Here is a 40710-nt window from a genome sequence, read left to right on the forward strand (position 1 = left end):
GACCCGGCCGCTCACCGGGCGGCCGCACCGGCACCGATCGCGAGATAGGCGGTCATCAGCAGGAACAGGAACCAGCCAGCGCCCTGCCAGAGCGGCCAGTTCTGTCCGCGCCGCCACTGCCGGTAGGTGCGGGCGAACGCGCCGAGACCGCCGAGCAGCAGGATCACGGCTGGGCCGAACAAGACGGCCGCCTTGGCCGGGGTATCGCACAGCGTGGTCGCCGCCTCGGCACACGCCGACCTGCGGGCGGCCCAGATCCCGGTGACGGCCGCGACCAGCGCCGCCGACACGATCACCGCCACGAGATAGCGGGCCACCTGCCCGCCCTCCCCACCGTTGCTCCAGCGCTTCTCGACATCGTCGACCATCACCATCACCTCGCCCTGTGGGTTTCCGGTTCACGCCCGGCCAAACAGCGGTCAGCTACGCGAGGATCTCGACGTAGCCGTCGGTGCCGTTCACCCGGATCCGCTGTCCGTCCCGGATCGTCGTGGTCGCGTACTCGACCCCGACCACGGCGGGCAGCCCGTATTCGCGGGCGATCACGGCACCGTGGGTGAGCAGGCCGCCGACCTCGGTCACCAGGCCCGCGATCGACACGAACAGCGGTGTCCAGCTCGGGTCGGTGTAGGCGGTGACCAGGATGTCGCCGGGCGCGAGATCGGCGCGGCCGAGATCGGTGAGCACCCTGGCGCGGCCTTCGACGGTCCCGTTCGACACCGCCATCCCCGGCAGCGCACCCGCGGGCAGATCCGAGCGATGGTAGGCGCCGGTGAGGGCTTCGCCGTCGGAGGTGAGTACGCGGGGCGGGGTGAGCGTCCGGTAGGTCAGGAACGCGGCTTTGCGCTCGTCGATGAGGCCGGGGTCCACCCGGTGCGTGCGCACCACCTCGCGGAGTTCATCGAACCGCAGGAAGTAGATGTCCTCCGGTTCACCGAGGACACCCGCCGCGACGAGACGCCCTGCCTCGCCGAGCAGCGCTCGCTTGTACTGGAAGTACCTGCTGACCATCCGGTACTTCGGATATTCCCGGTAGCCGGAGTAGGTGCGGACCCGCTCGATCATCCGTGCGGTCTCGGCCGCTTTGTCCGCCCCGTCGGGGAGCGCCCGAATACGGTGCAGAAGTGACTGTTCGGCCTCCTCGGCGGCGCGCAGCCCCGCGTCGAACAGCGCTCTGCCCGCTCCGGGTTCGAAGTTGCGGATATTGCCGAGGAGCATCGGCACCAGCGTCGCCGGATGTTCGCTCCAGCGGGGCCGGGTGATGTCGATCTCGCCCGCGCAGCGCATGCCGTAGCCGGCGAGGAAGTCCTCGATGGCGGCCCTGGATTCCGTACCGCCCTCGTACCGCGACAGCCCGGCCAGGAAGTCGCCCTCGCCACCCTGCTCCTCGACCTGCCGCAGGTAGGCCACCACCTGCGGATACGGCCGGAGCACATCGGCGACGTCGAGCAGGGCCAGCCCCATCTCCGAGGTGACGTTCCCCGGCACCGACTGGGTGAGCGTATCGGCGGCGTTCTTCTCCCCCAGCCACTCCGACAGCCGGTCGTTGAGCCACTGCGCGGCGTCGATCGCCGCCGTGATCACCCGCAGTCCGCGCGGGGTGAACAGCACCCGCTGGAGTTCGGCGATGTCGGCCTCGATGAAGTCGAGCAGTTCGGGACCGGACTTCGTCCCGATCCGCTCGGTCATGGCGGCGAGGGAGGCCTCGCTGTCGGCGATCAGTTCGGCGACGATGCCGGGATCGGTGTCGATATCGATGCGCGCCGGTACCGTTCCCGGCGGCGACGCGGAATCCGGCTGGGGCGCTTCGGGAACGACGCCACGGTCGAGCAGGGTCCGCAGCGCATCGCCGATCAGGGGGTCGGACTTGCCGAGGCCGGCGACCAGCCCGGTTCGGGAGGCAGGCGTCGACAGCGCCGCGGTGACGTCGACGAACAGCCGCCCGCCCGCGTCCCGCATCGGTGCCCGGCTGGTGAGCTGCCACATCGAGAGGCCGAGGGGTTTCATGGCGTCGGTCATCATCTGCTGATGGCCCACCGACACGTAGACGTGGTACGCGTCGTCGCCGGCGGCGGGGACCGGGAACAGCGTGGTGATCGGCCTGCTCTGCACGATGCGCACCGTGTCGTCGTCCAGGCACCACTCGATGTCCTGTGGGCTGCCGAAGTGAGCTTCGATCCGGCGGCCGAGACGGGCCAGGCGCAATACTTCGGGCTCGGTCAGTACGCACTCGGTGCGGCGCTCCTCGGCGAGTTCGCGCATCCGGGTGCCACCCCGCGGGGCGGCCTCGACGGCCAGCTTCTTGGTGGCGATCGTCGTGCCGGTGACGACGCCGGCCCGCACCTGGTACACATCGGCGTCCACCAGACCCGACACCAGCGCCTCGCCGAGACCGAAGCCCGCGTCGATGGAGACGACCGTGCGGTCGGAGCTGACCGGGTCGGCGGTGACCATGATGCCCGCGGCACGCGGAAACACCATGCGCTGCACCACGACTCCCATCCGGATCCCGGTGCCGCCGAACCCCTGCCGCAGCCGGTAGGTGACCGCACGCTCAGTGAACAGCGACGCCCAGCACCGGCGGACCGCGTCCAGGATCGGCCCGATCCCGAGCACGTTCAGGAACGTGTCCTGCTGCCCCGCGAACGAGGCGGTGGGCAGGTCTTCGGCCGTCGCGCTGGAGCGCACCGCGTAGGCTCCGTCCGCGCCGAACCGGGCATGCGCGGCGCGGATCGCGGCCGCCACCTCGTCGGGTACGGCGAGGTTCTCGACGGCTCGGCGCACCTGCGCGCTCAGCGCCGCGATCCCCGCGCTGTCGTCGGGCGTCAGCTGATCCAGTGCCAGGACCCGATCGTCGAGTCCGGGCGCGGCGAACACGGCCCGCGCGAACGCGGCGGTGGTCACACAGAAGCCGTCGGGCACCTCGACGCCATCGATGCGCGCGAGTTCACCGAGCCCGGCCGCCTTGCCACCCACCTGCGCCACCTGGGTCCGGTCGATCTCCCCGATATCGAGCACATGAACCATCACGCCACTCCTCACCTGCGGTTTCGGCATGTCGCGAGCGATTATGGACGACTTTTCCCGGCCCCATGAGGCCCCGGATTCAGGTATACAGTGAAAGGGGGATGGGAGATCTCGACGTCAGGCGGTCGGCCCCTCCCACAGATTCTCGCGGGGTACGGCATCGCGGGTCGCCGACGCGCTCGGCGTGATCGCCGCTCAGGCCGAGCGGGAGAAGACCGCGACCAGAAAGTCCGAGTCGACGGTGAACGGCCGCAGATCCCAGGTGGACAGCCGCAGATCCGCGGTCAGGCCCGCGGTCTCGGCATCGGCGAGGAATTCCGCGAAGCCGTAGCCGCGGTCGGCACCGAAGCCGGTCACCACGCGCCCGCCGGGACCGAGATGGCGAACGAATCCGGCCAGCACCGCGACCCGGGTCGACGGTGCGAGGAACGTCATCACATTGCCCGCGCACACGACGACATCGAACCCGGCCGCGACGCCGCGCGCCGGAAGGTCGAGTTCGGCGAGATCGCCCACCAACCAGGTCGGGCCGGGATAGTCGGCCTCGGCCGCCGCGACGAGCACCGGGTCGACATCCACCCCGACAACGGTGTGCCCGGCGGCGAACAGGTGACCGCCGGTCCGCCCCGCACCGCAGCCGGCATCGAGCACCCGGCTGCCGCGCGCGAGCATCGCGTCGATCAGCCGCGCCTCGCCGACGATGTCGTGCCCCTCGGCGGCGAGGGAGCGGAACCGGTCGACGTACCGGGTCGAATGGGCCGGATCCTCGGCGATGAGCTCCTCCCACCTGCTGGGCGTGCGCGGGTTCGGCGCGTCCATCACGTCCTCCTGTCGCCGGCGGATACCCCGTCGACTCTAGAAGGTCCAAGGCCGCCGACGCGGATCCGGGCCCGTATGCCATCATCGACTAGAACGTGTTCTAGAACCGCAACCGGGAGGCGCCGTGGGAGCGACACGATCGATACGGACCGGACCCTTCGTCGTGCCCGATGTCGACGACGTTCCCGAGGGACGGATGCTCGACCTCCCAGGCCGCGGGCGCACCTATGTCGTCGATCTGCCCGGCCCGCCGGACGCGCCGACGCTGATCCTGCTGCACGGCACCGCGTGCACAGCCGTGCTCAACTGGTTCCCGGCACTGGCGACACTCGCGGAGCACTATCGCGTGGTGCTGTTCGACCAGCGGTGGCACGGGCGCGGCATCCGCTCCCCCCGCTTCCGGCTCGACGACTGCGCCGACGATGTGGTCGCGGTCGCCGATGCGCTGGGAATCGGGCGGTTCGTCTGTGTCGGCTATTCACTCGGCGGCATCGTCTCGCTGCTCACCGCGCGCAGACATCCCAGGCGGGTCGCCGGGCTCGTGCTGTGCGCGACCCCGTATCGCTTCCAGGAGAAGTGGCGTGAGCGGGCGTTCCATCGCGGGTTCGCGGCGACCGCGCGGGCGTTGGGCGACTACCCGTATCGGCGGGCGGGGCGGCGGGCACGGCGCCTGCCGGAACTTCCCGCGGCCTTGGAGCCGGGGCGGCTGCGCCGGTGGGCACTGGAGGAATTCCGCAGTACCAGCGGCTGGGCGCTGGGGCCGGTGCTGGCCGAGATCGGCACCTTCGACGCGACGACGTGGCTGCCCGAGCTGCGAATGCCCACCGCGGTGGTGATCACCACCAAGGACAAAGCGATTCCGGTGTACCGGCAGATCGAACTCGCGGCCGCGATTCCGGGGGCGAGTATCCATCCGGTGGCGGCGGGCCATGCGGCCTGCGCGGTGGCACCGCACCGGTTCGTGCCGGCGCTGACGCTGGCGTGCGTGACAGTGGCGGCGCGACGGTAGATGACGACCCTGTTCGACGCCGATGGCGAACAGGGCGGTCGGCCCGGAGCGTTGATCAGCCTCTGGCGCGGGCCGCGGCGAGCAGGTCGGCGATCACGGCGGGCACCGCGTCGGCCAGCGCCTCGATATCGGGCACCAGGTCACGGCAGGCGATGAAGCCGAAGTCGAGGTCGCCGCAGTTGGACAGCACCGTGACGGTGAGCCCGGCACCATGGAAGACCGGACCGAACGGATACATGCCGTCCACTCGGACACCGAGGAAGTACAGCGGCATCGGCGGGCCTGGCACGTTCGACACCACCAGGTTGTGCACCACCGGATGCCGGTCGGACAGTTTCAGCGAGGAGTACACCCTGGCGGCGAGCTGAAAGGTGTTCGGCGGCGCGTACTTCGACCAGTCCTGCAGGAAGTCGGCGCCGATCAGCTCGTGCTCGTCTTTGGCCGCCTGATTCGCCGTGGCCAGTTGACTCAGCCGCGCCACCGGATCGGCGACATCGGTGCCGAGACGGCAGAACAGCGTGGAGACCTTGTTGATGCCCGCGGTGTGCGTGGTCGAGTCGTGCACCGACACCGGCACCGAGGCGATCAGCGACCGCTCGGGCAGGCTGTCGCGGTCGTCGAGGTAGCGGCGCAGCACCCCGCCGACCACGGCGAGCACCACATCGTTGACCTTCACCCCGAAGGCGGTCTTGATCTCCTTGATCGCGCCGAGGTCGGCCTTGGTGAAGGCCACCGCGCGGGCCGCGGTGATCGCCTGGTTGAACGGGGTGCGCGGGGCGGCGAACGGCAGGGCCATGCCCGCTTCGTTGTTGCGCCGCCGCTGCGCGAACCCGGCGACCATGCCGACCGTTCGCGGCACCATGCCGACCACCCCCGCCCTGGCGGGCAGTCGGGTCACGGCGCGCAGGGCGAGACCGAGCCCGCCGGGCGCCGGTTCCGGCTGCCACGGTTCGGGCTCGGGGCGTCGCAGGCCGGGCTCGAGATCACACAGGTGCATCATCATGTTGGTGCCGGTGATGCCGTCGACCGCCGAGTGGTGGTATTTGCAGATCATCGCGACCTTGCCGTCGCGCAGGCCCTCCACCACCGTCATCTCCCACAGCGGTCTGGCGCGGTCCATCGGGGTGCTCGCGATCTCACCGATCATCCCGGCCAGTTCGGCCTGCCCGATCGGCTCGGCCATCGTGATCCGGCGCAGGTGGTTGTCGAGGTCGAAATCGGCGTCGTCGACCCACAGCGGGTGGTCGAGATCGAACGGCACCGGGTGCACCCTGCGGCGCATGTGCGGGATCAACGGCAGCCTGCGGCGCAGTTCGTCGCGGAGCCGGTCGAAGGAGTAGGTCCCGTCGGCGGGGTCGAGGATCAGCAGGGCGCAGACGTGGAGATGCTGGGTGCCGGTCTCCAGGTAGAGGAAACTGGCATCCAGTCCGGTGAGTTGTTCCATAGCCCGAGGCTACTAGAACACGTTCTATTTTGTTCCGGTGGTCCCGCGTACTGCCGCCACCCGCGCCCAGAGCTCCCGGTCCTCGCGCGGCCCGCCCGGCGTGGCCGCACCGTACCGCTCGATCTCGGCGGCCAGGTCGAGCGGCCCGGTGAGCGCCGTTCCCGGTGCCAGCGCCGCTTCGACCTGCGCGTCCGGCACCAGCCAGCACACCTCGAATTCGATGCCGTCGGGGTCGCGGGCGTAGAGCGCCTTGGTCGACCCGTGGTCGCTCGCCCCGGTCAACGCCCCGGCCTCGGCCAAACGCGTACGCATCGAAGCCAATTCGGCCAGTGTCGCCACCTCCCACGCCACGTGGTACAGCCCGACCGCACCGGCGGGCCCCGCCTGCGCCCGCGCCTGGAACAGTCCGAGATCGTGGTCGTTCGCAGACTCGGGATGACGCAGGAACGCGCCGCCGGGGAATCCCTCGGGCAACCTGGTGAACCCGAGCACCTCCTCGTAGAACGCGAGACTGCGCGGCAGGTCGGCGACGAACAGCACGATGTGATTGATACCCCGCATCGACAGGATGCTCCTCGGTCGACCGCGCCGCCGCTACCGCGTCGCGTCGTACGCGTCGCGGGCCGCGATATAGCCGAAGACCAGGCCTTGCCCGATGGTCGCGCCCGCGCCGGGGTAGGTGCGGCCGAAGGCATTGGCCGCGGTGTTGCCGATGGCGTACAGGCCGGCGATGGGGGTGCCGTCCTCGCGGAGCACGCGGGCCCTGGCATCGGCGCGCACGCCGCCGCAGGTACCGAGATCGCTGAGGGTCATCCGCACCGCGTAGTAGGGGCCCTTGGTCAGCGGACGCAGGTTCGGGTTGGGCCGGACGGTCGGGTCGCCGTAGTAGCGGTCGTAGGCGCTCTCGCCTCGCTCGAACGCGCGGTCGGTGCCGGTGGCGGCGTCGTCGTTGAAACGGCGGAAGGTCTCGGTGAAAGCGTCCTCGGGCAGGCCGGCCAGCCGGGCCAGCTCGGCGGGATCGTCGGCGCGGTGCGCGATCCCGGCGTCGTACCAGCTCTGCGGCAGCGGCTGGCGGGGGAACATCTCGGCCGCGAAGATGTAGCTGTTGCGGTACTTCTGGTCGAACACGATCCACATCGACTCGACCGGGTCGTCGGCACGCTCGCGGGCGAGCAGGCGCTGCCCGAACGACATGTAGTCGATGGACTCGTTGATGAAGCGACGGCCGCTCTGGTCGACGATGAACGAGCCGGGCAGCGAACGCTCGGCCAGCATCACGGTCGGCGCGCCACCGGGCAGCGCCGCCACCGCGGGGAACCACCACGCCTGATCCATGAGTTCGGTGGTGGCACCGGCCTCCTGCGCGAGCCGGATCGCGTCGCCGGTGTTGCCCTCGGCGCCGAGGCTCTCGTGCTCGCCGAGCCGCGCGGACTGGTGCTTGTGCCGCATGGCCATATCGTGGTCGAAGCCACCGGCCGCCAGCACCACGCCGCGGCGGGCGGTCACCGTGAACTCCGAACCGCCCTGTGCCACCACGGCTCCGGTGACCCGGTCGCCGTCGGTGATCAGCCGGACGATCTCGGTCTCGGTCCATACCGGGATCCCGGCGCGCACCACCCCGGCGAACAGACCCGCGGCCAGTGCCTGCCCGCCCGCCATGTACTCACGCCGCAGCGCCAGCCCGCCGAGACCCTGCGCCAGCCGCTTCAGGATGCGCGAAATGCCCTTCGACGGCACCCTGGCCACCAGATTCATCCACTTGTAGTCGGCACCGGTCGTCGGCATCGGCACCGGCGCCTCCATCAGGCCGGGACGCAGCCGCGACCGTTCGGCACCGAGGACCGAGGCGTTGAACGGCTTGCATTCACAGGTGCGACCGGCCGCCGAACCGCCGGGCAGCTCGGGGTGGTAGTCCGAATAGCCTTCGGCCCAGAAGAATTTCATCGGCGTCAGCCTGCGCAGCAGGTCGAGGGTCGCGGCGGAGTTCGCGACGAACGCCGCGCCGCGCTCGGCGGGGGCGGAGTCACCGACCACCGAGCGCAGGTAGGTGTTCGCGGCCTCAGGGGAATCGCCCGCACCGGATTCGCGTAGCACCGGGTTGTCGGGCAGCCAGAACGCACCGCCGGACCGTGCCGTCGACCCGCCGACGTAGGCGGTCTTCTCCACGATCAGGGTGGACATGCCGAGTTCGGCGGCGGTCAGTGCGGCGGCCATGCCCGTGCCTGAGCCGACCACCAGCAGGTCGACGGTGATGTCGTGCGCTGCCGGGGGCGTCGCGGAACGGGTCGTCATGGTGGAACTCCTTCGGTCGCTGTCGAGTGGACAGTAGAAACTGCGGCGGGCAAGCGGAAGGTGGCTTCCCGGCCACCGGGATGCGGTGCCGTGGTCAGACCGCGTGAACTCGTCGTTCGTCGTCGCGGTCGTTCGCGCCGAGTTCGGCGGTCAGATCCCGGCCCCTGGTCTCCGCCGTCACCGCGAGCGCGCCGAGAGTGACCAGTGCCGCGACCGCGGCGATCACGCTCAGCGGCGCACTCGTCTGCCCGAAGGCCGCGGTCAGGCTGCTCGCGATCAGCGGCGTGCAGCCCGCGCCGAGCAGCGCGGCGCTCTGGTAGGCCACCGACACACCGGTGTAGCGGATGCGGGTGGGGAACATCTCCGACAGCAGCGGCGTCAGCGGGGCGTACATCGCGTTCTGCAGAAACTGCGCGATCATCAGCGCGCCGGTCAGGATGAGGACCGAGCCGGTGTCGACGAGGGCATACAGCGGGAACGCGTACGGCACGGTCGCGACGGCACCGGCCATCATCACCCGGCGCCTGCCCAGCCGGTCGGAGAGCGCGGCGAACAACGGGATGGACACGATCGACACCGCGACGATGATCAGCAACGAGCGCATCACGCTCGACAGCGCGTAGCCGATACCGGTGGCGTAGGTGATGATGTGCGAACTGGTCAGCGCGGTGAGCGCGAACGGGCCGATACCCACCGCGACCGCGGGCAGGAGATGGCGAGGCTGCCGCAGCACCTCCGCGATCGGCAGCTTGCGCTCCCCCTGGTCGGCAGCCGCGGTGAACACCGGGCTCTCCATCACTTTCAGCCGCACATAGAGACCGATCGCCAGCAGGCCCGCGCTGGCGAGGAACGGGATCCGCCAGCCCCACGAGTAGAGTGCCGCGTCCGGCAGCATGGTCACCACCGTCACCGCGGTGGTCGAGAGCAGGAACCCGAACGGGGTGCCCAGCTGCATGATCCCGGTCCATCGGCCGCGCGTGCCGGAGTCGGCGTGCTCGACGACCATCAGCGCCGCGCCACCCCATTCGCCGCCGACGGCGATGCCCTGCAGCACCCGCAGCGTCACCAGCAGCACTGGGGCGAGCACACCGATCATGGCGTAGGTGGGCAGCACGCCGATCACCGCGCTGGCCACACCCATCAGGGTCATGGTGATCACCAGCATCGCCTTGCGCCCGACGCGATCGCCGAAGTGGCCGAACAGCACGCCGCCGAGCGGCCGGGCGAGGTAGCCCGCCGCGAGGGTGCCGAAGGCGGCGATGGTGCCCGCCGCCGGATTGTCCGACGGGAAGAACAGTTTCCCGAAAACGACGGCCGCCATCGTGCCGTACAGCAGGAAGTCGTAGTACTCGATAGTGGTGCCGAGCAGGCTCGACAATGCGACCCGGCGCACCGGTTTCCGGTCCTGTCCCGGCACTGCGCCGGTCGCCTCGCTGTTCATCGCCCGTTCCTCCTCATCGCCCGCGCGGCGCTCGATCGGCGCCGACGCCGCGCCGACGATCCCAGCGTGGAGACGAACGGCTCAAGAGGGGAATTCCATTCACCGGGTCATGCGGGACCGAGGGTGAAGTAGTCGGACTGGCGTGGCGGTTGCGCGGCGGCGGAAAGGATCCGGGCGACCTCATCGACCCCGTCCCGCAGCGGCGCCACTGTGACCCGCACCGCCTGCGTTCCGCCGCCCGGGTCGCCGACACAGAAGGGGCCGCCCGGCGCGACCCGGATCCCGTTGGCCGCCAGGTGGACCAGGGCCGAACGCTCGTCGGTGACCGGCAGCCAGGCGTTCAGGCCGTCGCCGTCGGCGATCCCGACACCGTGCCCGCGCAACGCCGTGCCCAGCGCCGCGCGGCGCCGAGCGTACTCGTCACGCGCGAATTCGACCGCGCGGCAAGCGGTCTCGTCGCGCAGCAGCTCGTAGAGCAGCCGTTGCAGAATGCGCGGGGTCCAGCCGGGGCCGAGCATCCGGGTGGCGACGATACGGTCGATCACCTCCTCCGGTCCCGACAGCGCCGCGATCCGCAGGTCGGGGCCGTGCGATTTGGAGAAGCTGCGGATGTGCAGCACCTGGTCGGGCAGCCACCGGCCCAGGCTGATGTCGTCAGCGGCCACGATGGCGCCGGAGTGATCGTCCTCGACGACCACGCAGCGGTGCGGGCTCGCGCGCAGGATCGCGGCCAGCTCTTCGGCGCGCTCGGCCGTCATGGTGGCACCGGTCGGGTTCTGCGCGCGCGGCTGCACGATCGCCGCCCGTGGCGCCAGGTCCAGCGCCCGCGCCAGCTCGGCGGGCAGGATCCCGCACTCGTCCATCGCCACCGGAAGCGCCTGTACGCCGATGGATTCCAGGAAGTCGAGGAAGTGCGGGAAGGTGGGATTCTCGACGATCACCCGGTCGCCGAACCGCACCACCGCCTGCAGGCTGCGCGCCACCGCGTCCATCGCACCGTCGACCACGGTGAGCCCACCCGAGCGGGTCGGCCAGTCGGCCTGCAACAGCCTGCCGAGCTCGGGGACGACCGGCGCCTGGTGATAGTCGGTGGTCTCTCCCTGCGACGCCACCTGCGCCAGCAACGCGCCGATCTCTGGCAGCAGTGCGGGATCCGGCGTCCCGAGCGACAGGTCGAGCCGCGCGTCCCTGGCGCCGCCGCTCATCCCACCCGCCCTGGCAGGCGCGGGGCGGGCCGCCGCTTCGGCGACGAAAGTCCCACTGCGCCCCCTGGATACGACCAGACCGGCCTGCGCCAGCGCCCGCCACCCGTGACTCACCGTCGCCGGACTCACCCCGAGCTGTCGCGACAGCTCCCGCACGGTCGGCAGCCGGTCGCCCGCGCGCAACTCGCCACTGGTGATCGCCCGCGCGATGGCACCGGCGATGCCCGCCGGCGTCGGATCTTCGATCCGGATTCGTTCGTTCACTTTCGCCTCGCCGTCGCGGCCGGAGATTTACACTTCTCCACACCGAGTGAAACATTAAAGAAATGTTTATTGCTGACGATAACACAATCCGATTCAGCGAGGAGATCCACTGGTGACGATCATCAAGGCAGCCATCACGCAGGCGACGTGGACCGGCGACAAGGAATCCATGCTCGCCAAGCACGAGAAGTTCGTCGAGCAGGCGGCGGCCGAGGGCGTGCAGATCATCTGCTTCCAGGAACTGTTCTACGGCCCGTATTTCGGCAATGTGCAGGACAAGAAGTACTACGAGTACGCCGAGTCGGTGCCCGGCCCCACCACCGAACGTTTCGCGGCACTGGCCCGCGCGCACAATATGGTGATCGTGCTCCCGGTCTACGAGCAGGATCAGCCCGGGGTGCTGTACAACACCGCGGCGGTGATCGATGCCGACGGCAGCTACCTCGGCAAATACCGCAAGCACCACATTCCGCACCTGCCCAGCTTCTGGGAGAAGTTCTATTTCCGGCCGGGGAATCTGGGATACCCGGTCTTCGACACCGCTGTGGGCCGGGTCGGCGTGTACATCTGCTACGACCGGCACTTCCCCGAGGGCTGGCGTGCCTACGGCCTCGGCGGCGCGGAACTGGTGTTCAACCCCTCGGCCACCAAACCCGGCCTGTCCAACCGGCTCTGGGAGCTCGAGCAGCCCGCCGCGGCCGCGGCCAACCAGTACTTCATCGCCGCCAACAACCGCATCGGCACCGAGTCCGACGAGTTCGGTGACGCGGCGGTCACCTTCTACGGCAGTTCCTATTTCGTCGACCCGCGCGGCAACTACGTCGGCGAGATCGCCTCGACCGGCACCGAGGAACTGGTGATCCGCGAGCTCGATCTGGGGCTGGTCCGCGAGGTCCGCGCCGACTGGCAGTTCTATCGCGACCGCCGTCCCGATTCCTACGGCGCCATCGTCGCACCCTGAGCGGAAGGCCCGATATGGCAACCACATTGATCTCCGGCGGGACCGTCGTCTCGGCCACCGGACGCGGCGCGGCCGATGTGCTCATCGACGGTGAGCGCATCGTCGCCCTGCTCGAGCCGGGCAGTACCGTGCTCGGCGCCGACCTGGCCGCCACCGTCGACACGGTGATCGACGCGACCGGCAAATACGTCATCCCCGGCGGTATCGACGCGCACACACACATGTCGATGCCGTTCGGCGGCACCACCGCCGCCGACGATTTCGAGACCGGGACCAGGGCAGCGGCGTGGGGTGGCACCACCACCATCATCGATTTCGCCGTGCAGAAGTTCGGCGAACGCGTCCAGGACAGCCTGGCCACCTGGCACGACATGGCCGCGGGCCAGTGCGCCATCGACTACTCGTTCCACCAGATCATCGGTGACGTCAACGACGAATCGCTGCGCGCCATGCGGGAACTGCCCGGCGAGGGAGTGAGCAGTTTCAAGCTGTTCATGGCCTATCCGGGGGTGTTCTACAGCGACGACGCCCAGATCCTGCGCGCCATGCAGACCGGCGCCGACACCGGGCTGCTCACCATGATGCACGCCGAGAACGGGCCCGCCATCGATGTGCTGGTCGGCCAGCTGCTCGCCGAGGGCAAGACCGCGCCGTACTACCACGGCATCGCCCGGGCCTGGGAGCTGGAGGAGGAGGCCACCCACCGCGCGATCATGCTCGCCAAACTCACCGGCGCGCCGCTGTACGTGGTGCACGTGTCGGCCAAACAGGCCGTGGCCCAGCTGGCCACCGCGCGCGATCGCGGCCAGAACGTCTTCGGCGAGACCTGCCCGCAGTATCTGTATCTGTCGCTGGAGGATCAGCTCGGCGCACCCGGCTTCGACGGCGCCAAATGGGTGTGCTCGACGCCGCTGCGGTCCAAGCACGACCACCATCAGGACGAAGCGTGGAACGCGTTGCGCACCAACGACCTGCAGATGGTGTCCACCGACCACTGCCCCTTCTGTATGAAGGGCCAGAAGGACATGGGTGTGGGCGACTTCTCCAAGATTCCCAACGGCATCGGCTCGGTGGAGCACCGCATGGACCTGATGTATCAGGGCGTGGTCGACGGCAAGATCAGTCTCGAACGCTGGGTGGAGATCACCGCCACCACCCCGGCCCGCATGTTCGGGCTCTACGGCCGCAAGGGCGTGCTGGCCCCCGGCGCCGATGCCGACATCGTGATCTACGACCCGAACGGGCACACCTCGATCGGCGTGAACGCCACCCACCACATGAACATGGACCATTCCGCCTGGGAGGGCTACGAGATCGACGGTCACGTCGACACCGTGCTCTCCCGCGGCGCGGTGATCGTCGACGACAACGCCTACCTCGGCCGCAAGGGCGACGGACGGTTCGTCCGCCGCGATCCGTGCCAGTACCTGATCTAGGAGACTGCCATGCAATTCGGAGCGGTGCTGCAATGCGATCCACCCGCCGCGCGCTCGGTGTACCTGGCCAAGCTCGCCGAGGTCCACGGATTCAGCCACCTGTGGACCTTCGACTCCCATGTGCTGTGGCAGGAACCGTATGTCCTGTACAGCCAGATCCTGCACGAGACCAAGCGGATCACCGTCGGGCCGATGGTCACCAACCCGGCGACCAGGGACTGGACGGTCACCGCGTCCACCTACGCCACGCTCAACGAGGCCTACGGCAACCGCACCATCTGCGGGATCGGGCGCGGCGACTCCGCGGTCCGGGTCGGCGGCGGCAAGCCGACCACCCTCGCGACGCTGCGCGAATCCATCCATGTCATCAGGGAACTCGCGAACTCGCGCGCGGTCCAGGTCGACGGGCGGGTGCTCCAGCTGCCGTGGAGCACCGGATCGACCCTCGACGTGTGGGTGGCCGCGTACGGGCCGCGGGCCCTGGCGCTGGCGGGCGAGGTCGCCGACGGGTTCATCCTGCAGCTGGCCGATCTCGATATCGCCGAGTGGATGATCGGCACCGTCAAGGAGGCCGCGGCCGCCGCGGGCCGCGACCCCGACGCCGTCAAGATCTGCGTGGCCGCGCCCATGTACATCGGCACCGACTGGGCGCACATGCGCGATCAGTGCCGCTGGTTCGGCGGCATGGTCGGCAACCATGTGGCCGACATCGTGGCCCGCTACGGCGAATCCGGTTCGGTGCCACCGGCGTTGACCGACTACATCGCCGGCCGCAACGGCTACGACTACAACCAGCACGGCCGGGCGGGCAACACACACGCCGAGTTCGTCACCGACGACATCGTCGACCGGTTCTGTGTGCTCGGCACCGCCGAAGACCACCTGCACAAGCTGCGCCGCCTCGCCGAGCTCGGTGTCGACCAGTTCGCGGGCTATCTCCAGCACGACAACAAGGAGGAGACTTTGCGTACCTACGGTGAGATCGTCATTCCGGGCATGGCCGCCCACATCACCGCAACCAAGGCGGCGTCGTGACCGCCACCGAGGTCGACCTGGACGCCCTTGCCTACCAGCTCGACCGCGAGCACGTGTTCCACTCCTGGTCGGCGCAGGGCGCGCTGCATCCGCTGGTGCTGGCCGGCGGCCGCGGCAGCCGGGTGTGGGATCACGCCGGGCGGGAGTATCTCGACTTCTCCAGCCAGATGGTGAATGTCAACATCGGCCACCAGCATCCGGTGGTAACCAGGGCCATCGCCGAGCAGGCTGCCCGGCTCACCACGATCGCGCCCGCCACCGCGAATCTGGCGCGCGGCATGGCGGCCCAGCGAATCACCGCGCTCACCCCACCGGGGCTGGACAAGGTGTTCTTCACCAACGGTGGAGCCGACGCGGTGGAGAACGCCATCAGGATGGCGCGGCTGCACACCGGCCGCGACAAGGTGCTCTCCACCTACCGCTCCTACCACGGCAACACCGGGGCAGCGGTGGTCGCCACCGGCGACTGGCGGCGGGTGCCCAACGAGTTCGCCCGCGGGCACGTCCACTTCTTCGGGCCCTACCTGTACCGCAGCGAGTTCTGGGCCGAGAGCGCCGAGCAGGAGTGCGAACGCGCGCTGCGTCATCTCGAGCGCGTGGTGCAATCCGAGGGGCCGGATTCGATAGCGGCGATCCTGCTCGAGAGCCTGCCGGGCACCGCGGGCATCCTGGTGCCACCGCCCGGATATCTGGCCGGGGTGCGGGCGATCGCCGACCGGTACGGAATCCTGTTGATCCTCGACGAGGTGATGGCCGGCTTCGGCCGCACCGGTGCCTGGTTCGCGTTCAGCCGCCACGACGTGGTGCCGGACCTGATCACCTTCGCCAAGGGGGTGAACAGCGGCTATGTCCCGGTCGGTGGCGTGATCATCGCCGAGTCCATCGCGCGCACCTTCGACGAGCGCGTCTTCCCCGGCGGCCTCACCTACAGCGGCCATCCGCTGGCCGCCGCGTCGATCGTGGCCGCGCTCGATGCCATGGCCGAGGAGGGCATCGTCGAGAACGCCGCCCGCCTCGGCCGCGAGACCATCGGACCCGCGCTCGCCGAGCTGACCGACCTGCCGATCGTCGGTGAGGTCAGGGGCGAAGGCGTGTTCTGGGCGGTCGAGCTGGTCGCCGACCGCGCGACCCGCGAACCCGTCTCCGCCGCCACCATGGCGCGACTCAAGGCAGGCCTCGTCGAGCGCGGTGTGCTGCCGTTCGTGGCCGACAACCGCCTGCACGTGGTGCCACCGTGCGTGATCACCGACGCCGAGGCCACCGAGGGCATCGCGATCATCCGCGATGTCATGGCCGGACTGTGAACAAAGGAGCTCACATGACCACCCCCGTTCTCGATCACTGGGTCGACGGCAAAGCCTGGCCCGGCGAATCCACCCGCACCGCACCGGTGTTCGATCCGGCGCTCGGCACACCCCAGCGCGAGGTCAGGTTGGCGAGCACCGCCGATGTCGGCGCCGCCGTCGCCGCCGCGGCCGCCGCGCTGCCGCAGTGGCGCGACAGTTCGATAGCGACCAGGTCGCGGTTCCTGCTGACCTTCCGCGAGCTGCTCAACGCCCGCCGCGACGAACTGGCCCAGATCCTCACCGCCGAGCACGGCAAGGTGCTCAGCGATGCGGCAGGCGAGATCGCCCGCGGCCTCGAGGTCGTCGAGTTCGCGCTCGCCATGCCGCAGCTGGCCAAGGGCGACTACAGCCAGAACGTGTCCACCGGCGTCGATGTGTACACCGTGCGCGAACCGGTCGGCGTGGTCGGCATCATCAGCCCGTTCAACTTCCCGGCCATGGTGCCACTGTGGTTCTTCCCGCTGGCCATCGCCGCGGGCAACACCGTGGTGCTCAAGCCGAGCGAGAAGGACCCGTCGGCGGCCAACTGGCTGGCCGAGCTCGCCGTCGAGGCGGGGCTGCCGCCGGGCGTGCTCAACGTGGTGCACGGCGACAAGGAAGCCGTGGACGCGCTGCTCACCCACCCCGACGTGGCCGCGATCTCCTTCGTCGGCTCCACCCCCATCGCGCGCTACGTCTACGCCACCGCCGCCGCCGCCGGCAAACGGGTGCAGGCACTCGGCGGTGCGAAGAACCACATGCTGGTGCTGCCCGACGCCGACCTCGACCTCGCCGCCGACGCCGCCGTCAACGCCGGGTTCGGGTCGGCGGGCGAACGCTGCATGGCCGTCAGCGTGCTGCTCGCGGTCGACTCGATCGCCGACGAACTGGTCGCCAAGATCGCCGAGCGGATGGCCGGTCTGCGCACCGGCGACGGCCGCCGCGGCTGCGACATGGGGCCGCTGATCACCCGCGAACACCGCGACAAGGTGGCGGGCTACCTCGACGTCGCCACCGCCGACGGCGCCGAGATCGTGGTCGACGGCCGCACCGCGACCTTCGACGGTGCGGCGGAGGGCTTCTGGCTCGGGCCCACCCTGATCGACAAGGTGTCCACCGCATCGGCGGTCTACCGCGACGAGATCTTCGGCCCGGTGCTCTCGGTGGTCCGGGTGGCCGGTTTCGAACCCGGCGTCGACCTGATCAACGCTTCGCCCTACGGCAACGGCGTCGCGATCTTCACCAACGACGGTGGCGCCGCGCGCGAGTTCCAGCGGCAGGTGAGCGTCGGCATGATCGGTATCAACGTGCCGATCCCGGTCCCGGTGGCCTATCACAGCTTCGGCGGGCACAAGGCGTCGATGTTCGGCGACGCGAAGGCCTACGGCGCCAACGGCTTCGCCTTCTTCACCCAGGAGAAGGCGATCACCTCGCGGTGGCTCGACCCCAGCCACGGCGGGATCAACCTCGGGTTCCCCCAGAACAGTTAGCACCAAGAGAGAGTTCGGTTCGATGACAGAGACACAGGTCGTGGCGCCCGGCGGCGCCGACCACCATTCGCAGCTGGTCAACGACGACTTGGCACCCACTACCAAGGACACGGCGACCTGGCGCACCTGGGACCTGTTCTGTCTGTGGATGACCTCGGCGCACAGCATCGCCAGCTACGGCTTCGCCGTCGGCATGCTGGCACTGGGCATGACCGGCTGGCAGACCATGCTCGCCCTGTTCGCCGGGGTGCTGCTGCTGTGGCTCGGCAGCAATCTCGTCGGTGTCGCGGGCCAGAAGGTGGGGGTTCCGTTCCCCGTCTTCGCCCGCGCCACCTTCGGGGTGTTCGGCGCCAATGTTCCCGCGCTGCTGCGGGCCCTGGTGGCCATCTTCTGGTACGGCATCCAGACCTATCTGGCCTCCACCGCGCTGATCGTGCTGCTGCTGCGCGTCTCGCCGGGGCTCGAATCGCTCACCACCTCGACGTTCCTCGGGCTGTCCACGCTCGGCTGGATCGCGTTCGGGGTGCTGTGGGCGGTGCAGCTGGCGATCATCAGCTACGGCATGGAGATCGTGCGCAAGGCCTCGGATTTCGCGGGGCCGGTGGTGTGGATCGGCATGATCGCGCTGGCGATCTGGATTCTCGGCAAGGCCGACTGGAGCATCGACTTCAATGCCCGTGCCGGAGAGGCGCTCTCGAGCGGGCAGACCGTTGCGGCGTTCGTCGGGGTGGCGTTCCTGATGGTGGCGTTCATGGCCGGCCCGCTGGTGAACTACGCGGACTTCGCCCGGTTCTCCCCGGACGAGAAGGCGATCCGGCGCGGCAACGCCTGGGGTATCCCGTTCAACGAGACCGCGTTCGTGGTGATCTCGATCATCATCTCGCTGGCCACGCTGAAGGTCTACGGTGAGGTGCTGTCGGATCCGGTCGAGCTGGTCGCCCATATCGACAGCGACGCCATCGTGATCGTCTCGGCCGTGCTGTTCGCCATCGCGACCGTCGGGATCAATGTGGTACTCAACTTCGTCTCCCCCGCCTACGACATCTCCAACGCCGCGCCGAAGTACATCTCCTTCCGCACCGGCGGGATCATCACCGCGGTCCTGTCGGTGGTGGTGCTGCCCTGGAAGCTGTGGGCCAACCAGGACTTCATCGTGTACTTCCTCGGTGGTGTCGGTGCGCTGATGGGCCCGGTCTTCGGCATTCTCGTCGTCGACTACTACCTGGTCCGCAAACAGCGCACCGAGGTCGCGCAGCTGTACTCCGGCAATCCCGCCGGGTCGTACTTCTACACGCGCGGGTTCAACCCGAAGGCTCTCATCGCCCTGATCGTCGCGGGCACCGTCAGTGTTCTCGTCGCGCTCGTGCCCGAGACCGCCTCGGTCACCGCGCTGTCGTGGCCAGTCGGTGCCCTGCTCGGGGCAGGCATCATGTACGCGCTCAGCATGAAGCCGGTGCGGGCGGCCGCCTGACCCGCAATGTCGTGTGCCCGGTGACCTCGGTCACCGGGCACACGCGGGTGGCGTCGCTCAGGACGGGCCGGTCGAGTTGTCGCGGATCTCGGTGATGATGGCCGAGAAGTCGCGGTCGGCGGCGGATTCGGCGAACCGGGCGTAGACGGCCGCCGCGAGCGTGCCGAGCTCGCCGTGGACGCCGTTGGCTTGCAAGGCGTTCGCCGCCAGGGTGAGGTCCTTCGACATCAGGGCGGTGGCGAAGCCGGGCCGGTAGTCGTTGTTGGCCGGGCTGGCAGGCACCGGGCCCGGCACCGGGCAGTAGCTGGTCAGCGCCCAGCTCTGGCCGGAGGCGGTGGAGACCACGTCGAAGAACGACTGGTGGCTCAGACCGAGGCTCTCGCCGAGCACCATGGCCTCGGACAGACCGATCATGGAGATCCCGAGCAGCATGTTGTTGCAGATCTTCGCGGCCTGGCCGACGCCGGCGGCGCCGCAGTGCACCACCTTGCCGCCCATCACGTCGAGGACCTCGCGGGCCTGCGCGAAGTCCTCGGCCGCGCCGCCGACCATGAACGTGAGGGTGCCCGCGGTCGCGCCCGCGACACCACCGGAGACGGGGGCGTCCAGCGGCCGGTGCCCGGCCGAGACCGCCCGTGCCGCCGCTTCTTTCGCGTCGGCCACATCGATGGTGGAGCAGTCGATGAACAGCGTGCCCGGTGCGGCGGCGGCTAGCAGTTCGGCGTACACGTCGAGGACGAGTTTGCCGTTGGGCAGCATGGTGATCACCACGTCCCGGTCCGCCGCCGCCTCGGCCGCGGTAGCCACCACGGTGGCCCCGTCGGCGCGCGCCTGCTCCTGCGCGGCGGGCACCGGGTCGTAGGCGAGCACTTCGAAGCCCGCCCGCACCAGATTGGCCGCCATGGGCGCGCCCATGTGGCCGAGTCCGAGGAATCCGATCTTCGTGCTCATCGCTGCGCCTCCTGTGCCGCGCCGAGTTCGTTGTCGCCGAGTTCGGCGAAGTAGGCCGCCACCTGGTCCGCGGTGACCTCGCCCAGCGAGGCGGGCTGCCACCGCGGGTTGCGGTCCTTGTCGATCACCTGGGCACGAATGCCTTCCACCAGGTCGTGCGAGCGCAGCGCGGCGATCGAAACCCGGTACTCCTGGTCGAGGACCGCCTCCAGGGTCGGCAGCTCGCGGGCCGCGCGCAGGGCACGCAGGGTGACCTGCACCGAGACCGGTGACTTCGCGAGCAGGTCCTCGGCGGCCTTCGTCGCCTCGGGGGCGTCGGCCGCCCGCAGCCGGGCCACGATCTCCTCGACGGTGTCCGTGGCGTAGCAGGCATCGATCCAGCCCTGGTTGGCGAGCAGTTCCGACGGCGGCGCCGGTTCGGCGAACTTCGCGATCGCCGCGTCGACGCCGTTGTGGCGCAGCGCGTTCAGCAGTTCCGGCAGCGCGGACGACGGCACATACGTGTCGGCGAATCCGGCCGCGATGGCATCGCCCGCGCTCATCCGCGCGGTGGTCAGCGCGACGTGGGTGCCGAGCTCGCCGGGCGCCCGCGACAGCAGATAGGTGCCGCCGACATCGGGCACGAAACCGATCCCGACCTCGGGCATCCCGATCTTGGACCGCTCGGTGACGATGCGGTGGCTGCCGTGCCCGGACAGCCCGACACCGCCGCCCATCACGATGCCGTCCATGATCACCACATACGGCTTCGAGTAGCTGCCGATCAGCGCGTTGAGCAGGTACTCGTCCCGCCAGAACACCCCGGTCGGCGAATCGGCGCCCGCCGCACCGCCTTTCGCGTCGGCGTGGATCGCGACGATGTCGCCGCCCGCGCACAGCCCGCGCTCCCCCGCACCGGTGACCACGACCGCGCGCACCGCGTCGTCGCTCGCCCAGGCGCGCAGCGCGTCGGTGATCGCCAGTGCCATCGGGTGATTGAGCGCATTGATGGCCCGCGGCCGATTGAGGGTGATGAGGCCGAGTCCGTCTTCGACGGCGATCAGCACTTCGGGTTCGTCGGTCATGCCGCTCCTGTCACCGCGCGGGCAACGACCACCCGCATGATCTCGTTGGTCCCTTCGAGGATCTGGTGCACGCGCAGGTCGCGCACGATCTTCTCCAGGCCGTATTCGTGCAGGTAACCGTAGCCACCGTGCAATTGCAATGCCTTGTTGGCCACGTCGAATCCGGCGTCGGTGGCGAACCGCTTGGCCATCGCGCACAGTTCCACCTTGTCCGGCGCGCCGGCGTCGAGCGCGGCGGCCGCCCGCCACAGCAGGGTGCGCGCCGCTTCCAGCTGGGTGCGCATGTCGGCGAGTTCGAACTGCAACGCCTGGTTGTGCACCAGCGGCTTGCCGAACGCCTGACGTTCGGACAGATATGGGACGCACTTGTCCATGGCCGCCCTGGCACCGCCGACCGAGCAGGCGGCGATATTGAGCCTGCCGCCGTTGAGCCCGTTCATCGCGATCGCGAAACCGTCGCCCTCGGCGCCGAGCCGGTTGGCGACCGGAACCCGAGCGTCGGCCAGGATCACCTGGCGGGTCGGCTGGGCATTCCAGCCCATCTTGCGCTCGTTGGGCCCCACCGTCAGGCCGGGGGTATCGGCCGGGACGATGAGCGCGGAGATGCCACGTGGACCGTCACCGCCGGTGCGCACCATCATCACGTACACGTCGTTGGCGCCCGCGCCGGAGATGAACTGTTTGGCGCCGGTGAGGACGTAGTCTTCCCCGTCGCGGACCGCCCTGGTGGTCAGGGCGGCCGCGTCGGAGCCGACGCCGGGTTCGGTGAGCGCGTAGCTGCCGAGCAGCTCCATCGACGCGAGCTGGGGCACCCAGCGGTGCCGCTGCTCGTCGGTGCCGAAGGCATCGATCATCCAGGTGGCCATGTTGTGGATGGAAATGTAGGCCGCGACCGCGGGACAGCCCGAGGCCAGTTCCTCGAAGATGCGCACCGCGTCGAGCCTGCGCAGACCCGAGCCGCCGACGTCCTCGCGCACGTACACACCGCCGAGTCCGACCGGGCCCGCCTTGCGCAGGACATCGACCGGGAAGTGTTTGCGCTCATCCCATTCCAGGGCGTTGGGCGCGAGGAATTCGCCGGCGAACTGGCGCGCGGTCTCGGTGATGGCGCGTTCGTCGTCGTCGAGTGTGAACATCGCCGGTCAGTCCATGGTGGGGATGACGAAGGCGTTGGACTCCTTCGCGCCCGCAGGCCAGCGCTGGGTCACCGTCTTGGTCTTGGTGTAGAAGCGGATCGAGTCCGGGCCGTGCTGGTTCAGATCGCCGAAGCCCGAGCGCTTCCAGCCACCGAAGGTGTAGTACGCGATCGGGACCGGGATCGGCACATTGATCCCGACCATGCCCACCTGCACGCGGGCGGCGAAATCGCGGGCGGTGTCACCGTCGCGGGTGAAGATCGCGACACCGTTGCCGTACTCGTGCTCGTCGGCCAGGCGCAGCGCCTCTTCGTAGTCACCGGCGCGCACCACCGAGACGACGGGGCCGAAGATTTCCTCTTGGTAGATGCGCATATCGGCTGTGACCTTGTCGAACAGGCTCGCCCCGACGAAATAGCCTTCCTCGGCGCCCTCCACCGTGAGGCCGCGACCGTCCACGACCAGCTCGGCGCCCTCGTCCACACCGATCTGCACATACTTGTTGACCCGGTCCACGCCATCGGCACCGACCAGCGGACCGAAATCGGCACCCGGATCGTCGGAGCGCCCGACATTGAGCTTGTGCACCCGCTCGGTCAGCTTCGCGACCAACCGGTCCGCGGTCTCCTCGCCCACCGGTACCGCGACCGAGATCGCCATACAGCGCTCACCGGCGGAACCGTAACCGGCACCGATGAGCTGGTCGGCGACATCGTCGAGGTCGGCATCGGGCATCACGATGGCGTGGTTCTTGGCGCCACCGAAGCACTGCGCGCGCTTGCCGTTGGCGGTGGCGGTCTCGTAGATGTACTGCGCGATCGGGGTCGACCCGACGAAGCCGACCGCCTTGATCCGCTCGTCCCGCAGGATCGTGTCCACGGCTTCCTTGTCGCCGTTGACCACATTGAACACCCCCGGCGGCAGCCCAGCCTCCAAGAACAGCTCCGCCAGGCGCAGCGGCACCGACGGGTCACGCTCGGACGGCTTGAGCACGAACGCATTACCACACGCCAACGCCGGACCCGCCTTCCACAGCGGAATCATCGCCGGGAAGTTGAACGGCGTGATACCCGCGACCACACCCAGCGGCTGCCGCATCGAGTACACATCGATCCCCGTGCCCGCGCTCTCGGTGTACTCGCCCTTGAGCAGATGCGGGATCCCGACCGCGAACTCGATCACCTCGAGACCACGCTGGATATCACCCTTGGCATCGGCGATGGTCTTGCCGTGCTCGGACGACAGCAACGCGGCCAGACTGTCCATCTCGTCGTTGACCAGGGTCAGGAACTTCATCAGCACCCTGGCCCGCTTCTGCGGGTTGAACGCCGCCCACACCGGCTGCGCCTGTGCCGCATTCGCGATCGCGGCCTCGACCTCGGACGTGCTCGCCAACGGCACCCGCGCCTGCACCTGGCCGGTGTTCGGATCGAACACCTCACCGAACCTGCCCGAGGTGCCATGGACCTGCTGTCCACCGATCAAATGCGTGAGTTCGCGAGCCATACCGGTCCTTGTCGTCGATCGTGCCACCGCACACGCTGATGCACGGTTTTCCGATAGTTGGATGCCCTAGTAATTGCACTCTCGCGGACAGCGCCCGTTTTGTCAACGACGGACGGCGCCCCACCCGCGCGGCCGGGGTGGGGCGCCGTCTACTGGTCAGGCCGCGGCCGGCGGCACGGACGCGGCGGTGCGATACTGCGGCACGCCGTCCATGACCTCGGTCCACCAACGGTCCAGCGGACTCGGATCGGGCCAGCGCACGGCGGACTCCGCGGACACGGTGGACTCCCGGCGTTCAGCGGGAAACGGACTCATCGGCATCCTTCCTGCTCGGCGGAAATCAGGAGACAGCCCTCAGGCGTCGATGACCTGAGGCTCGCGTTCGCGGGCGATCTCGATCTTGCGTGGCTTGGCCTTCTCGGCAACCGGGATGGTGAGCCGCAGTACCCCGTCGCGATAGTCCGCGCGAATGCTGTCGGTATCGAGACCTTCGCCGAGGAACAACTGCCGGGAGAACACCCCGCGTGCGCGTTCGGCCGCGATCATCGGGCGGTCGGCATCGAGTTCGGGACGCGCGGCGCGCACCGTCACCACATTGCGTTCCACATCGAGGTCGAGCGAATCCGGGTCCATCCCCGGCAGATCGAACTCGACGATGAACCGCTCACCGTCACGCCACGCGTCCATCGGCATCACCGCGGGCCGGGCCGCCGTGCCGAACATCTGCTGGGTCACCCGCTCGAGATCGCGCAGGCCATCGGTGCGCATCAGCATGGTCGCCACCTCCAACACACTCCATTCTCGATAGAATCGTCATCAGATAACCTGTGTCATCTGACATAGATTTTATTTAGCACTCAAGGCAGGAGAGTGCAAGGAAGTCGGAGAGGTATTCTTCGACAGATGCGAGGAGGACCGATGGACCGAGGAGGCAGTGGGCAGTTCCCCGCCGCGGGCCGGGCCGTATACGCCATCTCGGTCGCGGCGGACCTGGCCGGGATCGGCGTGCAGACGCTGCGCCTGTACGAACAGCACGGGCTCATCGCGCCGGAGCGCAGCGCGGGCGGAACCCGCCGCTACAGCGGCGACGACCTGACCAGGCTCGGGCGCATCACCACCCTCACCGGTCAGGGCATCAACCTGGCCGCCGTCGCGCGCATTCTCGAACTCGAGGACGCGATCGCGGTGCTCACCGCCGAGCGCGATCAGCTCCGCGCCCAGGCACGGCGCCGCTGACCCGGCTCAGTGTTCGACGGCGTAGACCAGCTTGGTGACGCCGTTGTCATAGCTTGCCGAATCCAGCAAGCGCAGTTGCTGTTTCGGACGATCGGTGTGCGGGAACAGCCCCTTGCCCGCACCGAGCAGGACCGGGAACACGAGCAGGTTGTAGCGGTCGATCAGATCGGCGTCGGCCAGCCCGCGGGCCAGTTCGGCGCTGCCGTGGATATAGATCGCGCCGCCCTCGGTCTGCTTCAGCTTCTCGACATCGGTCACCGAGCGCAGCAGGGCGAGCTCGCCCCAGCCGTCGATCAGCGCATCGTCGGTGAGCGTGGACGAGACCACGAACTTGGGCAGGTCCTTGTACGCGGCGTGGTCCTCGGAGTCGCGCCAGATCGGCGCGAACGCTTCATAGCTGCGCCTGCCGAACATCAGTGCCGAGGTGTCGGCCAGTTCTTCCCCCTTGAGCGAGAACGCTTCCGGAACGAACTCGGTCTGCATCACCCAGCCACCGCTGCGATGCCCTTCGACGATGCCCCCTGGCGAGTCGACCACCCCGTCCAGGGACATGAAGCCCGTGTAGACCAGCTCTCGTGTCATCCATACCTCCTGCGCGTCGGTGAACGTCGTATCCCGTCCCAAGCCTAGGAGGAATCCGGCATGCGGGTGGCCTGTCGGCGCTAGCCTGAGCACGGGCCATCGACGCGCCGATCACTCGACCTCAGGAATACCCGATGACCAGCTCCCGATCCACCCGGCGGGCGATCGCCGCGCTCACCGCCGCCGCCACCGCCACGATGCTGCCAGCGGTGCAGCCGGCCTCCGCGGCATCGCCCTCATGTGCGCACTGGACCGCGCACACGGTCTCCGCAGGCCACGGAATTCTCGAGAATCTGGCGTTCGACGGGCGCGGGAACCTGCTGCTGTCCGAACAATCCGCCACCGGCGGCGCCGGCGCCATCGTGCGCTTGGGCGCGGACGGGTCGGCCGGCGTGGCGGTACCAGCGGTCGACACTCCGGGCGGGATCGTCGTCGACGGTGGCACCGCGTACTTCACCACCGGCAACTCCGTCGCCTCCGCACTCGCGAACCGGGCCGACGGCACGATCCGCGCACTCGATCTCGACACCGGCGCCCTCACCACCGTCGCCACCGGATTGACGATGCCCAACGGCCTCGCCCGGCTCCCCGACGGCGACTTCGTCGTGAGCCGCGACATCGGGGCAGCCACCATGACCAGGGTCGCCGCCGACGGCACCGCCGTGCCCTACGCGCCGTCGCTGTCGTCGACCAACGGCCTCGCCTTCGACCGGCAGCGGCAGCGACTCGTCGTCTCGACCACCTTCGATCCGGCCACACTGATCACCGCTGTCGACTACGCCGACCCAGCGCGCCCGATGCCGAGGACCGTCGTCCCCGGTTTCGGCCCGCTGAACTCCGCCGACGACCTGACCGTCGACGCCGACGGCACCGTGTACGTGGCGCTCAACGCGGCGGGCCGGATACAGCGCGTCGACCTGGACACCGGACAGACCTGCGCGATCGCCGACGGCCTCCCGCTGTCCTCGTCGGTACGGTTCGGCGCAGGTCCGGGCTGGGATCCGACGGCGCTGTACGTCACGAGCTTCCTCGGCACCGTGACCCGGCTGACACCCCCGACGGGCTGACCGACCGGCGGCTGTGTCGACGTCGTTGCGTGCGGCTCGGCACAATCCGCGCCGACGGCTCGTAGGCTGACGGAATGACACACGACGGCGATCGGACGGTGGACATCAAACCGCGCTCCCGGGATGTCACCGACGGGCTGGAGAAGACCGCGGCCCGCGGCATGCTGCGGGCCGTCGGCATGGGCGACGAGGACTGGGCCAAACCGCAGATCGGGGTGGCGTCGAGCTGGAACGAGATCACCCCGTGCAATCTCTCGCTGGACCGGCTGGCCAAGGCCGTGAAGGAGGGGGTGCACGCCGGTGGTGGCTATCCGCTCGAATTCGGCACGATCTCGGTCTCGGACGGGATCTCGATGGGGCACGAGGGGATGCACTTCTCCCTGGTGAGCCGCGAGATCATCGCCGACTCGGTGGAGACGGTGATGATGGCCGAACGGCTGGACGGCTCGGTGCTGCTCGCCGGATGCGACAAGAGCCTGCCCGGCATGCTCATGGCGGCCGCCCGGCTGGATCTGGCCAGCGTGTTCCTCTACGCGGGCTCGATTCTGCCCGGCAATGTCGACGGCAGGGATGTGACGATCATCGACGCCTTCGAAGCGGTCGGCGCGTGCATCAAAGGGCTCATCAGCCGGGAGGAAGTCGACCGGATCGAGCGCGCGATCTGTCCCGGCGAGGGCGCGTGCGGCGGCATGTACACGGCCAACACCATGGCCTCGGCGGCCGAGGCGCTCGGGATGAGCCTGCCCGGATCGGCCGCACCGCCCGCCCCGGACCGCCGCCGCGACGACTACGCGCGCCGCTCCGGCGAAGCGGTGGTCGAGTTGTTGCGCCGGGGCATCACCGCCCGCGACATCATGACAATGCCCGCGTTCGAGAATGCCATCACCGTGGTCATGGCGCTCGGCGGGTCGACCAACGCGGTACTGCATCTGCTGGCCATCGCGCGCGAGGCCGGTGTCGATCTCACCCTCGCCGATTTCAACCGGATCGGCGACAAGGTGCCGCATCTCGGTGATCTCAAGCCGTTCGGCCGCTACGTCATGAACGATGTGGACCGGGTCGGCGGCATCCCGGTCGTGATGAAGGCGCTGCTCGACGCGGGCCTCATGCACGGCGAGGTCATGACCGTCACCGGCCGGACCATGGCCGAGAACCTGGCCGATCTCGACCTCGGCCTCGACGGAGAGGTCATCCGGCGGCTCGACCGCCCGATCCACGCCTCCGGCGGACTCACCATCCTGCACGGTTCGCTGGCCCCCGAGGGCGCCGTGGTGAAGAGCGCGGGCTTCGACTCCGACGTCTTCCGCGGCACCGCCAGGGTGTTCGACGGCGAACGCGCCGCGATGGACGCGCTCGAGGACGGCACGATCGTGGCCGGTGACGTGGTGGTCATCCGATACGAGGGACCCAAGGGTGGGCCGGGCATGCGCGAGATGCTCGCCATCACCGGCGCGATCAAGGGCGCCGGCCTCGGCAAGGATGTCCTGCTGCTCACCGACGGCCGATTCTCCGGCGGCACAACGGGTTTGTGCGTAGGCCACGTGGCGCCCGAGGCCACCGACGGCGGGCCCATCGCCTTCGTCGCCGACGGTGACCCGATCGTCCTCGACGTCGCCGACCGCCGCCTCGACGTCGACATCGACGCCGCCGAACTCGCCGCGCGCAAGACCGGCTGGACACCGCCGCCACCGAAATACACCTCGGGTGTGCTGGCGAAGTACCGCAAGCTGGTCAGCTCCGCCGCGCACGGCGCCGTCACCGGATGAACGCTCCCCACCGAGCTGCCACCATGTTGATCCCAGCTTCGTCGGCAACCGTGCCTACCGCCCGATAGATCCAGCGCCACCACGTCCTCGTCGCATTCGCCAACCTGTCCGGGCGCCAACACGACTTCATCGCCCGCGATGGACTCGGCCATGCAAGCCCCGTTCAGTCGGGTGTCGGCCTGGGGCAGGATTCGAGGGAACCGAACGGGCCGGTGGCGCGTCCAACGTAGGTAGCGGCGGGTTTCGCCGGAAGTTGTCAGGCAGGGGTGTTGTGGCAAGGTTGCGGTGGTGCGGTTGATGGGGCCGCACGGTCCGGGTCGAGAGAAAGGCTGCACGGCAGCGGCAGGGAGCTATCGCTTCTCGAAACTCTGCCACGTCCGGAAAGATCCATCGACTGGAACCCCTGAGATGGTGCAATTCTGCCATTCGACAAGGAGCACGATGAGTACTGGAAACCGTTGGTCCGCCGACGAGCTCGATAGGCGCGCAACATCGATAAGCGATACTGCGCAGCGCTACATGCAGTTGAATAGTGCGATGTCGGCAGTCTCCGCCCAGGCCACCCGAAGAGGAGGCGGCATTTCGGTGACTGTGGACAGCAATGGGATACCGACCGCGATCACTTTGAGCTCGGTCATTCGCGGGATAGATCCCGGCGAGGTCGCCAGCGAGATCATGCGCTGCCTGCACCAGGCACAGGCTGAGATGCGAGATCGCGCGCCAATACCTACGACCAAGTCGATGGCGAGTTCGCCCACAATCTTCGCGAGCAAGAGGCTCAGGCCACCGATCACTCCGGAAAGGTTGCCGAGTGAGCGACCAACTGGCACCGAACGAGGCTTTGCTGAGTCCGGTAACCGATGCTGTAGCCGATCGATCCGGCTTGTACACAACGAATTCCGACCACTATTCCGGCATCACGTTTTATGAAGCGGTAACGCAACTCAATCAAGGACTGGGCGAAGGCGACCTTCTGAATATCACGTCCGGTGCTGCCGCAGCCTCGCTCGACCTACTCGCAGCTGGGAGCGATCCCATCGGATACGTTGCGGGGCAATTGTTCTCCTGGATGCTAGAGCATGTCGCACCGATGCGCGAGGTTCTCGACGGCATGACCGGTTCACCGATGCTCATCGCCGGGTTCTCCGAGTTCTGGACGAATGTCGGCACCGAGACCGCGACCGTCCGGGGCGAGCTGAGCACACGAGTCTCCTCGGGAACACAGAATTGGGCCGGCCTCGCCGCCGAAGCCTACCGGGCGCAGGCTACTCGACTCGACGATCTCCTCGGATCTATGAGCGAAGCCGCTCAAGGAATTTCAACCTTGGCGGAGCAGGTCGGACATCTGATCGCCGGGATCCGGACAGCAGTGCGAGACATCCTCTCCGGGCTAGCGGGCACGCTGGTATCCGTCGTGCTCGAATTGTCATTGACAGCAGGTGCAGCAACGCCTGTCGTCATCGGGCAGGTATTGACGAAGATATCATGGTGCATGAGCAAGGTTGCACGACTGGTCGATGATATGGACGCAATCGTAGAATTCTCAGTTACCTGGCTTATCGCCATGCGCGATATACTTGATGGAATATTCAAGTCGGCAGCTGTCGAGCAACGGTGAAGCGAGTGCCATTAGGGGCTTTCCTGGTAAAGACTACGACCGGGTACCGGGCAAGGATTCCGGCGGATCCGGTGCGCGCTTCCCGGGCTCGACAGGATTGGCTGGGGGTCGGCCTCGGCCTGACAATCGGGATTGTCCTGGTTCCGTTGACAGTCGTTGGAGTCTGGGCATTGCAGTTCAGGTCCACACTCCTCGCCGAGGAGCCGGAGTGGCTGATTCCCGTCGCGATGACTGCACTGGCCATTCCGCCGGTATCCGCAGTGTGCTGGGTGCGGACCCACGGAATCAAGAATCCCCGCGTATGGATCGCGCTCGCGATACTCACGGGACTAGCGCAGTTCTTCACGAGCGTCGCAATCCAGTCGAACATCGACAATAATCAGCAACGCGTCGACCAGTTCGACCAGGCAGGACTGGTCGCCTCCTTCGTGTTGCCGATTATCGGGGTTACCGCCGTGGGCATCGCGAGCTGGCTCGTCTCGATGCAGCCCGACCTCGCTGACACCGACGTCGACATCAACCTCACCACCCGAATCGGCATGGTCGGCAGCCACGCACGTGGCACATCGGTCTGGCTTCGGCTGCATGCCATCGAATGGCGTTCTACAGCACGGAAACTCGGGCACGGACCGATCAGTTCCCCTCCCCCTACGATCACCCAGCTACCCTTTTCCGACATCATCGCGGTCTGGCCGATTTCGGTGCCGACCTCCGCCGCCTCGGTCTGGCACAGCTCACCCGACGGAGCAACGCGGTTTGTGGCTGGTTCCGGCCCTGCGGTCGTCCTACGCACCCGCTCGATGCGCGATGTGGTGATCCCGGTCCGCGACGCAGCCTGCGCAGCCGAACAGATCCAACTGCGCATGCGGCGGAGCGCATTCCGATGACCGCTCACCGCCAGTGACGTCGTCCGGCACGGATGGCTCCACTCGGCTACGCGAAAATGACGCCCTACCGCAGCAAGACTCGGCCGACTCGCGTGCCTGCTGAACGAGCGAACGCGCTGCGACCACTTCGTGACCGAGTTTCGTCGGCCGCCAGATCGCTCCGGTCGCCGTGTCCTTCGACCACACCAACCGCATCGCCCGCAGCTCGTCGAGGTACACGCCGGTGTAGTACCGGCCGTGGCCGAGCTCGCGTGCCAGATCGGTAGTCGTGGTGCCGGCCTCGTGGATATCGGTGATCGCCAGTGACTCGAGAATCCACGTCTGCACCCTGGTCAACACGATGTCCGCTGCCGCCATGACGCCATCGCCCCCGTGCCGGGACGGGCACGGCACGCTCGTCCAGCACCATCCGCTTCAGCTTTTGGAACTTCGCCCCCCGGAGAATGGCTGATCTGGCATTTACCGGTCAGCGTTGGACCGCCTAGAGTAAGAAGTACCAAGTTGATACGGTCGGCGTCAGAGATGGTGGTCATCTGACGTCGACCGCTGATTCCAACCTTGCCGCTCGACCGCAAGTCCCGGAAGTCCACGGCAGTACACGCGGAATGCGTTCAGGTACACGGCCGGTACACGCTGGCACAAACCCCTACGTTGCGGACCAGGAGTCGACTATGAATGTCTGGACGGGAGCAGATGCGGCGGACCTGCGAGGCAGTGAACTTGTCACTCGACCGCTTCTCCGTGCGCGCCGGCATTCACATCAACACGATCAAGAAGTGGTGCAACCGCAAGGAAACGATCACGCTGCGCCCAGAACATGCGGCGAGAATGAACCGGATCCTCGCGGCTGCAACTCGAGCGCAGCGAATCCTGTTCCACAAACTGCAGACACAGCGAGCCGTGGCGCCCTGCGCCCTCGAAGTCGACGACGACCCTGCCATCTGGAAGTCATCGTGCGAGAACGTCGCTGACGATCTCGCACGGAAGGACCTTCTGGTGGATCGCCGCGAAGTCGCGACAACCCTGCTCGGGGTCGTCGCCGGCACGTACCTCCTCGAACCCCTGGAACGGTGGCTGCGCGAACAGCGCGACACCGCCGCAACCGCACCGGTCATCACCGGCACCGGCACACAGGAACTCGACGAGCTCGAACGCGCCGCACGCCTTTTCCGGGAATGGGACGACAAGTTCGGTGGCGGCCTGCGCCGCAAAGCCGTCGTCGGCCAGTTCTCCGAGGTATACGACATGGTCTCGACGGCCACCAACCGACGCACTCGAACTCGTCCGCCTCGCGCGAGACCTGGTCGGCAGGTCGATCACCCCGACGACGCGCGCACTGCTGTGCACGAGGGAAGCGTGGGCGTACGCGAAGCTCGGTCGCCCGGCCGCGTTCCAGCGCGCCGCCGACAACGCTCGCGCCGCGTTCACCAACTCGTGCCCGGCCGACGACCCGTACTGGCTGCACTACTTCGACGCCGCCGAACTCTGCGGGACTCTCGGCGGGCGCCAGCTCGAACTCGCCCGCACTGAAGCCGATTTTGCGAACGAGGCCGCCGAGTCCATCATGTCTGCGATCGCGCTGCGCAGACCCGAGCGCTGGCGTTCAAGCGCCCTGGACCGGCTCGGTATCGCGGAGCGCGGCTAGCGCATCAGCCGACCGAGGTGCAGCGCGGGTCGGGGGCTGCTGGGGTGAGGGGGCTCAGCACGCGCGCTGCATCGCCAGCCATTCGCGGTCGATGGCTCTGCCGCGCAGGCGTGCGGTGGCGGCCACCGTCGCCGTGATCAGGCACCAGCCGGCGAAGGCGGTGCAGGCCATGACCATGGCGGCCACCGCGACACCGGTCACGACTGCCGCACCGGGCTCGCGCGGCTCGTCGACCGGGGTGCCTGCCTGGTCGAGCCACACCTCGACGACGTCACCCCGGCTGATCGTGCGGGAGACCTCGACGGTGGTACGTACCGGACCCGCCGGGCCCGCGAACAGCACCGGCGCCCGCCGGACGTGCGCGTCGTCGAACTGTGGCGCCTCGATGACCTCGGCGGCAACGGTCGTGGTCAGCGCGCGCTCGGTTCGGATGCGGGCGGCGTCGTCGGAATAGGCGGAGGTGCCGAGCGCCGCGGCCAGCGGCACGATCGCCACCCCGAGAACCAGGACGAACAGCCGCACCGCCGCGACCGTGCGATCCGGCCAGCTCATCAGGGAGTTCGTGCTCCACGGGCGGCAGCGCCACCAGCGCGCCGCGTGGACCGACCACGCGTCGGTGCGGAACGTCGTCGTCGACATCGCGAACACCTCTTCCGTTCTCTGTCTGCCCTTTCGAGCATCGTCGAAAGCCGTTGTCCCGCAGCAGGGGCGAAAGTCCCGCGCGACCGGGCCGATCTGCTCGATCTTGTCGGGACCCGACGGCCTTCGGCGCGGCGAGCGCGCTCACCCGGCGATATCGCGGTGCCGCACACCCAGCAGCCCGGCACCGGCGAGCAGCCCGGACGCGACGACCAGCGCGGCGAGCATCAGCGGTTCGGGCGCGGTCTGCGGAACCAGGGCGGTGTGCCGCAGTGGGGATGCCGCGGCGAGCCAGGCTGGCAGGTCGAACGCGTCGGCGAACATCGTCACCACCGCCACATAGCCGAAGTACAGCCAGGCCGCGGGCGCCGCAAGATTCGGCAGCAGGCCGAAGAACGCGGTCGCCACGGCCACGACCACCCACACTGCGGGCAGATACGCCACCGCGGAAACAACCATGCGGGGTACCTGCCCGGGGTCGTGGGCGGTGAGAGCGTAGGCGATACCTTCGCCGAGACCGCCCGCGATCAGGACAAGGGCGGTTCCCAGCATCGCCACCACCAGGTAGGCGCCGAGCCAGCGGGCTCGGCTCACCGGACGCGTCAGCACCAGCGCTGCCCGGCCCGACAGTTCCTCGGCGCGGGCGCGCTGCACGACGGTCACCCCGAAGGCGGCTGTGGGCAGGGCCAGTATCGACAGGGTGAGCGCGAGATAGGAATTCACCGCTTCGCTGGTGTCGCCGCCGAGATAGGCAGCGATCTCAGGGTAGTCGCGCAGGAACTGCTCGATGCTGTCGGCGAAGGACCCGTAGGCGACACCGACCGCGAGTACGCCAGTGGCCCAAGCCGCGATGCTCGCGCGTTGCAGGCGCCAGGTCAGACCGAGCGGCGTGGTGAGCAGCCGGGACGCGCCGGTGCGCCCGGTGCGGGGTCGCAGCAACCCCGCGCCGAAATCCCGCCGCTCCGCGAGCAGGAACGCCGTGACGGTCAGGGCGCACGTCACGACCGCGAAGATCACCACCGGCCACCAGCGGTCCGTGACATAGGGGTAGGTGCGCTGGCCCCAGCCGATCGGGGAGGTCCACGACAGCGCCTGCGGACCGACATCGCCCACCGCCCGCGCCACATAGGCGGCGGCAACGAGCAGCGTGACCGCGCCATAGACCGCGCGCGGGTTCTCGAACACCTGGGCCGCGACGGCCGTCGCCGCCGCGAAGGTGATGCCGACACCCCCGATCGCGACTCCCAGCAGCACCGATCCCGGACCGGGTAGCCCGCTCAGCGCGGCCGCCGCGGCGACCACCACCGCCGCGGCGGCATCGATCACGAGGGCAGCGCCGAGGGCCGCCAGCAGCGGAGCGCGACGGCCCACCCGGGCCGCCCTGACCAGTTCGGCACGTCCGCTCTGTTCGTCGGCCCTGGTATTGCGGCCGATCACGAACATGTTCATCAGCGCGACGGTGATCGCCAGATAGGCGAAGATCTCGAAGACGACCTCACCGCCGATGGTGTCGAGCAGCCGGGTGGGACCCCCCATCGCGACAGCGGCGGCATTGCCGCCCATGGTGACCCGTAACTGCGCGAGTTTCGCCGGCGTGTCGTAGAAGTTCTGGCTGCTGACCGCCTGCAAGGCCATCAGCGCGCCCATGCCGGCCAGCCACCACGGCGCGATCCAGCGTTCCCTGCGCAGCGTGAAGCGCATCAGGGTACCCACGCCTGCGGTGTGGGCTGTCGGTAGTCCGAGCGCGGTGGTCATGGTGTGACGACTGCCGGTGCGTCGGTGTAGTGCCGCAGGAAGATGTCCTCCAACGTCGGTCTGGCGCTGGTCAGGTCGACCACCCCCAGCGCGGCCAGTGCGCGCAGCACCTCGTCGTAGCTGCCGCCGTCGACTTCGAACCGAGCCAGCTTGCCCTCGACGGTGAGATGGCGCACGCCGGGCAGATCGGCCAATCCGGTTGCGGGGCGTTCGGTTTCGACGGTGACCAGGGTGGCGCGCAAGCGACGCAGGTCGGTCAGCGAGCCGGTGTCGATCCGGTGGCCCGCCCGGATGATGCTGACCCGATCGCACAGCGCCTCCACCTCGGCGAGCTGGTGACTCGACAGCAGCACCGTGCGGCCCTCGCCGACGAGTTCGCGGACGCAGGTGCGGAACTCCGCCTCCTTGAGCGGATCGAGACCGACCGTCGGCTCGTCGAACAGGAACAGCTCCGCGTCGGAGGCCAGCGCGGCGATCAGGGCCACCTTCTGCCGGTTGCCCTTGGAGTAGGCGCGGGCCTTGACGGCCGGGTCGAGCTCGAAGCGGGCCAGCAGGTCGGCGCGGCGGCGCGGGTTGATCCCGCCGCCGAGCGCACCGAGCAGGTCGATCGTCTCACCACCGGTGATCCCCGGCCACAACGCGACCTCGCCCGGCACATACGCCAGCCGCGCGTGCACCGCGACAGCATCGGACCAGGGATCGGCGCCGAGCACCCGCACCGTGCCCGCGTCCGCGCGGAGCAGACCGAGCAGGATACGGATGGTCGTGGTCTTGCCCGCACCGTTCGGGCCGAGGAACCCGTGGACCTCACCGGTGCGCACGGTGAGGTCGAACTCGCGCAGCGCCGTGGTGCGGCCGAAGCGTTTGTTCACTCCGGTGACGGCGATCGCGGGCGTGGAATCACTGCACATCACTCGATCGTCGGCCGCGGCCCGCACCTGGTGCAGGGCAGAAAGTCCTTGCCCGTGGCGCGTTGGTCCCCCTTGATCCGGGTACCTCGGCACTGCTGGGGGCCACCCGCCTCGAGCGACGCTGACTGCATGACTTCGACTTCTTCACCTCGCATCGCCGTGCTGTACGCCACCGAGCAGGGTTCCACTCGCGACATCGCCGAGTTCATCGCCGACGATCTGCGCGCCCGTGGTGCCGACGCCACATTGCACGACATCGCCCACGCGCCCGACCTCACCGCGGTCGACGTCGTGGTCCTCGGCAGCGCGGTGCACGACATGGATCTGCTGCCCGCCGCCACCGCTTACCTCCGCAACAATCTGCCCGCCCTGGTCGACAAGGAATGCTGGGTGTTCAGTGTCGGGCTCGGGCCGGCGCTGCGCGGACCGATCGGACACCTGCTCGGCCGCCGGACCCCGCGCCGGATCGCCACCCTGCTCGACCGGCTGCGGCCACGCGGCTACCGCGCCTTCGCGGGACGGTACGAGCGGGCAGGCGTCTCATTGCGGGCGCGGACGCTGTATCGGGTGCTCGGTGGCGCCCGGTACGGCGAGCTCACCGACTGGCAGGCGGTGCGGGACTGGTCGGGCCGGATCGCCGATACCCATGCCCTGCCGCACGCGCCCGCCGAGATCATCCATCCTTGAGCGAGATGCACCGATGGCGTCCGCGCCCGCTCCGTATCCCATCGTCACCGTCACGCGCAATCCGACTGTCGACCTCGCCCTCGAGGTCGATCGGCTCCGGCCGGAAGGCAAGTCGCGGGCGCGGGTGAGTTCGGTGCGCGGTGGCGGCGTCGATGTGGCGCGGTGCGTCCACCGGCTCGGGCGGTACCGCGCCGGCCGTGCACACGGCAGGCCGGCGCCCGGCTGACCGACTTCGCGACGCGGCGACGGGCATTCCGGCTCGGCACCGCGGCGCTCTTACTCCGCGGCGACCTGAGGCCCTGCCGTGAGCTCGAGCATGCTGTCGACCGGCCTGCGTGGTGTGCGCGGCGGTGCGGGCGTGCGCGCGCCGCCGATCCGCACCAGGACCTGCGGAAACCGCTGACCCACGAGTTCGGACACCAGCAGCCGGGCCGACGGCAGTTCGACGACATGGGTCACCGTGCCCGTCGACAGGCCCGCCTGGGTGCAGTCGAGCAGCACCGCCGACAGTGCGCGACCGCAGTCGAGCAGATCCACGGCGGAGTCGCCGGTGGTCGACAGCACCGCCACCGCGGCGGCGTCGTCGGCTCCCCCGGCGGCAGGGTCGGCGTCGAGTGTCCCCACCGGGAACTCCCGGTTCAGCGGCACCTCGGCACATCCGGGCAGCGCCGTGCTCGGCACGCCCGCGGCACCGTGCTCCGGTCCCGCTGTCCACCAGCGGAGTTCGTCCTGATACCGCGGGTCGTAGCGGCGCACCCTGGTGGTGAGGGCGGAGATCCGCCGCAATTCGGTCACCTGGTCGGCGTCGAGGAAGGTCGCGGTGGTGCCGAACCGGTGGGCGAGGAAGGTCAGTACCTGGCTGGTGGTCAGCCATTCCGGTGGGGCGTCCATCGGCATCCGGTCGGTGTAGCGGCGGCCGATCGCGGCGGCCAGGCACCGCTGGGCCGCGGTGGGCGGCCGCGGTTCGACGGGTTCGACGGCGGCGACATGCGCGCGCACGGTCGGCTCGGGAAACAGGGACGTGCGGGTGTGCCAGCCCGCCGCGGCCCAGGCCACCTCGGCGTGCTGCAGCACCACGCCACACCCGAGGACACCCTCCCGGTTGAACATGTCGGTGGCGGGCAGCAGCCGCTCGGCGTCGACATGGAGATCGGCGGTGGTGCCGTCCCAGCGCCACCGCCACGGTTGGCTGTTGTGCAGCGAGGGGGCACGCGCGGCGCTCTCTACGACCGCCCGGACGGTGCCGACGTCGGGAACCTGCCGTCCGGTCATGGGAACACCTCGTCGGCGGTGAGCAGCAGGTCCTCGACCGGTCGCCGGGGAGTGAGCGGTGGCACCGCGGCGCTGGTCGGCGCCCAGCCGATCCGCAGCAACGCCTGGGGGTTCACGGTGTCGCCGAGCAGCTCGTCGCGGATCTGCGCACGCTGCTCGGTGAGCTCGAGCGGCTCGGTGAGCAGGCACGTGGCCATCCCGATCCCGGTCGCCGTCAGCAGCATGCTGCTGATCGCCTCTCCCGCGCGCAGTCGCGAGCGGCGATCGTCGGCCGAGGTGCCGATCACGAGCAGCTCGGCGTGATCGGGGAGCCGCGACGGATCCGGGAGCTGCGCCCCAGCGAACGCCCGCGGCGGCAGCTCGTCGGTGGGCCGGGCCGCAGGCACGTTCCTGGCGGGGACACCGTCGGCGCTGCCGTGCCTGCCCGACCAGACCGCGAGTTCATAACGGTAGGCGTCGTCGGCGGTGTGGCTGCGGCCCGCGGCGACAACCGCGGCGCGCACCCGTTCCCGGTCCTCGACCGGGCGCACCACCGCGCCGAACACGGCGGCCCGCTCGGCGAGCAGCGAAAGATATCCCGGCGGTACCGGCCAGGAGGTGTAGCGGCGCCGGTCCGTGCGTCGCGTCGTGATGGCGGCGCTCATCTCGACTTCGTGCGCGGTGGGCCGGTGCCGGACCGGCGTGAGGGATGCCAGATGCTCCGGCGCGGCGGGGTCGGGAAGACGGTGGATCACCGAGGCCCACCCCATTGCGGTGAGCGCGACCGCCAGGTGGTGCAGGGCGGCACCGCAGCTGAGTACCACGTCACGTTGATCGGGATCGGTGGCGGGCAGCGTCCGCGCCGGATCCAGATAGAGGTGGATGCTGTGGTCGGTGACCCGCCAGCGCCACGGCTGCACATTGTGCACCGACGGCGCGCGGCCCGCGAGCGTCAGCGCGGCCATCACGGTCTTGTCGTCAGGCAGTCCACGGTTCATGGTGTCGGTCCTCGGTCGAAGGGGTCTGTCCGCTACGTTCGCAGCCGCCGCGCGCGACGGTTAGGGCACGACGACCCAGGCCGGAGGGACTTCGGGCAGCGATCAGCCGGGTTCCAAGGGCACTACCCCGCGTCGCCGAGGCCCGGCACGATCGATGAGCGCGAAGTGCTCTCCCCCGCCCGGACGACGTCCGAGGGCGTGTGCCGTGGTGATGCGGTTGGCGAATCCGCCCGCGGCGGCGCCGCGCACGGCGAACGGATTCGCGGCGTGTGCTCGGTACATCCCGGCCCGATCCACACGCCGATGACCGCGGACATGGACCCGGCGATCGCCGCCGCGTTCGCCGAGGCCGCCGAGCGCGGCGCCGAGTTGGTCGCGGTGCACGCCTGGAGCGATCTGTCCGAAGGCGGTTTCGCCGGCTCCAGCTATCTCGAGCTGCCCATCCCCGATTTCGGCACCGGGGAGGAAGCGCTGCTGGCCGAACGGCTGGCTGGATGGTCCGAGCGGTATCCGGTCGTGGTCCGGCGGGAGATCGAACTCTACGGTCCGCGCGAACGGCTGGCCGCGTGGTCGCGATCCGCGAGCCTGCTCGTGGTCGGCGGCCGGGGTCGTGGCGGGTTCCGCGGTCTGCTCCTCGGCTCGACCAGCAATCGGCTGGTACAGCGCGCGGAATGCCCGGTGCTGGTCGCGCACCCGGGTGACCTCGCCCGGCAGGGTATTTGGTCCCGTCCGAACGGGCGCAACGGCCGTCTCGGTGACGAGGTGACACGGATCAGAATCGAGAGATGAGCGATGAACCAGCCCCCGTGGTCCCCGACCGTCCGACCATCCGCGCCGCCATCGGGATCGGGTGCCGCGCACCGTCGATCCACAACACCCAGCCGTGGCGCTGGCGGTTCGACGGCACCCGATTGCACCTGTACCGCGACACCGACCGTCAGCTCGCCGCCGCCGACCCGCACGCTCGCCAGGCGGTCATCAGCTGCGGCGCCGTCCTGCACCACGTGCGCACGGCGTTCGCCGCACATCGCTGGCGTGCCGACGTGGTGCGGCTGCCCGAGCTCGGTACCCCGGATCTGCTGGCCACCTTCGAGTTCACGCCGTGGCCGGACCCACCCGTCGCGGTGTACCGCCGTGCCGAGGCCATCGAATACCGCTACACCGACCGGCTGCCGATGGCCGAGCCGAGCGGCTGGGCCTCGACCAGGCTGGTCCTCGACGAGCTCGTCAGCGCCCACGAATTGACCCTCGACGTGCTGGACGAAGCCGCACGGGTCCGGCTCTCCGTGGCCTCCGAGCAGTCCGGTGCGCTACGACGCTACGACATGGAGTACCAGAACGAAATCCGCTGGTGGGCAGGCCATCCGGACATGCCGGAGGGGGTACCCCCCTCGGCACTGGTGTCCGAATCCGAGCTCGCCAGAGTCGGCGTGGCCAGGGACTTCCCCGCTGCGCCGGGCGGGCCACGCCGTGGCGAGCTGCGCGACCACGCCCGGCTCGCCGTGCTCACCGCGACCGCCGACACCCCGCTGACCTGGCTGCACACCGGGGAGGCGCTCTCGGCGACCCTGCTGGAATGCACCGCCTCCGGCCTGTCGACCTGCGCGCTGACCCACATCACCGAGATCACCGCGGGCAGGCGGCTGCTCGGGAGTCTGCTCGGCCACCCCGGGGTGCCCCAGGTGGTGCTGCGCATCGGCGTCTCCCCCGACGGCTACCGGCCTGCTCCGACACCGCGCAGGCCGCTGGTCGACGTCCTCACCTTCGCCTGACCCCGGTACCCGCAGTGGGG

At 69.1% G+C, this 40710-nt stretch carries 37 protein-coding genes; 16 read left to right on the forward strand and 21 right to left on the reverse strand.

All coding sequences use genetic code 11. The features are described 5' to 3' along the window. Positions 1–11: 11 nt before the first annotated feature. The 3 genes from ACFOW8_RS26075 to ACFOW8_RS26085 all read right to left on the reverse strand — a co-directional run bounded on the left by ACFOW8_RS26075 (position 12) and on the right by ACFOW8_RS26085 (position 3846). Positions 12–368 carry a hypothetical protein gene (locus tag ACFOW8_RS26075; RefSeq protein ID WP_378554155.1) on the reverse strand — a complete coding sequence of 119 codons (357 nt, stop codon included), beginning with the start codon at positions 366–368 and terminating at the stop codon, positions 12–14. A gap of 55 nt (positions 369–423) precedes the next feature. Further along, positions 424–3027 (reverse strand): rifamycin-inactivating phosphotransferase, encoded by a 2604-nt coding sequence (rph, locus tag ACFOW8_RS26080; protein WP_378554156.1) that lies wholly within the window; start codon positions 3025–3027, stop codon positions 424–426. 195 nt (positions 3028–3222) lie between these two features. After that, positions 3223–3846, reverse strand: a complete 624-nt coding sequence (locus ACFOW8_RS26085; protein ID WP_378554157.1) for a class I SAM-dependent methyltransferase — start codon at positions 3844–3846, stop codon at positions 3223–3225. Positions 3847–3970: 124 nt separating this feature from the next. Here ACFOW8_RS26085 and ACFOW8_RS26090 point away from each other — a divergent pair, with 124 nt between their 5' ends. Further along, positions 3971–4855 carry an alpha/beta fold hydrolase gene (locus tag ACFOW8_RS26090; protein WP_378554158.1) on the forward strand — a complete coding sequence of 295 codons (885 nt, stop codon included), beginning with the start codon at positions 3971–3973 and terminating at the stop codon, positions 4853–4855. A 55-nt stretch (positions 4856–4910) separates the two neighbouring features. Here the strand turns inward: ACFOW8_RS26090 and ACFOW8_RS26095 are convergent, their stop codons facing one another. The 5 genes from ACFOW8_RS26095 to ACFOW8_RS26115 form a co-directional block, all read right to left on the reverse strand. Further along, positions 4911–6299 (reverse strand): WS/DGAT/MGAT family O-acyltransferase, encoded by a 1389-nt coding sequence (locus tag ACFOW8_RS26095; protein ID WP_378554159.1) that lies wholly within the window; start codon positions 6297–6299, stop codon positions 4911–4913. 24 nt (positions 6300–6323) lie between these two features. Then, complete coding sequence (locus ACFOW8_RS26100; protein ID WP_378554160.1) at positions 6324–6860, reverse strand: VOC family protein; 537 nt, start codon at positions 6858–6860, stop codon at positions 6324–6326. A gap of 33 nt (positions 6861–6893) precedes the next feature. Beyond that, complete coding sequence (locus ACFOW8_RS26105) at positions 6894–8591, reverse strand: 3-ketosteroid-delta-1-dehydrogenase (protein ID WP_378554161.1); 1698 nt, start codon at positions 8589–8591, stop codon at positions 6894–6896. Positions 8592–8685: 94 nt separating this feature from the next. Then, positions 8686–10032, reverse strand: coding sequence for an MFS transporter (locus ACFOW8_RS26110; protein WP_378554163.1), 1347 nt, complete (start codon positions 10030–10032; stop codon positions 8686–8688). A 107-nt stretch (positions 10033–10139) separates the two neighbouring features. Further along, the gene (locus ACFOW8_RS26115; protein WP_378554165.1) at positions 10140–11501 is read right to left on the reverse strand and encodes an aminotransferase-like domain-containing protein; all 1362 of its coding nucleotides are present in this window, start codon (positions 11499–11501) and stop codon (positions 10140–10142) included. A 118-nt stretch (positions 11502–11619) separates the two neighbouring features. Between ACFOW8_RS26115 and ACFOW8_RS26120 the strand changes: the two genes are divergently transcribed. From ACFOW8_RS26120 to ACFOW8_RS26145, 6 genes are read left to right on the forward strand one after another with little or no spacing between them, the layout of a single operon-like run. After that, complete coding sequence (locus tag ACFOW8_RS26120; protein WP_378554677.1) at positions 11620–12462, forward strand: nitrilase-related carbon-nitrogen hydrolase; 843 nt, start codon at positions 11620–11622, stop codon at positions 12460–12462. Between the two features lie 14 nt (positions 12463–12476). After that, entirely contained in the window at positions 12477–13898 is a 1422-nt protein-coding gene (hydA, locus tag ACFOW8_RS26125; protein WP_378554166.1) for a dihydropyrimidinase, read from the forward strand. 9 nt (positions 13899–13907) lie between these two features. Then, on the forward strand, positions 13908–14933 hold the full coding sequence (locus tag ACFOW8_RS26130; RefSeq protein WP_378554168.1) for a TIGR03842 family LLM class F420-dependent oxidoreductase: 1026 nt from the start codon (positions 13908–13910) through the stop codon (positions 14931–14933). Further along, a complete protein-coding gene (locus ACFOW8_RS26135) occupies positions 14930–16237 on the forward strand; it encodes an aspartate aminotransferase family protein (protein WP_378554169.1) in 1308 nt (435 codons plus the stop codon). The genes ACFOW8_RS26130 and ACFOW8_RS26135 overlap by 4 nt, the downstream gene beginning before the upstream one ends. Before the next feature lie 14 nt (positions 16238–16251). Continuing rightward, complete coding sequence (locus ACFOW8_RS26140) at positions 16252–17748, forward strand: CoA-acylating methylmalonate-semialdehyde dehydrogenase (protein WP_378554170.1); 1497 nt, start codon at positions 16252–16254, stop codon at positions 17746–17748. A gap of 22 nt (positions 17749–17770) precedes the next feature. Then, a complete protein-coding gene (locus ACFOW8_RS26145) occupies positions 17771–19219 on the forward strand; it encodes an NCS1 family nucleobase:cation symporter-1 (RefSeq protein ID WP_378554171.1) in 1449 nt (482 codons plus the stop codon). A gap of 57 nt (positions 19220–19276) precedes the next feature. Here ACFOW8_RS26145 and mmsB read toward each other — a convergent pair whose 3' ends face one another. The 6 genes from mmsB to ACFOW8_RS26175 form a co-directional block, all read right to left on the reverse strand. Then, positions 19277–20170, reverse strand: a complete 894-nt coding sequence (gene mmsB, locus ACFOW8_RS26150) for a 3-hydroxyisobutyrate dehydrogenase (RefSeq protein ID WP_378554172.1) — start codon at positions 20168–20170, stop codon at positions 19277–19279. After that, positions 20167–21234 (reverse strand): enoyl-CoA hydratase/isomerase family protein, encoded by a 1068-nt coding sequence (locus ACFOW8_RS26155; RefSeq protein ID WP_378554173.1) that lies wholly within the window; start codon positions 21232–21234, stop codon positions 20167–20169. Before ACFOW8_RS26155 ends, mmsB begins: the two co-directional genes overlap by 4 nt. Next, positions 21231–22370: an acyl-CoA dehydrogenase family protein gene (locus tag ACFOW8_RS26160; protein WP_378554174.1), complete on the reverse strand. Its 1140-nt coding sequence runs from the start codon at positions 22368–22370 to the stop codon at positions 21231–21233. The genes ACFOW8_RS26155 and ACFOW8_RS26160 overlap by 4 nt, the downstream gene beginning before the upstream one ends. 6 nt (positions 22371–22376) lie before the next feature. Continuing rightward, positions 22377–23876 carry a CoA-acylating methylmalonate-semialdehyde dehydrogenase gene (locus ACFOW8_RS26165; RefSeq protein ID WP_378554175.1) on the reverse strand — a complete coding sequence of 500 codons (1500 nt, stop codon included), beginning with the start codon at positions 23874–23876 and terminating at the stop codon, positions 22377–22379. 156 nt (positions 23877–24032) lie between these two features. Next, positions 24033–24191, reverse strand: coding sequence for a hypothetical protein (locus tag ACFOW8_RS26170; RefSeq protein ID WP_378554177.1), 159 nt, complete (start codon positions 24189–24191; stop codon positions 24033–24035). Positions 24192–24230: 39 nt separating this feature from the next. After that, positions 24231–24650 carry an Hsp20/alpha crystallin family protein gene (locus ACFOW8_RS26175; protein WP_378554178.1) on the reverse strand — a complete coding sequence of 140 codons (420 nt, stop codon included), beginning with the start codon at positions 24648–24650 and terminating at the stop codon, positions 24231–24233. Between the two features lie 144 nt (positions 24651–24794). Between ACFOW8_RS26175 and ACFOW8_RS26180 the strand changes: the two genes are divergently transcribed. Further along, a complete protein-coding gene (locus tag ACFOW8_RS26180; RefSeq protein WP_378554179.1) occupies positions 24795–25112 on the forward strand; it encodes a MerR family transcriptional regulator in 318 nt (105 codons plus the stop codon). 6 nt (positions 25113–25118) lie between these two features. On the opposite strand, the gene ACFOW8_RS26185 is transcribed toward ACFOW8_RS26180, so the two are convergent. Continuing rightward, positions 25119–25694, reverse strand: a complete 576-nt coding sequence (locus tag ACFOW8_RS26185) for a dihydrofolate reductase family protein (protein ID WP_378554180.1) — start codon at positions 25692–25694, stop codon at positions 25119–25121. Between the two features lie 134 nt (positions 25695–25828). On the opposite strand from ACFOW8_RS26185, the gene ACFOW8_RS26190 reads away from it, so the two are divergent. Beyond that, on the forward strand, positions 25829–26761 hold the full coding sequence (locus tag ACFOW8_RS26190) for an SMP-30/gluconolactonase/LRE family protein (protein WP_378554182.1): 933 nt from the start codon (positions 25829–25831) through the stop codon (positions 26759–26761). A 74-nt stretch (positions 26762–26835) separates the two neighbouring features. Beyond that, on the forward strand, positions 26836–28527 hold the full coding sequence (gene ilvD, locus ACFOW8_RS26195; RefSeq protein ID WP_378554184.1) for a dihydroxy-acid dehydratase: 1692 nt from the start codon (positions 26836–26838) through the stop codon (positions 28525–28527). A gap of 515 nt (positions 28528–29042) precedes the next feature. Here ilvD and ACFOW8_RS26200 read toward each other — a convergent pair. Beyond that, positions 29043–29321 (reverse strand): hypothetical protein, encoded by a 279-nt coding sequence (locus tag ACFOW8_RS26200; protein WP_378554185.1) that lies wholly within the window; start codon positions 29319–29321, stop codon positions 29043–29045. Positions 29322–29338: 17 nt separating this feature from the next. Here ACFOW8_RS26200 and ACFOW8_RS26205 point away from each other — a divergent pair, with 17 nt between their 5' ends. The 3 genes from ACFOW8_RS26205 to ACFOW8_RS26215 all read left to right on the forward strand — a co-directional run bounded on the left by ACFOW8_RS26205 (position 29339) and on the right by ACFOW8_RS26215 (position 32562). Then, positions 29339–30145 (forward strand): hypothetical protein, encoded by an 807-nt coding sequence (locus ACFOW8_RS26205; RefSeq protein ID WP_378554186.1) that lies wholly within the window; start codon positions 29339–29341, stop codon positions 30143–30145. A gap of 71 nt (positions 30146–30216) precedes the next feature. Then, a complete protein-coding gene (locus ACFOW8_RS26210; protein ID WP_378554187.1) occupies positions 30217–31032 on the forward strand; it encodes a hypothetical protein in 816 nt (271 codons plus the stop codon). 675 nt (positions 31033–31707) lie between these two features. Beyond that, positions 31708–32562: a hypothetical protein gene (locus ACFOW8_RS26215; protein WP_378554188.1), complete on the forward strand. Its 855-nt coding sequence runs from the start codon at positions 31708–31710 to the stop codon at positions 32560–32562. A 169-nt stretch (positions 32563–32731) separates the two neighbouring features. On the opposite strand, the gene ACFOW8_RS26220 is transcribed toward ACFOW8_RS26215, so the two are convergent. The 3 genes from ACFOW8_RS26220 to ACFOW8_RS26230 all read right to left on the reverse strand — a co-directional run bounded on the left by ACFOW8_RS26220 (position 32732) and on the right by ACFOW8_RS26230 (position 35982). After that, entirely contained in the window at positions 32732–33316 is a 585-nt protein-coding gene (locus tag ACFOW8_RS26220; protein ID WP_378554189.1) for an Rv1733c family protein, read from the reverse strand. A 144-nt stretch (positions 33317–33460) separates the two neighbouring features. Continuing rightward, positions 33461–35029 (reverse strand): ABC transporter permease, encoded by a 1569-nt coding sequence (locus ACFOW8_RS26225; protein WP_378554190.1) that lies wholly within the window; start codon positions 35027–35029, stop codon positions 33461–33463. Positions 35030–35067: 38 nt separating this feature from the next. Beyond that, on the reverse strand, positions 35068–35982 hold the full coding sequence (locus tag ACFOW8_RS26230; protein WP_378554191.1) for an ABC transporter ATP-binding protein: 915 nt from the start codon (positions 35980–35982) through the stop codon (positions 35068–35070). Positions 35983–36111: 129 nt separating this feature from the next. Here ACFOW8_RS26230 and ACFOW8_RS26235 point away from each other — a divergent pair, with 129 nt between their 5' ends. Beyond that, on the forward strand, positions 36112–36669 hold the full coding sequence (locus ACFOW8_RS26235) for a flavodoxin domain-containing protein (protein ID WP_378554193.1): 558 nt from the start codon (positions 36112–36114) through the stop codon (positions 36667–36669). Between the two features lie 276 nt (positions 36670–36945). On the opposite strand, the gene ACFOW8_RS26240 is transcribed toward ACFOW8_RS26235, so the two are convergent. Both ACFOW8_RS26240 and ACFOW8_RS26245 read right to left on the reverse strand, forming a co-directional pair. Further along, positions 36946–37941: an Acg family FMN-binding oxidoreductase gene (locus tag ACFOW8_RS26240; protein WP_378554194.1), complete on the reverse strand. Its 996-nt coding sequence runs from the start codon at positions 37939–37941 to the stop codon at positions 36946–36948. Then, a complete protein-coding gene (locus tag ACFOW8_RS26245; RefSeq protein ID WP_378554195.1) occupies positions 37938–38918 on the reverse strand; it encodes an Acg family FMN-binding oxidoreductase in 981 nt (326 codons plus the stop codon). The genes ACFOW8_RS26240 and ACFOW8_RS26245 overlap by 4 nt, the downstream gene beginning before the upstream one ends. 303 nt (positions 38919–39221) lie before the next feature. On the opposite strand from ACFOW8_RS26245, the gene ACFOW8_RS26250 reads away from it, so the two are divergent. Both ACFOW8_RS26250 and ACFOW8_RS26255 read left to right on the forward strand, forming a co-directional pair. Beyond that, positions 39222–39707, forward strand: a complete 486-nt coding sequence (locus ACFOW8_RS26250; RefSeq protein WP_378554196.1) for a universal stress protein — start codon at positions 39222–39224, stop codon at positions 39705–39707. After that, the gene (locus tag ACFOW8_RS26255; protein WP_378554197.1) at positions 39704–40690 is read left to right on the forward strand and encodes an Acg family FMN-binding oxidoreductase; all 987 of its coding nucleotides are present in this window, start codon (positions 39704–39706) and stop codon (positions 40688–40690) included. The genes ACFOW8_RS26250 and ACFOW8_RS26255 overlap by 4 nt, the downstream gene beginning before the upstream one ends. Positions 40691–40710 lie beyond the last annotated feature (20 nt).

The organism is Nocardia rhizosphaerae (genome assembly GCF_042650365.1).
In the GTDB taxonomy this organism is placed as follows: domain Bacteria; phylum Actinomycetota; class Actinomycetes; order Mycobacteriales; family Mycobacteriaceae; genus Nocardia; species Nocardia rhizosphaerae.

Excerpts from the sequence above, each read along its gene's own strand:
- ACFOW8_RS26185 (WP_378554180.1), bottom strand. The coding sequence starts at position 25,694 with ATGACACGAGAGCTGGTCTACACGGGCTTCATGTCCCTGGACGGGGTG.
- rph (WP_378554156.1), bottom strand. The coding sequence starts at position 3,027 with ATGGTTCATGTGCTCGATATCGGGGAGATCGACCGGACCCAGGTGGCG.
- ACFOW8_RS26155 (WP_378554173.1), bottom strand. The coding sequence starts at position 21,234 with ATGACCGACGAACCCGAAGTGCTGATCGCCGTCGAAGACGGACTCGGC.
- ACFOW8_RS26220 (WP_378554189.1), bottom strand. The coding sequence starts at position 33,316 with ATGTCGACGACGACGTTCCGCACCGACGCGTGGTCGGTCCACGCGGCG.
- ACFOW8_RS26145 (WP_378554171.1), top strand. The coding sequence starts at position 17,771 with ATGACAGAGACACAGGTCGTGGCGCCCGGCGGCGCCGACCACCATTCG.
- ACFOW8_RS26140 (WP_378554170.1), top strand. The coding sequence starts at position 16,252 with ATGACCACCCCCGTTCTCGATCACTGGGTCGACGGCAAAGCCTGGCCC.
- ACFOW8_RS26175 (WP_378554178.1), bottom strand. The coding sequence starts at position 24,650 with ATGCTGATGCGCACCGATGGCCTGCGCGATCTCGAGCGGGTGACCCAG.
- ACFOW8_RS26095 (WP_378554159.1), bottom strand. The coding sequence starts at position 6,299 with ATGGAACAACTCACCGGACTGGATGCCAGTTTCCTCTACCTGGAGACC.
- ACFOW8_RS26105 (WP_378554161.1), bottom strand. The coding sequence starts at position 8,591 with ATGACGACCCGTTCCGCGACGCCCCCGGCAGCGCACGACATCACCGTC.
- ACFOW8_RS26100 (WP_378554160.1), bottom strand. The coding sequence starts at position 6,860 with ATGCGGGGTATCAATCACATCGTGCTGTTCGTCGCCGACCTGCCGCGC.
- ACFOW8_RS26215 (WP_378554188.1), top strand. The coding sequence starts at position 31,708 with ATGTCTGGACGGGAGCAGATGCGGCGGACCTGCGAGGCAGTGAACTTG.
- ACFOW8_RS26190 (WP_378554182.1), top strand. The coding sequence starts at position 25,829 with ATGACCAGCTCCCGATCCACCCGGCGGGCGATCGCCGCGCTCACCGCC.
- ACFOW8_RS26165 (WP_378554175.1), bottom strand. The coding sequence starts at position 23,876 with ATGGCTCGCGAACTCACGCATTTGATCGGTGGACAGCAGGTCCATGGC.
- ACFOW8_RS26245 (WP_378554195.1), bottom strand. The coding sequence starts at position 38,918 with ATGAACCGTGGACTGCCTGACGACAAGACCGTGATGGCCGCGCTGACG.
- ACFOW8_RS26240 (WP_378554194.1), bottom strand. The coding sequence starts at position 37,941 with ATGACCGGACGGCAGGTTCCCGACGTCGGCACCGTCCGGGCGGTCGTA.
- ACFOW8_RS26230 (WP_378554191.1), bottom strand. The coding sequence starts at position 35,982 with ATGTGCAGTGATTCCACGCCCGCGATCGCCGTCACCGGAGTGAACAAA.
- mmsB (WP_378554172.1), bottom strand. The coding sequence starts at position 20,170 with ATGAGCACGAAGATCGGATTCCTCGGACTCGGCCACATGGGCGCGCCC.
- ACFOW8_RS26085 (WP_378554157.1), bottom strand. The coding sequence starts at position 3,846 with ATGGACGCGCCGAACCCGCGCACGCCCAGCAGGTGGGAGGAGCTCATC.
- ACFOW8_RS26160 (WP_378554174.1), bottom strand. The coding sequence starts at position 22,370 with ATGTTCACACTCGACGACGACGAACGCGCCATCACCGAGACCGCGCGC.
- ACFOW8_RS26110 (WP_378554163.1), bottom strand. The coding sequence starts at position 10,032 with ATGAACAGCGAGGCGACCGGCGCAGTGCCGGGACAGGACCGGAAACCG.
- ACFOW8_RS26130 (WP_378554168.1), top strand. The coding sequence starts at position 13,908 with ATGCAATTCGGAGCGGTGCTGCAATGCGATCCACCCGCCGCGCGCTCG.
- ACFOW8_RS26170 (WP_378554177.1), bottom strand. The coding sequence starts at position 24,191 with ATGAGTCCGTTTCCCGCTGAACGCCGGGAGTCCACCGTGTCCGCGGAG.
- ACFOW8_RS26250 (WP_378554196.1), top strand. The coding sequence starts at position 39,222 with ATGACCGCGGACATGGACCCGGCGATCGCCGCCGCGTTCGCCGAGGCC.
- ACFOW8_RS26235 (WP_378554193.1), top strand. The coding sequence starts at position 36,112 with ATGACTTCGACTTCTTCACCTCGCATCGCCGTGCTGTACGCCACCGAG.
- hydA (WP_378554166.1), top strand. The coding sequence starts at position 12,477 with ATGGCAACCACATTGATCTCCGGCGGGACCGTCGTCTCGGCCACCGGA.
- ACFOW8_RS26255 (WP_378554197.1), top strand. The coding sequence starts at position 39,704 with ATGAGCGATGAACCAGCCCCCGTGGTCCCCGACCGTCCGACCATCCGC.
- ACFOW8_RS26180 (WP_378554179.1), top strand. The coding sequence starts at position 24,795 with ATGGACCGAGGAGGCAGTGGGCAGTTCCCCGCCGCGGGCCGGGCCGTA.
- ilvD (WP_378554184.1), top strand. The coding sequence starts at position 26,836 with ATGACACACGACGGCGATCGGACGGTGGACATCAAACCGCGCTCCCGG.
- ACFOW8_RS26075 (WP_378554155.1), bottom strand. The coding sequence starts at position 368 with ATGGTCGACGATGTCGAGAAGCGCTGGAGCAACGGTGGGGAGGGCGGG.